Raw genomic sequence first — 42,414 nt, forward strand, 5'->3', positions numbered from 1 at the left:
GCAACCCTGCCGTGAGCACCGTCACGCTCCTCCCGCAGACAATCGACGGAACAGTGACAGCGGTTTCCAGCCAGGGCGGCTTTGACACATATACAGTCTCGCTGGCCGCGTATGATCTGTTTTCGCAGTTCGCGGTCCAGACCTACCAGACCACACTGCTGACAAACCCGGGCACGGTCGTCGTTTATGCGGATAGCAATACGAAGCAACTCAACACTCAATCGATCGCGATAGGAAGCGTATTGCGGTTCAATGGCGTGATCCTCAATGACGGCGGTACGCTGAGAATGGATTGCCTGCAAATCGACGATGGAGTTCCGCAATAGCCGGGTGGCCAGGTCTTGGCGATCTTACCTGACCCAGAGGATGAGGGTGCCACCGGTCCCTCGCTTTTGGGGACCGGCGACGACAGACCGCAATTGCCGGCTCATCTTTCCTCGTCCCTCTCTACTCGTCCCTGGTTACGAAAGTCCAACTCCCTTTCGTAACGTCCCCACCCAAAGAAAGTTTGCATGCAATTAAGGGGTTTTGTGAAACACTCATAATCGGCAGAAGAAAAGCCACGGCCCGAACCCTTTAACCGGTTCGGGCCGTTCCCTTTTCCGCACTATGGATGACACAAATGCACAGGAGGTAGGCCGGGGATTTATCCCCGGCAATAAGTCTATGGATTGCACAAATGCGCAGGAGGTAGGCCGGGGATTTATCCCCGGCAATAAGTCTATGGATTGCACAAATGCGCAGGAGGTAGGCCGGGGATTTATCCCCGGCAATAAGTCCATGGATTGCACAAATGCGCGGGAGGTAGGCCGGGGATTTATCCCCGGCAATAAGTCCAGCAGGACGGCTGGGGCTTTAGCCCCTGAGGTATGCTTTTCCAGCCTGAAGACCGAAACATATTTTTCTGGATTTCGGTAACCAAATCCTTATAAATAAATGAAAATAATACGGTTAAAACCATGAAACAAGTTACATCCACTTTTCCACAACTCACCGGCACAGTCCCGAAATAAAGATCGCATGAAGATTTCAGCCACAAACCGGGCCACTTTCCGCAACCCACAGAACCCAAACCACTTCCAAACCATGCATCCAGCACAGTTTCAGAATGAGGATGGCATAAAGATTTCTATAAGCACTGTGGAAACCGCCATAACCCACACAAAATGCACCGCTTCGGAATCAACCCTGCACAGGATAGCCGAAAACAAGCCAAGTCAAATCACCCCAGCCAGATACGTCTCCGTCAGCTCCACAATCTTCACCCTCGCACCACCGGTTTCAAGCACCGCCGGCGAAAGCGTCATCACCGGGCATTGCGCCTCAGCCATCACGCGATACACCACCCCATGCCGTGAAATCGCCGAAAAAACCGAAGCCCCATACGCCCCCATCACAATCAGGTCCGCATTCAGCGCCCGGCTCTGGTCAATCAGCTTCTGCGCCGGCTCCCCCGGCGTCACCACCGGCTGCGGATGCACCTTCTGCCTCAGTCGCAGCGGCACCATATCGAGCATCAGGCTCTCAATCTCCTCAGCGCACCGCCGCGCCAGCACATCCTTGCACTCCTGGTCGCGAATCACATGCTGCACAATCAACCGCGCATGCAGCTTGTCAGCAACCTCAGCAGCAAACGCCACCACCGGCGCGCCCGTAGCCACATGGCTAACCGCGCAAAGCACAATCCGCGGCCCAAAACTCTGCACCGGATTCCCCGGAACCTCCGGCCCCACAATCAAAACCGGCACATGCGCCCGCCGCAGCACTGACTCCGCCACCGAACCAATCAGCAGCTTCCCAATATGCCCCCGCGCATGCGTCCCAACCACAATGCGCCCCGCCCCACACTCCCGCGCCGCCTCAAGAATCTCGTCCGCAGCCTTACCCTGCCGCACCACCACCCGGCAATGCACTCCAGCAGCCCGCGCCCGCCGCGCCAGCGGAGCCAAAGCCCGAGCCTCTGCCCGCTGCACCGAACCCGGCTCAATATATTCGAGGCTAGCCACCAGATCCGCACCCACCCCGCCGCTCAAAGCCCCGGGATTCGAAAGCGCCTCACAAGCATGAAAAAGTACCAAAGAAGCACGATTCTCAATAGCCTGCGCCAAAGCATAAGAAAACGCTTCTTCGTTAGCAGGAACTTCAGATGCAAAGAGAATGACGCCGGGCTTACTCCACTCCGGCCTGAGAGCAGCTGTCATGGGGAACCTCCTCGCAATGCGAGCGGTTGGCTGAATTGTGAGTGTGAGCACTGACGGCAGCTTAGGGGAAGCCGCTCCAGGCAAATCACGCTTATCTGCGCGTTATGAAGCAGAGTATGGAAAAAGGTTGCCTGGGATCGGAAATAAAGTACGGCGGCAAAGCAAAAACGAATCCCAGTCCACGCTCCGTATAATCGGAGAACGGATTTTCCCCTGTTTTTCATTGGAGGTTTGCTGCGTGTTTTCTTTCCGTTCTATATGTGTGCCTGCGGCGCTGTTGTGCGCTGCTTTGTCCCTGCCCGCCCCAGCCGCGGCGCAGACGCCTGACCTGCACAGCCAACTGGACGCGCTGTTTAACAAAGGTGGGTACGGCCCCCGTGGCGTGCAGATGGAGTGGCAGGCGGATGGAGAAAGCTACGCCATTCTGGAGCCGGCAGCCAATGGCAAAGGAATAGACATTGCGGCCTATGACCCGGCCACAGGCAAGCGGAGCGTACTGGTTTCCGCCGCGCAGCTTATTCCTCAAGGCGCCAGCGCACCGCTGCAGATTCACGGCTACTCATGGTCAGCAGACCGTAAGAAGATGCTGATCTTTACCAACTCCAAGCGCGTGTGGCGGCAAAACACTCGCGGCGACTACTGGGTTTACGATCCCGGCGCGAGCAAGCTCTTCAAGCTCGGTGGCAATGCGCCGGAGTCCACACTGATGTTTGCCACCTTCTCGCCGGATGGCTCAAAAGTAGCCTGGGTGCAGCAGAGCAATCTGTACGTCGAAGACCTGGCCACAGAAAAAATCACGCAGCTCACCTCCGACGGTTCAGAGAACATCATCAACGGCACCTCCGATTGGGTGAGCGAAGAAGAGTTAGACCTGCGGAACTGCTTCCGCTGGAGCCCGGACGGGCAGTCGATTGCCTACTGGCAGTTCGACCAGAGCGGCGTCGGTGAATACACCTTAATCAACGACACCGCCAACGAGTACCCGACGACCTTTAAGTACAAGTACCCGCAGCCTGGAACTACAAACTCCGCGGTGCGCGCTGGGGTGGTGAGCGTAAGCGGCGGCCCGACAACATGGATCAAGCTCGATGGCGATCCACGCCAGAATTACATCGTTCGCATGGAGTGGGCCGGCAACTCGCAGCAGGTCATGCTGGAATACCTCGACCGCCTGCAGCAGGACGGAAAAGTCATGCTGGCTGAAGCCAAAACCGGTGCCACCAGGCTCTTCTTTGAAGATACCGACAAGGCGTGGGTAGATATTGTTCCGCTGGATTGGATTCATAACGGCGCGGGCAAGGAAGCGGATCTGTTATGGATCAGTGAGCGCGATGGCTGGCGGCACGCCTGGCGCGTGGACCGCAAAACAGGCGAGGCGAAGAAGATCACCAACTTTGAGGGTGACGTGATCTCCGTTCAAGCAATCGACAATGCCGGCGGGTGGCTTTATTTCATGGCCTCCCCAGATGATCCCATTCGCGAGTACCTCTACCGCGCGAAACTGGACGGCACAGGCAAACCGGAGCGCATAACCCCGGCGGACCAGCCGGGCGCGCACAGGTACGAGATTTCGCCGGACGCCAAGTGGGCGGTGCATACCTACAACACCTTCACGCAACCCAATCGGATCGAGATTGTGAGCCTGCCCGACCACAAATCCGCCCGCGTGCTGGAGTCGAACGAAGCGCTGGCGAATAAGGTTAGGCCGCTGCTACCCAACCCGCCCGAGTTCTTCAAAGTTCCGGTCGCTAACGGCGTAGTGCTGGACGGCTACATGCTCAAGCCGCCGAATTTTGACCTCTCAAAGAAGTACCCCGTTCTGACGTATATATATGGTGAGCCGGCAGGTGCCACAGTGCGCGATAGCTGGCAGGGAACGCGCGGACTCTTCCACGCGGCGCTCGCGCAGCAAGGCTACATCATCGTGAGCTTTGACAACGAGGGCACACCTTCTCCCAAAGGTAGGGAGTGGCGCAAATCGATCTACGGTGCGGTTGGCGTCTTGGCTTCCTCGCAGCAGGCAGAGGCAATTCAGTGGCTGGCAAAGCAGCACAGTTATATTGACTCGTCCCGTATGGCAATCTGGGGCTGGAGCGGCGGCGGATCGCAGACACTGGGGCTGATGCTGCGCTATCCCGGCGTCTATGCGGCAGGCATTGCCGTTGCGCCGGTGGCCGATGAAGCTCACTACGACACCATCTACCAGGAGCGTTACATGGGCTTGCCTGAGCAGAATGTGAAAGGCTACCATGATGGCTCACCCATAAACTTTGCCGACGGGCTCCAGGGACATTTGCTGGTAATACACGGCTCGGGCGATGACAACGTGCATTACCAGGGTACAGAGCTGCTCATCAATAAACTCATTGAGCTGGGCAAACCTTTTGACTTCATGGACTATCCCAACCGCTCGCATGGGATCTTTGAGGGACGCGGCACCAGCTACCACCTCATGAGCCTGATTGCGCGATACCTCGAAGACCACGTACCTCCGGGAGCAAGATAAAATGACCGCTTCGCGACGAGAGTTTCTGACACTTAGCTCTATGGGGGCGCTCGCAGCAGCGCTCCCTGAGAGCCTTGCCGCGCAAGCGGCTGGACAGGTTCCGGGCCAGCAACCCCAGAATCAGACCACACCCGGTGCGCCCACAGCATTCGGCACATCGCCCGCAGTGGGGCCGCCGGTCTCGGCGGAGACATTTGCAGAGGCTGAAAAGCTGATTCAGGTGGAGATGACAGAGGCGGACCGCGCGCAGGCCGCAGGCAACTGGCGCGAGGCAATGGCGGGGCTCTACGAGTTGCGGACAGGGCCGCGCAAATTGGCGCTGGAAGACAGCCTCTCGCCCGCAACGGTATGGAACCCGGCGATTCCGGGCATTACTTTGAAACAGCAGCCGACACTCTTTGTTCGCAGCACCGGCTCAAACACGCCCCTGCCGGCAAGCGAAGAAGCCATTGCCTACGCGCCTGTCGCGCAGCTCTCCCGCTGGATCGAAGCTCGCAAGCTCACTTCGACGCAACTGACGGAGATTTATCTGCGTCGCATCGAACGCTTCGATCCAAAGCTGCACTGCATGATTACCGTAACGCGCGATCATGCGCTGGAGCAGGCCCGCAAGGCTGACGCTGAGATTGCAGCGGGAAACTATCGCGGGCCGCTGCATGGAATTCCGTGGGGAGCGAAGGATTTGCTCGACACGGCAGGAATTCCCACGACGTATGGCGCAGAGCCCTTCCGCAATCGCGTGCCGCAAAAAAATGCTGCCGTCACGCAGCGGCTCAATGACGCCGGCGCGGTGCTGATCGCCAAGCTCAGCATGGGCGCATTGGCTCTGAACGATATATGGTTCGGTGGCCAGACCATGAACCCGTGGCTGCTGGAGGAAGGTTCATCGGGATCGAGCGCGGGACCGGGCGCAGCAACGGCGGCCGGACTTGTAGCCTTTGCGATTGGCTCGGAGACAGGCGGATCGATCGTCAGCCCTTCGATGCGTTGCGGCGTGACGGGCCTTCGTCCGACCTATGGCCGCGTGCCGCGCACCGGAGCCATGACCCTCTGCTGGTCCCTGGACAAGCTGGGACCGATGGCGCGCAGCGTGGAAGACACGATTCTGGTGCTGAACGCAATCAGCGGACCCGATCCTGGCGATACGGCGAGCGTACCAAGCAGGCTGAGCTTTAACGCAGAGGCTGGAGCTAGAGGCTTGCGTCTCGGATATTTTCCTGCCTGGATGAAAGAAACACCAGCGACAGACGTGGATCGCATGGCACTGGAAACGGCCAGGAAGCTAGGCATGGAGTTGGTGGAGGTCTCGATTCCCGACTGGCCTTACGACTCGCTGAACCTGATTCTCTTTGCCGAGAGTTCAGCGGCCTTTGAAGAACTGACGCTCTCGCACAAAGTCGACGAGCTGAAGGCGCAGGTTCCCGATGCATGGCCCAATACCTTCCGCCAGTCGCGCTTTTTGTCGGCGGTCGATTTCGTCCAGGCGGACCGCTTCCGTCGCAAGGTAGCAGAAGAGATGGCCAGGGTCTTCGAGAAGGTAGACCTGCTGCTGGTGCCTTCGCTGCGCGACGAGATGCTGGTGATTACCAACAATACCGGGCACCCTTCGCTGACAATGCGCGCTGGATGGGTCAAAGTCTCCGAGGCCCGCAGCGACTGGGCGCCGGACCCGAAGCATCCACTCCCGAGATTCTCTTCTCCGCGCCGCGTGCCGCATGGGATCACGCTCATAGGCCGGCTCTTCGATGAGGGAACCCTGGTGCAAGCGGGCATGGCCTTTGAGGCGGCATTCGGCGTAGTGCAAGAGCATCCGCCGGAGTTCTAAGTCCTGCACTCAGCCGCGCTGGAACGTGCTATGCTGCGGTCACTACAAGCTGAACTTTTACTTGGAGAGAAATTAGCTTGACCGGACGTCCGCATGGACGGGGCATTCGACATATCGATCTGACGGCCGTACAGCCTGCGTCGAGCGAGACTGCCCGCCGGATCAATCGCGATATTGTTCTTGAAATCATCCGCGAAAATCAACCGATCTCCCGCGCCGATCTGGCGCGCCGATCTGGCCTGCAGCGCAGCACGGTTTCGCAGATCGTAGAACAGCTCATCCGTGAAAAATGGGTTCGAGAGGGTGCGCAGGCAACCGCGGCGCGCGGGCGGCGGCCTACGTTGTTGGGACTCAATGAGGATGTTCTTGTCATCGCCGTCGATATTCACCCACGGCGCGCGACCATTGCGACCGTGGACCTCAACGGGCACCTGTTGGCGCAGGCCAGGGCGACACTTACGCGCGAGCCACAGGCCTCCACTCAGCTCATCGTGCAGGCCATGCAGCGGCTGCGCGGCATGATTCCCGATAAGACGATTGAAGGTATTGGCGTGAGCCTTCCAGGACGCGTTGATCCGGCCACGGAACAGCTCATCTTTGCGCCAAACCTGCACTGGCCGCAGTTTGACCTGAAAAGCGCCATCGAAGCAGCCATGCAGCTGCCCGTGTGGATGGAAAATGCCGCGAAGGCCTGCCTGCTGGCGGAGCTGATCTTCGGAGATCTGGACGGCAACCGCGATGTCGTCCTGGTAACGGTATCTGAAGGAGTAGGCTCAGGGGTCTTTGCCAACGGGCGCATGGTTTCAGGCCACCACGGTATGGCGGGTGAGTTCGGCCACATCATTCTGGATGCGTCCGGACCCAGATGCGCCTGCGGGCGCACGGGCTGCTGGGAGGTTTTCGCCTCTACGCGAGCAGCTCTGCGCTACTACCACGAATTGGAGCCGGATGCCCGCGTGGCTACATTTGCAGAGCTGCTGCACCTGGCCGAAAGCGGAAACGACCACGCAGCGCAGGCAGTTGAAAAGCAGGCGCGATACATTGGCGACGGCCTGCGAATCATTATGGCCGCACTGGCGCCGGGGACCATCCTGATTGCCGGAGACATTACCTCCGCCTGGCACCGCTACGGGCCGGTTATCGAGCGTGCTGCCAGTAAGCAGACCCTGGCAGGCTCAGCGCCGCGCATCCTTCCAGCGCACGATGGAGATTTGGCTCGGCTGAAAGGAGCAGCCGCGCTGGTCTTTCAGCGGCGGCAGATAATGAGCGAAGGCCTCTAACACCCTTGTGGCAGCAACCAAAGCAGCCGTATACTGAATGAGGACCTTAGCAGTCGGATATAAACGGCTGGAAACCCATGCTTAAGCTCACCAAAAAAGCGGATTACGGGCTGATGGCTCTCAAGTACCTGGCCGAGCATCCGGAAACGCCTGCGTTGAGCGCAAAAGAGATAGCGGACGCTTATGGCATTCCGGCGCAGCTTCTGGCCAAGGTTCTGCAGCGGCTCACTAAGACGGGAATCCTGAGGTCTCACGCCGGAATGAACGGCGGGTACGAACTGGCGCGCGGGGCCAGCCATATCTCGGCGTTTGAGGTCATTCACTCAATCGACGGGCCGTTTTTTATCACATCGTGCACTAAAGGCGCTCACGGCTGCGACCTGACGCCAAGCTGCACCATCAAAGAGCCATTGGCCAGAGTAAATGAGACGATAGCCGGAGTGCTGAAGAGCATCAGCATCGGTGATCTGGCCGACGACACGACGAAGGCTCCGGCACAGGCAGCGAACCACGGGCTGATCACGCTGACTGTGTCGTAAGTTTCACAAGGATTTTCGCTGCCCGGCCAGATGAGTTCCAGTGGCGGCGAAACAGGACAGAAGGCCGAACGCGGCCAGGCGATTGTTGAGGATATAAGCGATGAGCACCACAGTTACAAGCCAGATCGAAGTTCCAGCGGGCGTGAGTTTGCCCATCTACATGGACAATCATGCCACCAGCCCGCTGGACCCGCGGGTTCTGGAGGCAATGATGCCGTTCTTCACATCGAAATTCGGCAACGCGGCCAGCCGTAATCACTCCTTTGGCTGGGAGGCCGAGCAGGCGGTTGAAACAGCGCGCCAGCAAATCGCAAAGCTGATCGGTGCCACATCGAAGGAGATCATCTTCACCAGCGGCGCCACCGAGAGCGACAACCTGGCCCTCAAGGGCATTGCGGAGATGTATCGCGAGCGCGGCAATCACATCATCACGCAGGTAACAGAGCACAAGGCCATTCTCGATACCTGCAAGCGGCTGGAGAAGAACGGCTATCGCGTAACTTATCTGCCGGTGAAGGCCGACGGCCTCATCGATCTCGAAGACCTGAAGCGCGCAATCGACGAGAAGACGATTCTGGTCTCGATCATGGCAGCGAATAACGAGATCGGCGTACTGCAGCCCATCCGCGAGATCGGTAAAATCTGCCGCGAAAAGAGCGTGCTTTTTCATACAGATGCGGTCCAGTCCGTAGGCAAGGTTCCGGTGGACGTGAACGCGGACTTTATCGACGTGCTCTCGCTCAGCGGACACAAGATTTACGGCCCCAAGGGTGTCGGCGCGCTGTACGTTCGCCGCCGCAATCCACGCGTACAGATTGCCGCACAGATTGACGGCGGCGGCCATGAACGCGGCATGCGGTCCGGCACGCTGAATGTTCCCGGCATTGTGGGTCTTGGCAAAGCATGTGAGATCGCTCTGATGGAGATGGATTCTGAGGCCGCGTATCTGCGCAACCTGCGCGACCGGCTGAAAGCCAGGCTGGAGTCGGCGCTCGACTACGTCCATGTGAACGGATCGTGGGAGCACCGCCTGCCCGGCAACCTCAACATGAGCTTCGTCTACGTGGAAGGCGAATCGCTGTTGATGGGCATCAACGACATCGCGGTTTCCTCGGGATCGGCCTGCACCTCGGCAACGCTTGAACCAAGCTATGTGCTGAAAGCTCTGGGACTTGGCGATGACGTCGCACACAGCTCCATCCGCTTTGGCCTGGGACGCTTTAATACCGAGGCGGAAGTAGATTACGTGGCCGACAAGGTGATTGACATCGTGCTGAAGCTCCGTGAGCTTTCGCCGCTGTACGAGATGGTAAAAGAAGGCATCGACCTGACTAAAATCGAGTGGCAGGCGCACTAAGACAGGCAAGGAGTCGGCAATGAAAAGACAGTCCATGCTCCGGTTTGCTATGCGATTCCTCGCAGGGTTCGCATTTCTCACTGCGCTGCGCTGGGCCGACGGCGGGAAGTTCTACGCCTATGTGCAAGACCATAATTGGCTTTGCTTGCTCCCATTGGCATTGGTTTTTCTTGTCCTTCTGGCACGCGCTCACTATGTTTATTACCGCGGCACGCCGGAAAAGGCTACGATAAGTGGGGGCACCCACAACACAAGCTTCTGAAGAGAAGCATCGGCGGGCTGCTCCGCCGAATCTAATAGGATAGGTAGACGCGGCTTTCCCCCGCGGGAGGAGATACGAACATGGCATATAGCGACAAGGTAGTGGATCACTACAACAATCCCCGCAACGTGGGTACGCTGGACAAGGGTTCGACCGAAGTTGGCACGGGCCTCGTCGGCGCGCCGGAGTGCGGCGACGTGATGCGCCTGCAGATTCGCGTGAATCCGGAGACCCAGGTGATTGAAGAAGCCAAGTTCAAGACCTTCGGCTGCGGTTCCGCGATTGCCAGCTCTTCGCTGGCCACCGAGTGGATCAAGGGCCGCAAGGTCGAAGAGGCTCTGGAGATCAAGAACACGGACATCGTGAAGGAGCTTTCACTTCCTCCAGTTAAGATTCACTGTTCCGTGTTGGCGGAGGACGCAATCCGCGCGGCGATTGGTGACTGGAAGAAAAAGAACGGTGTCGCGGAGACAGCTCCCGTGGCAGTTGCGACCGCGGCAAACTAACGCGGAGTAATGCAGACTCGGCCCGGACGCCACGCGTTCGGGCCAAATAGTCTATGTTGAAGGGAAAGCATGTCGAATTTTGTAAGTATCGAGAGCAAACCCGCCGAGGGCGTTTCTGCCGCGCTGCCGAAGCCTGCAGTGCCGCAGGGTCCCAGCCAGGGATTGCAGGTGACGCCCAAAGCCGTGGCACGTATTAAGAGTGCGATGGCCAAGGAAGACATCTCGCCGGAAGAAGGTGGTTTGCGGCTCGGTGTTCTGGGCGGCGGCTGCTCCGGGCTTTCGTACTCCATTAAATTCGACACGCGGCCCCGTGAACGCGACAGAATCTATGAATTCGACGGCGTACGCGTCTTTGTTGATCCCAAAAGCTTCCTCTATCTACACGGAATGACGCTGGACTACGAGGAGACGCTGATGCGCCAGGGATTCAACTTCGTCAATCCGAACTCGTCACGCTCCTGCGGCTGCGGGTCTTCTTTCTCGGCATAACGCCGCATCCGGACAAGTAAGGTTGACGATGACGATGTTGAATGCTGCAAATACGCCTGAAAGTGCGACCACAGCAACATCTCTCTGCTGGTCTTGTTCGGCGCCACTGAAGGAAGGCGCGCTTTTCTGCGAGCAATGTGGAAAGATCCAGCCGCCTTCGGGCGGTTATTTTTCTGTCTTTGGCCTGGAGCCGCGACTGAACCTTGACCTCGGCATGCTGGAGCATCAGTTTCACAAGCTGAGCCGCAAGCTGCATCCGGATCGCTTCGGCCGCGCATCGGAGCAGGAGAAGGAATGGAGTCTGGCAAGCTCCTCGCTATTGAACGACGCATACCGCACGTTGAAGGAGCCAATTGCGCGCACGCGGCACCTGCTGCGGATGCATGGCGCGGAGATCGGCGAGGAGTTTGCAGGCAAGGATAAAAAAGACCCTTCGCGCGCGCCAGCCGATCTGCTGGAAGAAGTTTTTGAGTTGAATATGCAGCTTGAAGAACTTCGCATGGGCGACGAGGATGCGGGACTCAAACAGAGCTTGTCCGAGGCAAGAAAAAAAATTGTCGCATTGCAGGGCGAGGTAGATGACCAGCTCCGCACCGAATGGACAAAATGGGATGAGGGCGCAGAGTCCGGAAATGACGCGGCACGCGAGGCAGCGCAAAAGACCATGATTGCGTTGCTCGACCGCAGGCGCTATCTGAGCAACCTGGTTCGCGAAGTTACCGAGACATTGGGAGATTCCTGAGCAGCAATGGCAGCTAACAACGAAAACGGCCGAGTAGTCGGCATCGATCTGGGGACGACGAACTCCCTCGTGGCATACATGGAAGGCCCCAAGCCGGTTGTGATTCCCGGCGCGGACGGCTCAAATCTCGTGCCCAGCGTGGTTGCACTCGATCCGACGCCTGCCGAAGGCGGGCGGCCAACAGTGACTGTTGGGAACAGTGCACGTCAAGCTCTGATTGAAACACCGGAGCGTGTGATCTACTCCGTGAAGCGGTTAATGGGCCGCAGCGTTAGCGAAGTGCAGAACGAGCTGAAGTTTTTCCCTTTCCGTATTGCGGCGGACTCGGAAGAAGGTGAGGTTCCGCGCGTACAGCTCGGAGAACTTCGCTTCACGCCGCCGGAGATTTCAGCGTATGTGCTGCGCCAGTTAAAGCGCAATGCGGAGCGATTCTTTGGCGCACCGGTTACGCAAGCTGTGATCACCGTACCCGCGTATTTTAATGACGCACAGCGGCAGGCCACGAAAGATGCGGGGCGCATGGCGGGCCTCGATGTGCTGCGGCTGGTGAATGAACCGACCGCGGCAGCGTTGGCCTATGGTCTCGACCGCGCGAAGGAAGGTACGATTGCGGTTTACGACCTGGGCGGCGGAACGTTTGATGTCTCCATTCTGAAGCTGCGCGACGGCATCTTTGAGGTGCAGTCAACGAACGGCGATACGCACCTGGGTGGTGATGACATCGACAATCTCCTGCTGACGATTGCGCTGGATGAGATTCACGCCGAGCACGGCGTGGATCTTCGCCAGCATCCCGGCGCGGTACAGGCATTGCGCAAGGCTGCGATTGACGCAAAGATTCAGCTTTCCTATCAGCCCGCGGCTCATTTCGACATTGAACTGCCAAATGGCGATCACTACCAGCGCGAGATTCCGCGCGAGGTCTTTGAGGATCTGATCCAGCCGGTCCTGGAACGCACCACTGGCCCGTGCAAACAAGCGATGCTGGACGCGGGCGTGCTTCCTGAACAGATTGATGAAGTCGTTCTCGTTGGCGGTTCCACGCGCATTCCCGCAGTGCAGCAGCTCGTGAACGGTCTCTTCCATCTGAGCGCGCGCGGAAAGAAGCCTCATACAGACCTGAATCCGGATGAAGTAGTCGCACTGGGAGCGGCAGTACAGGCAGACATTCTCGCAGGCGCTTCCAAGGCCACTGAAGAACTGTTGCTGCTGGATGTAACTCCTCTTTCACTGGGCATTGAAGCGCTGGGCGGAACAGTCGCAAAGATCATTCAGCGCAACTCGACCATTCCGGCATCTGCGACCGAGCACTTCACGACCGGCGTAGACGGACAGGCGAACGTTGCGATCCACGTGGTACAAGGCGAACGCGAACTGGCCGCGGATTGCCGCTCACTGGCGCGATTCGATCTCAAAGGCATTCCGCCGATGAGCGCCGGACTGCCGCGCATCGAGGTAAAGTTCCTCATCGATGCGGACGGCATCCTGCAGGTCTCCGCGCGTGAGCAGCGCAGCGGCAAGCAGGCGCAGATTGAGGTCAAGCCGACGTACGGGCTTACAGACGAGCAAGTCGAGAACATGATTCTCGACTCCTTCGATCATGCAGAGGACGACTTCGCCAAGCGGCTGCTGATTGAGGCTCGCAACGAGGCGGATACGATTCTCTCTGCTGTGGAGCGCGCTCCGCAGAATCCTGCGTGGGCACAGCTTACCGCCGACGAAAAAGAAAACATTGAGACGGCGCAGAAGCATCTGGTCGCGGTCAAAGCGGGCGAAGATCAACAGGTCATTCGCGAAGCAACAGTCGCGCTGGATCAGGCTACGCGACGTTTTGCGGAGCTGATGATGGAAGCCGCGGTGACCACGGCGATCCGCGGCAAAACAATGGAAGCCGCGGGCAAACAGATGGGCGACGCGATCGAAGCGCCGCATCCGATGGCGCCGGCAGAATTCAAATAAGACTGAACATTCATGCCAAAGCGGCTTCGCATGATTCCGCTCGCTTACGATAGATGAAGGAAGAATTATGAGTGGAGCAAATACAACGAACATCCCCGCGGACAAACTGGTGCGCGTCACCTTTGAGCCAGAGGGCAAGACCGTGGAGTTTGAGTATGGCACCATGCCTTACGACCACCACGGCAAGCCGATGTCGTTTCTGGACGTGGCGGAAAACTTCGAGATCTTTCTGGACCATGCATGCGGCGGATCGTGCGCCTGCACTACTTGTCATGTGTGGGTGAAGGAAGGCGCGCAGGGCATCAGCGAGGCTGACGACGATGAACTGGATCGGATGGATATGGCCGCCGATCAGCAGCTCAACTCGCGGCTGGGTTGCCAGGCGGTGATTACCAAGCCTGGAACCTATGTTGTGGAGATTCCCAAGTGGAATCGCAATTATGTTTCTGAAGGCAAGCCGCTGACGCTGGCGGAAGGCAAGTAATAGCTTACAGTTTTCATTCAAGAGGAAGAAAACATGCCGCGCGAAATTATGTGGACCAATTCTGAAGAGATTGGCATTCAATTGCAGGAAAAGTATCCGGAAATCGATCCGCTGACGGTGAGGTTCACCGACCTGCACAAGTATGTCACCGAGCTCAAGGGCTTCGCCGATGACCCGACGAAGTCGAATGAGCCAAAGCTTGAAGCTATCCAGATGGCATGGCACGAAGAGCACGAGGACGCTAAGGGCTGAGCAGTCACTTTCGACCGCTCTCTCCATGCGCCCGGAGCGGCAGTTACCAAAGTCCATTGACCTTTCGTAACCAAAGCTTCCATCAGATAGTTTGCATAGAATTAGACCCAAATATGCTTTACTCATAATCAGCGGACAAAACAACATGGAAATGGCTCGTAGGGAAGCCCATGAAATTTATTTTCTTGGGGGTGTCCCTGGCCTGGTAACCACTTTTGTTGTACAAGTAGTAAACACCTGAAAGTCTCAAATCAGCGCTTCCGGCTTGAGGCTGATAGAAGCATCAACTCGTTTATAATAAGCTATTTACACGTGAATTTGACGTTGACTAATCAGTTCTCATACCTGCTGCGCCGCTCATCCCACCCGAAGGAATTTTCAAAGTGCTCGATCTCTGCTTTCTGACCGGCGATGAGGTATACAGCGATTACATCGAAACGTACATTCGGGCGCAGGTTCAGGGAGGCACCCTGCGGCAGTTGTCGTAGATAGGCGCGTGCCAGACGGCGCAGCACACGGCGCTTGTGCTGATCGACCGCTACATGCGCCGGCGTCAGGTCGCGCTTTGTTCGGGCTTTTACCTCAAAAAAGCAGAGAAGCTGGCCCTGCCACGCAATGATATCCACATCCCCAGGCAGCTTCCGTGCAGACCAGCGCCGCGCAACCACGTTATAGCCCTTGCTAAGCAGATGGAAGAATGCGGCGTCTTCGCCCTGCACACCCACAACCAAATGAGCAGGCGCCTTTTCGCGGCCGCGGAGGCGGACCAGTGAAGTGAGCATGGAGAATGCACGCTGAACGAGCGCGGCACGCATACTTTGAGGGAGCATTGCTCCCCATTGTAGGCGTGCCGCGGCTGGATGCAAGGGTTAAGCGCTGGATGTGGCCAGTTCACCCTGGTGCGCGTGCTGCTTCTCCACCTCGGTGAGTACTTCTTCGAGAATGTCCAACGCGACGGTGGCTTCTTCCTCCCTGACCACCAGCGGCGGACAGAGCCGAATCGAAGTTTCGCCGCAGCCCAGGATAATAAGGCCGCGCTCAAAGGCCAGCTCCTCGATCCTATTGCGGAGCGCGGTGACCGGTTCGCGTGTTGCTTTGTCCTTGACCAGCTCAACGCCGATCATGAGGCCGCGGCCGCGCACATCGCCCACGAGCGGATGCGTTTGCTTCCAGCCCTCAAGCCGCTTTAGGATCAAGCCGCCAATGTGCGCAGCATTGGCAATGCCTTCGCGTTCGAGCACGTCCATGGTGGCCAGCGCCGCGGCAAGCGAGACGGGATTTCCGCCAAAGGTGGAGGCGTGCGAGCCGGGCAGCCAGTCCATGATCTCGGCTTTGGCCATGCAGACGCCGAGCGGCATGCCGCTGGCAATACCCTTGGAGCTGGTGACGATATCGGGTTCCACGCCGGAGTGCTCGATGGCCCACCACTTGCCCGTGCGCCCGGCTCCGGATTGAATTTCATCCGCGACAAGCAGAATGCCGTGACGGTCGCAGATGTTACGCAGTTCGCGGAGGAAGTTAGTGGGGGCAGGCACGTAACCGCCTTCGCCCTGGATAGGCTCGACAAAGATGGCCGCTACTTCTTCAGGCGCGATATTGGTCTTGAAGAGCTTCTCTTCGATATAGCGCGCGCAGTTGAGCGCCCACTGTTCCTTCTCTGCCTCTGTGCCCTGGCAGCCGCGATACACGTATGGATAGGGAATATGCGTAACACCTGGAACGAGTGGACCGAAGCGGCGGCGCTGCTGCGGCTTGGACGCGGTCAGCGAAAGCGCGCCCATGGTGCGACCGTGGAACGCTCCGTAAAAGGCAATCACCTGCTGACGCTTTGTGTGGTAACGGGCCAGCTTCAGCGCGCATTCAACGGCTTCTGCGCCGGAGTTGCCGTAGAAGACCTTATGCGGCCCTTTCATGGGCGCAATGGCGCTCAAACGAGCGGCGAAATCGGTCAGATGCTCGTCGTAAAAGTCGGTGCCGGAGATGTGAATCAGCTCTGCGGCCTGCTTCTGAATGGCGGCCACCACTTCAGGATGGCAGTGCCCGGTGGAAGTCACTGCGATGCCGGCGGCAAAGTCGAGAAACTCATTGCCATCTACATCCGTGATGCGCAGACCACGGCCTCTTTTGACCACCAGAGGATACGAGCGGGTGTAACTGGGGGAAATAAGCCGCTCATCGGCTGCCACTGCGGCGCGAGCCCTCGGGCCTGGAAGATCGGTGACAAGCTTTGGACCGAATTGTGCGTGTAGCTCCTGTTGAGTCATCTAAATATCCTCTCGTTGGCGGGCTCTTTGTTTGCCCATCGGTTTGTGCGAATTCTGGACCACGACCGGCAGCGCCAAGTGGCGCGTTGCAGCCTGTTTCAGTCCAAAGGGAGACGCAGGCGAGGGTCTTCGGCGGTCCTGGAGCTTAGTCGCCGCCGAAGAGGCTAGGTCGGGTGCTGGTGGGCAGCACGCGCAGATGACGAAGCGGGCAGAGGCCACACAACCGGACACGCGACCAGCGCCGGATGGAGGACAGGAGCGGCATAGCGGAATGTGCTTGGATACGCATGGATCGTACCAGCCCTTGGGACTAAGGATACCATACGGCTTCCTTACGGAAACGCCACGGATTATTTACGACTGATTGCCGCGCCGTTGCTTGTTCGTCTGGGTCAGATGAAAGGGCCTTCCGGAAATAAATTAAACAAGGAATCCACACAATTTATGGAATAAGAAGCCCCTAATCTATGAAATTCCGTAGTGCTCTTAAAAATAAAGAAATATTCATAATTCAGAAACCGTTTGTTTTCTATAGAAAAGATGTATTGTGCATGCAGGTAAAGATTTGGCAAGTCTCATGCAATAGAAACGATGCTATGTGTAACTTTGTTGTCCTCGGGGGCGTGAACGTTAACGAACGCACGGACCAAAAGAAACATAGCAAACAACAGATAAGAGTTAAGAACGTGGCTCCCTCTGTCAGGGAGCTAATTTGCTGTGATTGTTTGTTTTGGCGGCCTTTGCCGGCAAAACGTTGAGGATGACCCACGGAGCGAACAGCCTTTAAAGGCTTCGTTCCCATAGATTTGGAGGAGTTTCCATGCGATTTATCAAATTGCAGGGCGCGGCACTGGCTCTGAGCCTGCTTACTTTCGCCGGTATGGCGATGGTGGTGCCCGCTCCGGTCGCCCATGCTCAAACGGCAGTCACGGGCGCCATCAGCGGCGTGGTTGCCGACTCAAGCGGCGCAGTAGTGCCCAACGCCATGGTGACGGTTATCAATGCTGGCACCAATGCCAAGCTGGTTGTTACGACCAACGCCGAGGGACGCTATACCGCGCCTCAGCTTGTGCCTGGCACCTACAAAGTTTCGGCAACTTCGGCAGGCCTCCAGTCGGAGACTACGGAGATAACGGTGCTACTCGGCGCTACGCTGCCTGCGGATATCAAGGTGACTCCGACGGCAGATAAGACGATCATCGAGGTAAGCGCCACTACACTGCCCCTGGTAGACACGCAGAACGTGGCGCTGGCGACCACCTTTAACTCAGAGCAGATTGAATCCCTGCCTACGCCTGGCGGCGACGTGACAACGATTGCCTTTACGGCTCCTGGCGTTGTGGTGAACTCGGGTGGTACGTATGGCAACTTCAGTTCAGAGGGCCTGCCGGGCATCTCAAACCTTTTTGTGATGAATGGTTTCGACAACCAGGATCCGTTCCTCAACCTGAACAACTCGGGCAGCTCGAACCTGACGCTCGGTCAAGGTGAGCTCGCCGAAGCAACGGTAGTCCAGAACGGTTACAACTCGCAGTATGGCCGCGCGGCCGGCGCCACCGTCAACTACACCACCAAGTCCGGTACCAACAAATTCCACGGCATGGCGGACTACAACTGGAACGGCACCCTGCTGAATGCCAACGGCTGGTTCAACAACTACAACGACGCCCCCCGGCCTCACGCGGTCTCCAATGAATGGGCGGCCAACGTAGGCGGCCCCATCATCAAGGACAGGCTCTTCTTCTTTGCCGACTATGAAGGCCTGCGTTATGTTCTGCCCGGCGCATCTGGCTTGGTCAACTACCCCTCAACGCAGTTCCAGGCAGCCACGCTGGCTAACATCCCGGCGAGTGATGTGCCTTTGTACAATCAGGCGTTTGCGGCATATCAGGGCGCCCCTTCCTACAGCGCCGCGCAGCCTGTTGACCTGACCACCAATGCGGGCGGTTGCGGTAATGTGACCGGCACACCGGCACCCGGCGGCGGCACTTTCGGCGTAAATACACCTTGCATGACGCAGGCTTTCGCCGAGACCAACAACATCAATGAGGAATGGCTTTTTACCGGTCGCGCTGACTGGAATATCAGCGACAAACACAGGATTTACGGCAGGTACAAGATGGATCGCGGTTCTCAACCGACCTCGACCAGCTTTATCAATCCGGAATTCAGCACCATTTCCATCCAGCCGGAGTACGAAGGCCAGTTCAACGACAGCTATGTCTTCAGCCCCACCAAGACAAACGTGTTTGTGGCAGCGGCCAACTGGTATACGGCCTACTTCGGACCTCAGAACGTTGCAGCGGCGCAGGCAGTCTTCCCCTGGAGCTTTACTCCCGATGCCGGTCTTGATGGCAGCGGCACTTCTGCTTCGCTCGGTCTCGCCGGTCTGGGTGTTCCTGACGCCTTTCCTCAGGGCCGCAACGTTACCCAGTACCAGCTCGAAGACGATTTCAGTTGGATTCATGGCAAGAACACCATCAAGTTCGGCGCCAACTTCCGCCGCGATTTGATAACCGATTTCGATGCGCAGGAACTCACCGACTTTCCGTTCGTAGAAGCAGTTACCCTGGGTACCTTCTACAGCGGCGCCATTTCCCCTGGAGCGGGTGAATATGTCCAGAACTATGCGGCCGATACCACCGCCCACCTGGCCCTCTACAACCTGGGTGTGTATGTCCAGGATGAGTGGCAGGCTTCTCCCAAACTGAAGCTGACCATTGGCGCGCGTGTCGATCGCACGGGCAACCCGCTCTGCCATCAGAGCTGCTTCTCTTCGTACGTCGGAAACTTCCCGGCCAGCGCAGCCTCACTTACACAGCCTTATAACTTTGCCGATGGCGGCTCGATCAGAGCCCAGAACGCAAATGCCTTCCCCGGAGTTCAGGCCATCAACTTTCAGCCGCGCTTCGGCTTCAATTATTCCATTGACGGCAGGACGGAAATTCGTGGCGGTGTAGGCTGGTTCAGCGATCTGTATCCCGCTGCCTTTATCGACGGCATCATCCAGAATTTCCCCAACGTAAATCAGGTTGCGGTGCTCAGCGGCAACCTCAACAACACCGCCCCGAGTGGCGTTACGGCCAATAGTGCGGCGGCGAACACCGCAACGCAGGCAGGCTTCACGAGCGGCCAGAATGTCACACAGATCAACAACGCGCTGGTCAACCAGGGCATCCTAACCTTTACTCCACCGACCATCAATGCCTATATCCCGGGCACTTTCAAGAGCCCGGAATACCTGGAATACAACCTGCAGTTGCAGCGCCAGATCGGTAGGCAAGACGCGGTCATCGTGACCTATGCCGGCAACTATGGCTTTGATGAAGTGCTCCAGAATGGCGACCTGAACGCTGCCACCGGCTACTACAACGCTCTTGGCGACGACCAGTGGGATGCCGGCGTTTTCCCGACCCTGAATGGTGTGCCCAACACGCCGGCCGACCCGAGCTTCAGCAGGGTTACGGCTTACACCAACAACGCACACTCCAACTACAACGCCGCAATGGTCACCTGGAAGCATATCGGTCACGGAATCACCAGCCAGATGAACTACACCTACAGCCACGCGCTCGACATGATCTCGAACGGCGGCACCGGCGAGGTTTTCAATGGCGGTTCTATCGTGGGCCAGCTCACTCCTACACTGGGCTCTGGCAACCTCAACTACTCGAACTCGGACTACGATGTTCGCAATAACCTGAGCGCCGACCTGGTCTATACGGAATCGCACATCAAGGGTCACAAGTACCTCGATTCGGTTGCCGGCGGCTGGGTGATAGGCGGCAAGACGTACTATCACAGCGGTCTGCCCTTCTCGATCACCAATGCGGTCCTTGGCAACGCCGGTTACACCAACGTGAGCACCACGTTCATGGTGGACGCGAATGTACCCCGTAGGCAGCTCACGAACACATCTATTTCAAATCCGAAGGGTTGCCTTCCTGCCCTCGGGGCTGCTGTTCAAACGTCCTGCCTGGACATGACGCAGTTTGGTGATCCAAGTACACAGGCGGACTTTGGTAACCTGCGCCGCAATGCGCTCTTTGGACCGCACTTTGCCGACACAGACATTAACCTCTCGAAAAAATTTGTGAACCTGGAGCGTTTCTCCTTCTCGCTTGGTGCGGACGCTTACAACCTCTTCAACCATGCAAACTTCGGAGCACCGGGCGGCTCGTCCGGCGTGTCATCCTTAGGCGTAGTCTCCAGCACGCTCTCTCCGCCGACCAGCCCGTACGGTTCGTTTCAGGGCGCGGCGGTCACGCAGCGTCTGCTGGTGGTCCACGGCAAGTTCGTCTTCTAACCGCCGGCGCCGGGGAACTCCGGCGCTTGACCAAACACAAAAGGCGTCCGCATAGCGGACGCCTTTTTATTGCTCGAAGCTTTTTGTCGAGAGCCTATTTCTTCTTTGCGGACTTCTTCGCGGACTTCTTTGCGACGGCTTTCTTTGCTGCCGGCCTGGCCGAGGTTTTCTTTGCGGGCTTCGCAGAGGTCTTTTTAGCCACCGCTTTTTTTGCAGCCTTTGCCGGAGCTGACTTCCTTGCCGCGGGCTTTGCCTTGGCGCGGGAAGCGCGGGTCTTTTCGGCGAGCGCAGCCTTTAACTCTTCATCGAACTCCGCGGGCGTCAGCGGACGCGCGGACTTCCGCAACCGCTCGATGTCGTAGAAGGCGCGCTTCTCGGCAAGAAAAACATGCACGACGAAATCGATGTAATCGAGCAGTATCCACTCGCCCTGGCGGCGACCTTCAACTGAGTTCGGGTAGATGCCGTATTCGCGCTTGATCCGCAGTTCGATCTCGTCGGCAATGGCAAGCGTCTGGCGATTGTTGGTGGCGGAGGTGATGAGGAAGAAGTCCGCGAGACCGGAGTCCGCGGCGTCAAGCGCCAGGATGCGGGTGTCTGCGCCCTTTTTGTCTTCAGCCGCCTGAGCGGCGGTTTGAACCAGGATGCGTGAGTCGATATTGGCCTTAGCGGCGGGGATATTGGACATGCGTGTTGCGTTTCCTTTGCTCGGATTATCGTAAAGCATTTTGGGAATATGTATAGCTATTTCCAGCGCGAATGCAGGATAAGACCGTTCGCGGCATCCGGCCATTTACAATAGCCAAGACGCTATGTCCTGGTTTAAGCGCGAAAACGCAGATTTGACGTCCGCTCCGGCACTTGAAGGCGACGATGCCGAGCGGCGGGTTAGAACAGACGGTCTGTGGGTCAAGTGCCCCGGCTGTCGGCCGCCCATCTGGAAAGCTGATCTGGAGGCCAATCTCAACGTTTGCCCCAACTGCCAACACCATTTTGCGATGGATGCGCAGGAGCGCGTTGCGTCGCTGCTGGAACCCGGTTACGAACTGGTAGATCAGGGACTTCGTTCTACCGATCCGCTCAACTTTACGGACATCAAGCCCTATAAGCTGCGCCTGGAGCAGGGACGCAAGCAGACGGGCCTCGATGACGCCATATTGAATGCTGTGGGTGACCTTGGGCCGATCCCAGTTGTGCTGAGCGTGATGGAATACGCCTTTGCGGGCGGCTCGATGGGCGCGGTTGTGGGCGAGACCATTGCGCGGGCCATCGATCGATCGCTGGCGGGGCGCAGGCCTCTCATTATTGTTGCTTCTTCCGGCGGCGCACGCATGCAGGAGGGTATTGTGAGCCTGCTGCAGATGGCCAAGATCTCCTCTGGACTGGCTGAGCTGGATGACGCGCGCATTCCTTATACCTGTGTTCTTACGCATCCGACGTACGGCGGCGTGACGGCCAGCTTTGCCATGCTGGGCGATCTGAATGTCGCCGAGCCGGGCGCGCTGATCGGCTTTGCCGGGCCGCGAGTCATTGAACAGACCATTCGCCAGAAGCTGCCGGAGGGTTTTCAGCGCTCGGAGTTTCTGCTGGAAAAGGGATTTCTGGATGCCGTGGTGTCGCGCAAGAAACTGAAGCAGTATCTGATCCGCGCGCTCGAGTTTATGCAGGTTCCGGCTTAGGTTTTTTGTTTCCGGCATACGTTATCCTGTGCAGGTCTGAGCCCGAAATGATTTGATTTGTGCGTGTTGCGAGCGTCTTCACACTTCTTATATAAATCTTCATACGATCTTTATTCTGAAACTGTGCAGTCCATAGAACCGCAAAACGCAAAGGCCCGAATCCGGTGGGATTCGGGCCTTTTTTCTACTGATTATGAGTGTGTCACAAAAGGGCCTAATTCCATGCAAAGTTTCTTAGGAGATTTTGCACTAAAGTAACGGCAACACATCGGGCGCTCTCGAAAGAGAGCGCCCGATGTGTTCAGCTTCGAGGTTTTTTTAGAACTGGAACTGAACCTTGAGCTGGGTATTGCGGTTGCTGCCGTAGTTGTAGCGGAAGTCCATGAAGGAGGAACCCGCGTCGTCGATGAAGGAGGTTGGCGAACCCAGGTACTGCCGGTTCAGCGCGTTGTAGTCGATGAGCGACAGCGTCATCGTCAAACGCTCAGACAAGCGGGTCACCTTCTGCAGTGTTGCATCGAAGTTGTTCCACGCCTGCCCGCGAATGTTATTGCGCCCCACGGTGGTGTACGGGGTCTGCCCGAGCGCCGCGTTGGCATAGGCCGTATTGCGAATCCAGTGGAAGCTCGACGGACTGCCTGTCACGCAGTTTCCGGCGTTGTACTGAGCATAGTTGACATAGGCTCCGGCAGTTCCGCAGATAGAGCCGTTATCGATAACGGCCACCGAGTTCATCGGCGCTTTGGGGTTGCCCATGATCGGACGTATGGTGTCCGCACCGACCATAGCGTTTGAAAAGGCCTGATCGGAGTAGCTCTCCCAGGCCGGTCCGGGGCCTGTCGGATCATAAGGGCCGTCCTGAGGATTGTTTCCGAAGAACCCGGTCTGATAGAGGCTCAGCGGCTGGCCGGTGTTGAGGGTCCAGATGGTGTCCAGGCGGTAGCCGCTCAGCGCACGACCGAGGAGACCAAGGCCGCTGCGATAGCCGGGCAGCACATAGTCGAAGCCGGAGGATGCGATGTATTTATAGGAATCGCCGCTGACACCGCGCTCCGGCTCGTTCGGGTTCAGCGGATTCTCCGCGTAGGCGATGGTATTGCCGCCCCCCCCGGTGCTATACACCTCGGAACTGTTGTCGATGGTCTTGCTGTACGTGAAGCTGGTGGTCGAAGTCAGCCCATGCCAGCTCTTGGTGGTGATCTTGGACTCAAGCGAGTTAAAGACGGCGAAGGCGCCGTTCGTGAAACTTGACACGACGCTGCGGTTGCAGTCCAGATTTCCCTGGCCTACCGCGCCTGCGGTGCTGCAAAGGGTTACCGGAGCCTGAGTGGGGTAGTACTGCTGCAGCACGGCAAGGTACGGGTTGGAGTTTTGCGACTGGAAGTTGCCCACCTGGTGGTTACCGACATAGTCGATTTCGAGGACCGCCTTAGAGCCGATCTGGTGGGAGAAGCCGAAGAGCCAGGACTCTGTGTACGGGTCGTGGAAGTTCGGGCTGGTCGTCGTCACGCTGCGCGCGCCGGGATCCTGAGTAGGACCGACGGGGAGATACTGCAAGGCCTGCGCACGCACCAGGGAACCGGTGGCGCCGCCGCTCGGCAGGCACTGGACGCTGATGCCGCAGCCTGAGATGTTCCCCAGATTGATCACGGGAGCCGAGGTGGCCACGTTGAGGAACATGTTATAGAAGGCGGGATCGAAGTTCATGGAAAAACCGGCGCGGACCACGAGCTTCCTGTCGAAGGCCGGGTTGAAAGCTAGGCCGAGGCGCGGCTGGTACTGCTTCCAGTGATTCGGAGCCGAGGCGGCGGTACGAACATAGAGCGGAAGCGACATGTCCCAGAAGGCCGTGCTGGGGTTGGTTTCGCGCGCTACGGTCTCATTGTGCAGCAGGTTGATAGCCTGACCGAAGAACTCCCAGCGGACGCCGAGGTTGAGGGTCAGCGTCGGCGTGACCTTCCAGTCGTCCTGGAAGTAAGCCGAGGCATCCTGCTCGGTAAATTTGGTGGTGAAGCCGTTGGCGTTGGCAATCGACAACTGGCCCTGGCCGCTCAGGAATGTGCCGAAGCCGGTCACCGGCGTGCCAGCGCCGATAGTTGCGGGGTTGAAGCTAAATCCACCGTTCCAGTCGGGCACGAAGGGATTCGGTGAGTTCTGATAATCCCACTCGCCGCCGATCAGGATGGTCTGCTTGCCTTTGGTCCAGGTGAGGTTGTCCTGCGCCTGTGTCACCTTGACCGTGCGGCCCTGGGGGATATTGGTAGGATATCCGAAGCCAAGAATAGTAAAGGCTGTCTGGTTTGCCGAGACGTTCCCGTTGATGCCGATCGAGGCGGTGCAATTCTCAGGCGTGGTCCATACGCAGCCTGGCTGGCCGCCGGCCTCGAACAGAACCGCCGTCTGCTGGAAAGAGTAGCGAAGCTGGTTTACCAGGCTGGGGGTAAACGTGCGGCTCCAGTCCGCGCCAACCGAATACGCTGTATCCGGCACGTTGTACCAGGCGCCTGCCACTACGCTGCCACCGGCATTCAAGACCGGATCGTTCTGGTAGAAGAAGCGAAGGAATGCGTGATCCTTGCTCGTCGGCTGCCAGTCCGCGCGCTCCAGCAGCTCCTCGTCGTTCGTCAGCGAGGGAACGCTGCGGCCGATTTCGGCCATTTCGATTGTCGCCGAGTTGCCGGATGCATCGGTAACAGGAACCTGGACCGGGGTTCCAACGGGTCTGGGGTTGCCGGTCTTGATGGAATAGGGGCCACTGTTCACTTCCGCCGCCACGCCCGGATCGTTCGGGAAGGCAGCCTGCAGCTCAGTCAGGCCAGTGGGGTCCGGTGTGAGGGTGGACGGACCACTCAGCGATGTGCCACCGCCATTACGGAACCGATTCCAAAGGCCGCTCGAGAAGAACCACAGCTTGTCCCTCCAGACCGGGCCGCCGATGGTGTATCCGAAGACGTTGTCCACATAGCGGGGCAGAGTGGGAACAACGCAGCCCGTTGTGGTGGGGTTCTGGCCGGAGGCGCAATAGCCGAGGAAGGGCGACTTCTGGCCCTGGGCGAAGGACTCGCCCCAGTTGCCTTCATAAAACTCAAAGGCTGAACCGTGGAACTTGTTGGTGCCGGATTTGGTGAGGTAGTTGACCACCGAACCGGCGTTGCGTCCATACTCCGCGCTGAAGTTATTGGTGATGACTTCGACGCCGGCGAGCGCGTCCTGGTTCGCGAAAAAGACCTGCGGACCGGCAACAGAGTTGTCGTTATTCGACTGGCCGTCAATTTCGAAGTTATTGGCGCGGCCGCGCTGACCCTGCGAGGAGAAGCCGCCGTAAGCGCCGTTGTTATTGGAGAAGCTGTTGGCGTGTGTAATGGCGACACCCGGCGTGAGCAGCGCGGCCGTATCGAATCCGCCGCCGAAGGGCAGATTTTCAAGCTGCTCCGATTCCAGCGTTACCCCGAGCTGCGACTCTTCCGTGTTCAACAGCGGCGCAATGGCGCTGGCCTCCACGGTTTCAACGCCCTGGCCGATCTTAAGAGCCTCAGTGCCCAGCGAGAGCGTGCCGACGTCTATGGTCAGGTCATTGACTGTCAAAACCTCAAATCCGGGCGCCGTAATCGACAGCTTATACTTGCCGATCGGCAGCGTCAGCACATTGAATTCACCATCGGAGCGCGAGGTTTGTGTGTAAATCCCGCCGGTAGCAATATCGATCACTTTGATCTGCGCGCCGGGGATCACAGCGCCTTTGGGATCAACGACGGTGCCGCTGATTCCGCCTGTGGTGATTCCTTGACTGTAGAGCTTCGAGGCTCCGCCAGCTAAGAACAACGTTAACAATAGAATAGACAGCAGCGCAGAAACGCGGGCTGGCTTGTGTGAGAAGGTGTGGGAGCAGTAAAGCGACATCGAGTCCGTCTCCTTGGCAGGCTTTGAAATTGCAGCATGAAAGCGGTATGCGGTAATGAATCAATATGAGGAGGCTGACCATCACTATGCAATTTGCATGCCAAATTGGGATCAACGGCACGGAGAAGGTTAAAATCAGGGAAAACACATAAGAAAACCATAAAAATCGCTATTTATCAGGAAACTTTTTTAACCGCCTATACGTAACTGGCCGTATAGGTTTCTTCTGTTCCCTGCATATTTCTATGAAAATATGAATATACTCTTCTATTTGTGCGCTTCCGGACAGAGCTGACACAGGGCTTTCCTGTGTTGAAATTGGTCCGGGCAGTGGGGCACAGGGTTGTGCCCCACTGAGTGACTATGGTTCCGCGCGGAGGATGGCGATCTGCTGCGCAGGGAGATGAATCTGGAGCTGTCCGGCGGTGGAGTGGGCTTCGGCAGGGGTTTCGAGTGCGGGCGTAAAGCGGGTGCAGCCGGCGAGCGGTGCGGCGGCGAGAGGGATGGCGATGTCGTGCGGGGCGGTGTCGGAGTTGGCGGCGATGATGTAGCGGGGTTGCTGTGAGCATGCGCTGGAGAGGTCTGCGCCGCGGACGAAGGCGAGAATGTTGTCGTCGGCGGAAAGGACGGCGAGCTGGCCGGTCTGGAGTGCGGGCGTGTGAGCGCGGAGCTGCAACAGGGAGCTGACCCAGGTCTCCATGGCTTGTTCGGCGTCTGTTCGGCCGGATTGGGTGAAGGCGTCGGATTTGGTTTGATTGGAGCTGCCTGATTGGTCCTGCGGAAATCCGCCGGGAAAGTCGCGGCGGTTGTCGGGATCGTTGCCGCCGCTCATGGCTATCTCGTCGCCGTAATAGAGCTGGGGCATTCCTCGAAGCGTGGCAAGAAGGCCGAAGCCGAGGCGCAAGGCCGCCGGGTCGGCGCCGGGCTCGGATAGGAAGCGCTTGTTGTCGTGATTGCCGAAGAAGGTGACCAGGCGCTCGGGGTGTGGGTAGAGCGCGTCCTGCTTGAGGACATCTGCGATGGCGGTCATGGGCTTCTTGCGGGTGAGAGCGCCGCGGAGCGCGAAGAACATGGGGTAATCGAAGGGCGTGTCGAGGAGGGTGTCGACTGTGCCGTCAGAGCCCTGGTTGGCGCGGCCACCGGCAAAGAAGCTGGTGACTTTGGGATCACCGTCGAAAACTTCGCCTACGTCAGTGAACTGCGGGTAGAGCTGATGGAGGGTGCCGTTATAGGTGTGCCAGAAGCTGCGCGGGACGTAAGGGAAGGTATCGAGGCGGAAGCCGTCGATGCCGGCGGTTTCGATCCACCAGATGGCGTTCTGGGTGAGGTATTGGGCGACGAGCGGGGAGTCCTGGTTGAGATCGGGGAGCGAGTTGGCGAACCATCCGTTGAGGACGGCGGTGCGCGTGGCAACGTTGCCGTTGGGATCGACGATGGTCATGAAATCGTATTGCGCCTGGATGTGCGAGGCGGGCGTGCCGTGGAACCAGTCGGGGGTGGGCATGTCCTGAGCCCAGGGATGCGCGCGGCCGACGTGGTTGGGGACGGTGTCGAGTACGATCTTCATGCCGCGGGAGTGGGCGGCGCGGACGAGGGCCTGTAGATCAGACATGGTGCCGAGGTGCGGATCGACGGCGTACATGTCGGTGGCGCTGTAGCCGTGGTAGCTGTTGCCGGATTGCTCGGCGGAGTTGTCGTAGAGCGGGGTGGTCCAGATGGTGGTGACGCCGAGCTGCTGGAGGTAATCGAGATGGGATTCGATGCCGCGGATGTCGCCGCCGTGATAGGCGCGGGCTCGGGTGCGGTCGTCGGGATCGCGGAAGTCGGGGAGGGCGTCGTTGGCGGGGTCGGCGTCGGCGAAGCGGTCGGGCATGATGAGGTACATCACGTCGGATGAGTTGAAGCCTTTGGGCTGCTCCGATTGTGGGCGTCGCGCGGAGAGGATGTAGGGGGTGGTGGTGATGCCGTGGGGGTTGGCGGCGATGAGCTGGATGGAGGCTGGCTTTTTGCCGGGATCGAGATGAACGAAGGCCCAGTGGCCGTTGGGGGAGATGGTGGTTTCGGTGATGTGAGCTTTCGCGCCGTGGATGGAGAAGGTTGTGTTTTCGAGGTGCTCGCCGTGGATGAGGAGGAGCGATGTGGGCAGGCCGGCGAACCAGTTGGGGGGATCGATTTTGGTAATGACGGGTTTGGCGGATTGGGCGAAGGAGATCGATGCGAGAAAAAGCGTCGCGAGAAAGAGACGGAATGAGAGCCTGGAGCTGAATTTCATGGAAGACTTCCTCGCGAAGTGGAAAAAGCGCCGCATGGGATTTAAAACCATGCGGCGCAGGGGGAGGCTAACCCCGATTAGAAGGTGAAGCGAAGTGCGAGCTGCATTTCACGCTGAGAGTTTGCGCGCACGCCTTCAATCTGTCCGAAGTGTCCGTTGTCCAGACCGGAGGCATTTGCGGGGCATGTGGATGTTGTGCCGCTGGTGTACTGGCAGGCATCGAGGTTGCCGTTGGGATTGGTGAACTCGGGTGTGTTGGAGAGGTTGAAGACCTCAGCGCGGAACTGTCCCGCTACGCGCTCGACGATGTGGAAGTCCTTGAAGAGCGAGGCATCCACGTCGCGGTAGGCGGGGCCGGTCATTACATTGCGAGCCGTGTTGCCGGGCGCAATGAAGGTGCTGACCTGCCCATTGGGGTCGATGACAGCGGGGTGCGTGTAGAGCGAGGTGTCGAACCACGCGTGCAGGCTCTTGGTGTAATGCGCCCTTCCGCTGGCGTTGGCGAAGTTCGTCAAGCCGCCGCCCTGGAGCGAAACGCCGCCTCCGTTGCTGCCGTCGTAGAAGTACTCGCCGGTAGTAATGGAGAACGGCTGGCCGGTCTGGAGAGTGACGATCGTGTTCAGATGCCATCCTCCGATGATCTCGTCCACTGCCGTGGGGATATTGGAAGCGAAGCGCTTGCCCTTGCCGAATGGAAGCTCTCCGAGCGCGGTGAAGCTGAAGGTCTGCCGCTGATCCTGGTCGGAGTTGCCGTAGTTGTTCTTGAGGCTCACATTTGCCGGCAGCGCTTGATTTGGCGACGGCATCGCGCCGGGGGTAAAGGCCGCAGTTGGGAAGACAAAGAACAAGCTGCTGCCGGTGCCGAAGGCGCCTTCGGAGTTGCTCATCGTGTGCGACCAGGTGTAAGCCGCCGTCGTCTGAATGCCTTTGAAACCGCGGCTGTTCAAAAAGACCTGCAGGCCGTTGTAGTTCGACATTCCCTCGGCAACGCCTTGATTGATTCCCTCAAAACTCGGGAACAAAAAGGTGTTGGGGGCTTCGCCGAGAACCTGCGCGTTCGGTCCGACCCAGGTCATCAGGTGCTGCCCGGTCGTGCCGACATAAGCGACGGTCAGCGAGGTGGATGGCGTGAGTTGTTGCTGCACCTGCAGATCAAACTGCTGGATCATGGAGGTTGGCAGATTTCTGGGGATTGAGATCAGGCTTACTCCCGTTGGATCCGCACGATTGACCGTAGACCCGAAGGCCGGCAGAGGCAGCGCGCCTGTTGCACTGGCATTGGTTTTGTCGCACCCTGCAACGTTGGTGATGCACTGCGGAGCCTGGCCGCTGAACATGATGCGGTTGCCGCCCAACTGCGGCAGGCTGGAATAGCTGACCGAGCCGTTGAAGTCAGCGTTGTTGCTTAGCTGGTTGCCTACGCCACCGCGGTCCTGGAAGTAATAAATACCGTAGCCGCCGCGAACCGACGTCTTGCCGGTGCCGAAGAGGTCATACGCAAAACCGAAGCGCGGAGCAAAGTTGCCATGGTTGGTGTTGACCTGGCTGTTCGACCATCCATTTGTTCCCGCCTGCACCAGTTGCGCAAAGGTGGGCGAAGAGGGATTCAGGTCGAAATCAGACTGGTAGTTGTGCGATGTATACGGGAAGGTGTACAGGTCGTAGCGCACGCCAAGGTTCAGCGTCAGCCGCGGAGTTACCTTCCAGTCATCCTGCACAAAATAGCCAGTCTCCCAGTTGTGCGTGTCGAAGTAGCTGCTGGCCACGCCGATGCTGTAATCGTCCACGTAGCCCACCAGCATGTCAGCAACCGAGAATCCGGTCCACTGATTGCCGCTCCAGTCAAAGTAGCCCTTGGCGTTGTTGCCCTGGAAGAAGTTGACATAGCGCTTTTCAATGCTGCCGCCGAAGCGGAAGCTGTGTTTCCCGTGGGTCCAGATGAGCTGATCGACGTACTGGTTATCGCCCTGCGGCACGGTGTATGCACCGCCGTCCCCTGTATAGGCCAGCCAGCCGCCGTTGATTGCCGCGCCGCCACCGAGCAGGGGCGAACGGTTTGCATTCAGGATGCCCAGGTTGGCTGAGACAGGGATATTGTCGAACGGCGGAATGTAGCCAAAGAAGTCGTAGATATGGCCGTAGCGGAACTCATTGACAAGGTTTGGCGTGAAGATGCGCGTGTATCCCACCGCTTCTCCGCGCGGATGCACCGGGTTGTAACCCGAGCCAAAGCCCGCCGGCAGGTTCGGGAAGAGGCTTTCCTTGTTCTGAACATCCAGCCCATAGCTGTAACGCCCGAAGAAGCTGTCCTTATCCGTCGGCTTCCAGTCAATGCGCACATCAAAGTCGTTCATGTGCTGCGTTTCCTGCGGATTGATAAAGTAGTTGCTGCCAATGCTGCCATTGGCGTTGTTCTGCGCCGGGAAGGCGTTCAGGTAATTCTGCGCCACCTGGCTCATGCGGCCGTTGGGAATGATGTTGCCGGCGAACGGTGCGCAGGTGACGGGATCATAGATGGTGCCCATCACGGCGGAGGGCGTTGTGGCGCAACCCGTCACCGGAGCATAAGGAACGCTGGGGGCCACGGTGCTAAACCCGCCATTCTGCGTGCTGTCTGTAATCAGCTCAGAGAAATTACCCATGCGCATCAGAGGTGTCGGTACAGACTGAAAGGATTCACCCTCGGGCGTGATCAAGCGTAGGCCCTGGTAGCCGCCAAACAAGAACAGCTTGTGATGCAGGAATGGCAATGGGCCACCGAGCGTGCCGCCGAACTGCTGACGGCGATATGGCGGCGCAGCCTGCGGAGTATTACCGAAGGCGTAATTTGGATTGGCGTCGAAGATCTGGTCGCGGTCAAAGAAGAAGAGCGATCCGTGATACTGGTTGGTGCCCGACTTGATGGACGACTGGATAATCGCGCCGCCCGCCTTGCCGAACTCCGCTGGGGCCACGGCTGTGGTTACGCGAAACTCGTCCGTTTCCTCAACCGGTGGGAAGAAGATGATGGTATTGACCAGTGCGTCGTTGTTGTCCAGGCCGTCCAGCTCGAAGTTGTTCGCCTGCGCGCGCAGGCCGTTTACCGAAAGAGCCGCGCCGCCGTTGTCGCCGTAGCGCCATGTTTCAGCGTTACCGCCCTGGCCTGAGGCCGCGCTGCCATAGCCGCCGCGGGTCACGCCGGGGGTGAGCAGAGCAAGCTGCGTGAAGTTGCGGCTGTTGAGAGGAAGGTCGATGACTTGTTTGGGCTCAATTACATCTCCGACCGATGAAGTCGAAAGGTCCACAATCGGCGCTGCGTCTGTGACTTGAACCGTGGTCGAGGTGGAACCCGGCTTCAGCTTGAAACTCACCGTCTGCACCTGGGAGACGTTGAGCATGAAGCTCTGCGATGCGCCCTCGAAGCCGGCGTCACTGGCTGTCACTTTATAGTTGCCGCGAAGCACCGCTTCAAAGTGGAAGCTGCCTGTCGCATCCGCGACCGCGTTTTGTGTAAATCCATTGTCGGAATTCACGAGCACGACCGCTGCGCCTGGAATTGCGGCGCCGGTCTGGTCGGTAATGGTTCCGCGAACGCTGCCGGTGTCGCTCTGTGCGATGAGTGTCTGCCGCCCGGTGAGGAGCATAATCAGCATAGACACCAGGCCAGCTAACCGCAGCACTCTTTTCGTATGTTTTGTACTTTGCATTGCGTACTACCTCCAAAGACACTCGCAGAGCGAGTCCGCTGCTCATTCGTTGCCGGCCGGGCTCTTCAAGTTTCGCTGGTGACAATGCGGTGACAGGCATGTTCCGCACAATCCTTTCCAATTCGTTTTCCGTTCATTTCTTGTTCTACGATTAAACACCGCTTTATCAGATGGATGCGGTAAGTCATCCACGGTCATCCCAAGCGGTGGAAGTGTTACATTTGTGGATGGGTGAACAAAACCAGGAAATTAGGTTCTGTTAAGTATTGCCCGAGATTGCCGCTCTTGACGGTCACACCCCTGGCGACGAACACACCGGCCGCCGGGAACCTTGTGGCCGCGTCAGCTTAAGGGTTGCGGCTTCGCGGTACAGTATCTGTGGTTTTGCTGTGGGAGTTTTTGCCATGCGAAGCGGTAAAGCGGCTTCGAGACTCACCTTCGGTTTGTATGAGGTAGACCTCAGCACAGGTGAGCTGTGGAGAGCCGGTCACCGGATCAAGCTCCAGAGCCAGCCATTTAAAGTGCTGACTGTGCTGCTGGAGCATGCCGGTGAGGTTGTGACGCGGGAGGAGCTGCAGTTCCGGCTCTGGGGCGACGACACGATTGTCGATTTCGATCACTCGCTGGCGACGGCCATCAATAAGATACGCGAGGCGCTACGGGACTCGGCGGACAACCCGCGCTTTGTGGAGACGCTGGCCAGACGGGGATACCGATTTATTGCGCCGGTGGATTCGGTGGCTTTGACAGCAGCGGCGGAGGAAGATCTGGCGGCTTCCGACGGCGCCCTGGCTGAAGCGCATGAAGTTGCGGCAGTGCCGGTTGCGCATGGGGAGCTGACGGCGATCACTGCGCCTCCTGTTGTTCCGGCTGTTTTTGCTTCGTCGGTCCCCGTACCGGTTTCGGCATTCAAGCCGCGCGAAACTCCGATAGCGGTGAGGGTTGCGGCGCTGGCGCTGCTTGTAGGAGCGGTGGGCGTGCTGGCCGGATATTTCTTCGGAGCCAGGGTGCCCCGGAATGCGCCAGTGCGCATTAGCCCGCTTACGCAGAATGGGCACCTGGCCGTTGGCTCGGCGATCACGGAGAACTTTACCGCGAGCGTCACGGATGGCTACCGGATTTTTGTGCAGACGCTGGAGGGCGGCAAGTCAGCGATTGCGACGGTGCCGATCTCGGGCGGCACGCCGGTGAATCTGAACACTCCAAATGAGGTGGCGGCGCCGACGCTGGGGGATATTTCGCCGGATGGGTCGCAACTGTTGTTGCGGAATCATCTGTCGCCGGAGTCGGAACAGCCGTTGTGGGTGGTTCCGGTGGATGGGGGCTCGGCACTGCGGGTGGGCGCGGTGCTGGCGCATGATGCGACGTGGATGCCAAGCAGTGCGGGAACGGATGCGCATGGGATTCTGTATGCCGCGGGGAACGACCTCTATCTGATGCAAGGAGCGTCAAGCCAGCCGGAGCACTATGCATCTGTGCCGGGACGGGCCTTTTGGCTGCGCTGGAACCCGGCGGGCAAGCTGCTGCGGTTTACCGTGCTGGACCCGATTGCGCATACGCAGACACTGTGGGAGATGTCGGCGAAGGATCGCACGCCGAGACCGGTTTTGACGGGATTCAGCGAGCCGGCGTCAGAGTGCTGCGGCGTATGGACTGCCGATGGGCGCGCGTATGTCTTTCAGTCCGGGCGCGACGGCAATACCGACCTGTGGCGTCTGGGCGGCAACAGCACAAAAAACCCGACGCGGCTGACGTATGGTCCGCTGCAGTTTCAGTCGGCGGTGGCTGCGCGTACGGGCGAGACGATCTATTTTCTGGGCGTGGATACGCGATTCGAGGTGTACCGGGTGACCGCGGACGGCGCACTGGCTGCCGAGCGCGGGTTTCTGGGAGCCGCGGATCGGGTGGCGTGGTCGCGCGATAAGCAATGGGTGGCCTGGACGGACAGCACGGGCCGGTTGTGGCGCGCCGCGGCGGATGGCACGCAGAAGATTCAACTGACGCCGGATGCCTTTAACGTATTTTTGGCGCGGTGGTCACCGGATGGCAAGCGGCTGGCGATTATGGCGAGACAGCCGGGCAAGGCGTGGCAGGTTTCCCTGGTGGCGGCGGATGGCGGGGATGTGGAGCCTGTGCTGAAGGATAAACGCAATGCGGCGGATCCATCGTGGTCCGCGGATGGGCAGTCGCTGGTATACGGGCGCGTGAACGATGCGCTGGGCAAGGAGAGCAGCGAGCGGACGCTGCATATTGTGAGCCTGAAGACGGGGAAGATTGAAGAGATTGCCGGCTCGGACGGGCTATTCAGTCCGCGCTGGTCTCCGGATGGGCGGTACATTGCGGCGCTGACGCTGGATCAGCGGCAGGTGCGGCTCTACGATGTGGCTGCGAAGACGTGGAAGACGCTGGCTGGAGATTCGGGCGCGGACCCGGCATGGTCTTCTGACAGCCGCTACTTATATGTGCATCGGTCGCTGGACCCCTCGCAGCCGATTGACCGGATTGCGATTCCTGGCGGGCAGATGCAGGAGCTGATCAAGCTGGCGGGATCGTCTGAGGGCGATGCGGTGGATTATGTCTTTGTGGGGCTGACGCAGGACGATATGCCGCTGATTCGCGCGCGCACGTATACGGGAAATATGTACTCAATGCAGTTGAAGTAGGCCGGGCGGGCGGGACATCGGGGGAGTTATTCCGCTATAATTCGCATCGCAAACTAAATCCTGTGTTCTGACTCCGTGGGCCCGATGAGGAGCAGCTCTCTATTGAGGTGCCACCGATGATGCTGTCCCGTCTTGTCCGTTCATTTTGCCTGCGGTGCATGGCTTTTGCCGTGCCGGTTCTTCTATTGGCGGCGGTTCTGCCGGCTTATGCCGCGCCGTCTGCGGCCGTTACGATCGATAGCTCCGTGACGATTGTGGAGAGCGCGCAGGAGACTGCACCGGTTCGCCGCGCGACGCGGGATCTGCTTGCGGATTTCGGCAAAGTCTTTGGCCAGGCGCCGAAGCTGGTGGAGCGGCTGGAGGATGCGGGGCCGGTGGCGATTCTTGTTGCCGAGCGGTCGCGGATTCCCGCAGGCGTGCATTGCGTGAGTGCGATGGATACTGAGTCGTTTGCGTTCTCGATTGCCAATGCGCCGGGCAGCGGTAAACAGCAGAAGCGTGTGGTGTGCCTGACTGGCGCGGATATGCGCGGGACGATCTATGCGATCTACCAGTTCTCCGAGAGCTGGCTGGGCGTGGACCCGATGTATCTGTGGACGGATAAACAGCCGGAGAAGCGGAGTTCGATTGCGCTGCCCGCGGAGTTCAGCAAGACTTACCCGAAGCCGGTGTTTCGCTATCGCGGATTTTTTCCGAATGACGAAGACCAGCTTACGGGCTGGATTCCGGCGGCAAAGAACGAGCATACAGGCATTTCGCTGAAGGTATGGGACAACGTGTACGAGACGATTCTGCGCCTGAAGGGCAACATGGTGGTGCCGGGCACGTGGGTTTTTCCCGACGATGCGCAGGTATATGCGGCCACGGAGCGCGGACTGATTGTGAATCAGCACCATGCGATTCCGCTGGGCGTGAATGTGGCGCGCTGGCCGCACGATGTGCCGTACAACTTCTCCACACACCCGGAGATTCTGGAGCGGGCGTGGACGAATGCAGTGGCAACGTACAAACCGGGGCAGGAGATTCTGTGGAGCGTGGGACTGCGCGGCCTTTCGGACTCAAGCTATGCCTCACTGGACCCGAGCGTCCGCGATAACGATCCGCTGCTGGGTCAGCGGATCAGCGACGCCATTGCCGAGCAGATTAAGATTGTGCGCGCAAAGTACCCGGATGCGAAGTTTGTGACCGACCTGTGGCAGGAGGGCGCGCGGCTGACGCAGAAGGGCTACATCAAGATTCCGCCGGAGGTGACGCTGGTGTGGGCAGACACCGGCTACGGCGACATGCAGGACGGCGGCAAAGTGGCGGCTGGGCAGGGTGCGTACTTTCACGTGGCGATGATGAACGGCAATGCGAATCAGCTCTCAGAGATGGTGCCGGTTTCAGTGATCCACTCAGAGCTGGGCCGTTACATCAAGGCAGGCGCAACGTCCTACATTCTCGTCAACACCAGTGACATTCGGCCTGTGGCGATGACAACCCGCGCGCTGATGGAAACGGCGTGGGGTGGGGTTCCGTCTGGAGTTCCGCAGGAAGCAAACGACGCGGATGGAGCGTTCTACAGGCGCTGGGCAACGGAGGAGTTCGGCGCAAAGTCTGCCGATGTGCTGAGTGCCCTCTATAAGGAGTACTTTGCGGCTCCGTCCGAGCGCACATCGTTCGGCGCTCCGGGTTTAACTTCGGCCGGCAATGCGCCTCCAGCAGCGCCGCCGCTGAGCCCCTCGCCTCTCAGCACCGTCAAGCGCGAAGAAGGCGACCAGCATTATCACTCGGAGATTCGGCGGCTGATTCTGGATGAGCTGAGCGAGCACCAGGTGATTGCGATTCCGAGCCAGTCGCCGAAGTGGACGCTGCCGCGCGTCATGCCCGTGATTGATGAGCAGCAACATAAGGCTCTGCTGGCGCATGATATTGCCGAGTGCGAAGAAGCGCAGCCGCGCTGGGATGCGGTGTGGAATCACGCGGTAGCAGCGAAGGATCTGATTGAGCCGGATCGGCGCGACTACTATCAAGCTGCGGTGCTGACGATGATTTCCATCAACCGGGAGAGCAACCGCGCGCTGCTGCTGGTGGCTCGCGCGCTAACCGATGCCGAGGCGGGACAGGCGGACAAGGCGAAGAACGAGGCCGATGAGGCGTTGCAGGCGCTGGACACGGCCCGGCATGAGATGGACTCAGCCGAATATGGCAAGTGGAAAAACTGGTATCGCGGAGACTGGCTGACCGGCGTGGCGCGTACGCGCGAGCTGGTGCAAGCCTACGCCGATCATCTGCGCGATCCGATGGCTCCCTTACCCGCGCCCGCCGCGTGGACGGGATGGGAGGCTTACTTCCACATCATGGAGTATGAAGGCGACCGTTCTGTAGACGTACACTGAGGCGCATATTGAGCCACGATGGTGATCGACCCGGTGTTATTTTCCTGTTGTAAAGATGTTCTTCGGCAGCATGGCATGCACGCCGACGTTGCCGTCGACGAGTTGCGTGATGTCGAGATCGACAGCTACGGATGAGAGCATGTAGGCGTCGTCGCGGCTCAGGTGCTTTTCGGTGACGAGGAAGTCGATCATCTCGCGCAGGGCGTGCTCGGTGGCTTCCTTCAGATCGGGGCTGAAACCCATCGTAATGTAATGCGTGGGCGTTTCAGCGCGCGGCCAGAGAAGCGGCTGCTGCTTATGCACGATGAATTTGAAGGTGCCGGTGAGGAAGGTCTCCATTGCAGTGATGTCGACCTCGCCGTTTCCTTGCCCTGCGTGGCCGTCGCCGGCGATGAAGAGCGCGCCTTTGGCGGCTACGGGAATGAATAGCGTTGTACCGGCGACGAGCTCCTTGTTATCCATGTTGCCGGCGTGCGCGAAGGGCGGCGCGGAGTCTACACGCCCCTGGCCGGGCGCGACGCCCATGCTGCCGAAGAAGGGATGCAGCGGGATTTCGATGCCGGGTGCGAAGTGGGCGAGCATCTTTTCGCGATCGAGCGGGATGATGCGCGTTTTGCTGTAGGGATATTCCATGGGCAGGAAGCCACGATGCAGGCCGAAGCTGTTGCAGGCGAAGGGCACGTCGATGTCGATTTTGAGGATTTGCACTTCGAGGACGTCGCCCGGTTCGGCTTCTTCGAGCGCGACGGGGCCCGTGAGGATGTGGCCGCCGGGGCCTTTGTCCTTTTCCGGATAATTTTTATAGACCTCGTCGTTGTAGGCGGGAATGTCTTCGCGTTTGATGCCGCGTGCGACAAGACGATCCGTGGGGCCGCAGGTGGAGAGCGTCTGCAGCTTTACCGTGTCGCCGGAGTGCACAGTGATGGCGGGTTTGGCGTCGGCAGCGTAGTGGCCCCACTCGACTGTGGTGGATGTGGCGAGTACGGTGTGGTCCTGTGCGGGCAAGAAAAGCGCGCTGCAGGCAAGGACGCTGAGAGACACGAAGAGCTGGCGCATGAGGCCTCACGAGAAAAGCGGGATGCATTGATTTAAACCGGTCTGAGGCGATTCCGTCCAGATGGGAGTTTGGGCGGATCATTTGGCAGGTCCACGACAGTTACACATCACAATGTGTGATAATTTACACATTGAGAGGTGTAACGTGCCTACAAACCTGGCTTTGGATGATCGTCTTATCGATGAAGCGCGACGCGTTGGCGGCCATGCGACCAAGAAAGACGCTGTCACAGCGGCTCTTGAGGAGTATGTGGCACGTCGCAAGCAGCTTGCGATTCTCGATCTCTTCGGTACAGTGGATTTCAGCAAGAAGTACGACGCCAGTGAGAGCCGCAGGCGAGATAAGGTGACGGTCGACAAGCGATGAAGGTGCTTGTCGATAGCTGTGTATGGTCATTGGCATTGCGCCGCCGGCAGGGCGTGGAAGGCCTGACCAAGGATGAGCGTAAGCTGGTTGGCGCTTTGACGGACGGAATCCGGGATGGGTTGGTAGTGATGGTTGGACCTGTTCGCCAGGAGGTTCTCTCCGGCATCCGACACGTAGAGCAGTTTGAGCGGCTGCGCGAGCATTTGCAAGCTTTCCGCGATGAACCGATTGAATCGGAGGATTATGTTCATGCGGCGAGGTTGGATCATCTGTGCCGCAAGGAAGGGTTGCAATGTGGGCCGGTGGATATGCTGCTGTGTGCACTTGCCCAGCGGCGCGGATGGAGCGTTCTGACCAATGATGACGGGCTTTTGCGCTGCATGAAGGAGATTGCGCGACAGTCGGAGCAGCCGGGCTAGCGCCAGCGATCGCCGCGCTTCATGAGGAATTCGCGGAATACGTAACCCCAGGGAATAAGCGGAAGGAAGATCACTACAACCGACACGGAAAAAATGTCGGCTGCGACTGCGTCTGTGATCTGATGGGCTCTCCAGAGAGGCAATGCGAAGGCGGTGAGGTAAATGGCCTTCCAGATCAGCTCGAAGAGCAGAAGCGGGATCATCTTGACGGGGTAGCGAAGGCCGAGCACTGCGGTGAGGCCGAGGCCCGCGAGCAGGCTTAATTGAATGCCTCTGGTGGCGGCGAACTCCGGCGTGTGCTGAAGAACCCTGGGCCAGTATGCCGTGCCTATGCCTACGGCGAGAATCAAATAAGTGATGCGCAGCGTGTATAAGCGCCAAAGCGCTACAGTACCGGTTTCACCCTGAGACATGCGCGCCTCCGCGTTGAGATGACTATAAGCTAAGTGGAATTACGCGCGCGGTTTGAAATTCGTTCCTGAAAGTGAAGCGGCTGCTGACGCTGACGACTCAGAGGTCAGCAGCCGTTGTTTGTTATGCATTGAAATTAGCGCTCCCAGAAATGGGGTGGCTCGATGCCGAGCGCGCGGAGGTAGACGTAGCCCTGGCCGCGGTGGTGGATCTCGTTGTCGATGGCGTACTGAATGGTTCTCAGTCCGGAACCTTCCCACATGCCGAAGGCCTTATCCACTTCACTGAAGCGGTGCGGGGGTATTTCAGGGAATTTCTTGTCGAGCTCGGCTGTTTGCTCGTCCCAGAGAGCAAGCAGTTCTTCCTTGGTGGTGGGCTTTCTTGCCTTGTTGAACTCTACCCATTTGCCGGTGGAGACGCCATCGACGATGGGTACGGCCATGCCGATGAACTCCCAGGCTAGCTCTGAGAAGGGCCGCATGCCGCCGACGGAGAACCCGAAGAGCTTGTTTTCTGGAAACGCTTCGATGACCTTGCGGGTGAGTCCCCGGTGTCCCTGCCAGTGTTTGAGGAGTTCCTCTGCCGTGATTACGCTGACTTCCGTTGTCGCTGTTGTCATTTCCGTCTCTCCTTGTGTATTGCCTTCCATAGGCACAACTAGGAGAGTACGCGGTATTCCCGACAGGTTCTGTCGTAAATTGAAGAAAGAATCGAATTGCGGCGAAGGTCTGCGGAAGCTGTCATTTGAGGCGAAGAGCATACCTCAGGGCCTGAAGGCCCAATCTTTTCGCTGGGGCTTGTTGCCGGGGATAAATCCCCGGCCTACCGGGTGCCACGTCGGACCAAATTTTTGGAGTGCCTATGTATGACCCTGTTATGCGCGTGCTTACCGTCCTGGAGATTCTGCAGGCGCGCGACTCTGTGAGTGGCGCGGAGCTGGCCGAGCGCGGGTTACCGGCTGCCGCCGCTGCTGCTGACCAATGAAGAGGCTTTTGCGCTTTCGCTGGGATTGCGCGCGCTGCGGCAGATTGGGCTTTCGGCCTTTGCGCCGGCAACGGAGAGCGCGCTTGAGAAGCTGCGGCGCGTGCTGCCGGATGCGCTGCTCGAAAGCGTGCGCACGGTGGAAGACGTGGTGGCGATTGAGCCGGGACCGTGGGTGGTTTCAACTTCCGTGGAGATCCTGATTCGCGCTGCCACAGCCATTCGTACGAGTAAGAGAATCCGCTTCGGGTATGAGGCTATTGACGGCGCGGCGACACGCAGGCAGATTGAGCCGTATGCGCTGATGCATACGGATGGGCGCTGGTACCTGATTGGCCATTGCCTCACACGGAAGGCGATGCGGACTTTTCGGTTGGATCGCGTGGCGGATCTTGCGGTGGGGACGGTGGGATTTCGCAGGCCGGCTGGTTTTGATGCACGCAAATACCTTGAAGAGCGAATGCCATTCCTTTCTTCGGATTATCAGATTGATGTGTGGATCGATATGCCGATTGAGGTGGCAGCGCGCAGCTTTGGGCCGGTTCGCGTAGCCATGGAAGCGCAGGAGGGTGGCACGCGGCTGCGCTGTGGGCGTGACCGGCTGGAGATGTTTGCGGCGATGCTGCTGAGCATGGGACGACGCGTTGTGGTGCATAGCCCGCCGGAGCTGCGGGATACATTTCGTGAGTTGGCGCGGCGGGCTGTGGCGGCTGCGGATGCTGAAATGGAATAGCCCTTCGGTAGCTATTCGAGCGCTTCCGGCTGGGTGTGTTGCTCAACGGAGACGCGTTGATCAGGAGTGATCTAAGTCAGGGAAGGGTTCATGCGATCCCAGGTCTCAAAATCGAGACCTAGGGCACCCAATTTGTTGGCGGGTCAGAAATGGGCCACCCGCCAGTCCTGCCGCAGCCAGGAAGCGGGAAACGAAACAATAATCTTTTCGCGAGCAACGAATGATCGTTCGTCTTCGGCCCGGGCGCTAAGGCGGGTGGGGTCGTTTATATAATCTGAATCGATGCATCCCACGCTTGAAGACTTTGTCAGTGAGTACCACGCTAAAGGAGTGCCGCCTCCCTACACCTTGCTAGTCGGTAAGGATGATGAGCAAAATGCTTCGATTGCGCGAGAATTCGCTCGAAAGCTTGGCACAGTTGGGCATTCCGTCGACTGTACGACGATCAAGATCCTCGGCGAATTGACGGCGTCGCTCACTAACGACAAGGCGGTCTTTGTCGCCAATGTTCAGACTCTCAAACGTGAATTCGTGGATCGCCTGGTCGAAGCCTTATCGACAGGCGATGTGAAGTTCGTCATTGGCCATGGACCTGCCGCGAGAACCGTCGTGTTGCCGGTTACTCCTGTCGCGTTCATGGCCAGCTGCACGGCGAAACATGACTGTCAGGCGTCTCTACTGAAGCAATTCCGGTGTGTGATTCCGGTCGATCCTTACACGACAGCCGAACTACAGGCTGTGCTGGAGGCCGAAGCAGGGAAGGCTCGAATTTCATTCGAGCCCGGTGCCGCCGAACTGCTTGTTCGCTGCAGCAATGGTCTTTCGAGTCTCCTGCTGAATCGCTTCAAGAAGGTTGTCGCCCTAATCGATCAGAAATCCAACAAGCCTTACCTGACG

31 protein-coding genes are annotated in these 42,414 nt (G+C 58.6%); 21 read left to right on the forward strand and 10 right to left on the reverse strand.

Annotated elements, in window-relative coordinates:
* Positions 1–326: hypothetical protein (locus ABSG47_RS06740; protein ID WP_424168054.1), on the forward strand; the 326-nt coding region annotated here is incomplete at its 5' end.
* Between the two features lie 891 nt (positions 327–1,217).
* Here ABSG47_RS06740 and ABSG47_RS06745 read toward each other — a convergent pair.
* Positions 1,218–2,201 carry a universal stress protein gene (locus tag ABSG47_RS06745; RefSeq protein WP_424168057.1) on the reverse strand — a complete coding sequence of 328 codons (984 nt, stop codon included), beginning with the start codon at positions 2,199–2,201 and terminating at the stop codon, positions 1,218–1,220.
* A 238-nt stretch (positions 2,202–2,439) separates the two neighbouring features.
* Between ABSG47_RS06745 and ABSG47_RS06750 the strand changes: the two genes are divergently transcribed.
* The 11 genes from ABSG47_RS06750 to iscX all read left to right on the forward strand — a co-directional run bounded on the left by ABSG47_RS06750 (position 2,440) and on the right by iscX (position 14,402).
* Positions 2,440–4,707, forward strand: coding sequence for a S9 family peptidase (locus tag ABSG47_RS06750; RefSeq protein ID WP_424168060.1), 2,268 nt, complete (start codon positions 2,440–2,442; stop codon positions 4,705–4,707).
* Position 4,708: 1 nt separating this feature from the next.
* Positions 4,709–6,532 carry an amidase gene (locus ABSG47_RS06755; protein WP_424168063.1) on the forward strand — a complete coding sequence of 608 codons (1,824 nt, stop codon included), beginning with the start codon at positions 4,709–4,711 and terminating at the stop codon, positions 6,530–6,532.
* Positions 6,533–6,609: 77 nt separating this feature from the next.
* The gene (locus ABSG47_RS06760; protein WP_424168065.1) at positions 6,610–7,812 is read left to right on the forward strand and encodes an ROK family transcriptional regulator; all 1,203 of its coding nucleotides are present in this window, start codon (positions 6,610–6,612) and stop codon (positions 7,810–7,812) included.
* A 77-nt stretch (positions 7,813–7,889) separates the two neighbouring features.
* Positions 7,890–8,351, forward strand: coding sequence for an RrF2 family transcriptional regulator (locus tag ABSG47_RS06765; RefSeq protein WP_424168067.1), 462 nt, complete (start codon positions 7,890–7,892; stop codon positions 8,349–8,351).
* A 100-nt stretch (positions 8,352–8,451) separates the two neighbouring features.
* Positions 8,452–9,708: an IscS subfamily cysteine desulfurase gene (locus ABSG47_RS06770; protein WP_481133020.1), complete on the forward strand. Its 1,257-nt coding sequence runs from the start codon at positions 8,452–8,454 to the stop codon at positions 9,706–9,708.
* A 342-nt stretch (positions 9,709–10,050) separates the two neighbouring features.
* Complete coding sequence (gene iscU, locus ABSG47_RS06775) at positions 10,051–10,476, forward strand: Fe-S cluster assembly scaffold IscU (RefSeq protein ID WP_424168070.1); 426 nt, start codon at positions 10,051–10,053, stop codon at positions 10,474–10,476.
* 69 nt (positions 10,477–10,545) lie between these two features.
* The gene (locus ABSG47_RS06780; RefSeq protein ID WP_424168072.1) at positions 10,546–10,965 is read left to right on the forward strand and encodes a HesB/IscA family protein; all 420 of its coding nucleotides are present in this window, start codon (positions 10,546–10,548) and stop codon (positions 10,963–10,965) included.
* A gap of 28 nt (positions 10,966–10,993) precedes the next feature.
* The gene (hscB, locus tag ABSG47_RS06785) at positions 10,994–11,707 is read left to right on the forward strand and encodes a Fe-S protein assembly co-chaperone HscB (RefSeq protein WP_424168075.1); all 714 of its coding nucleotides are present in this window, start codon (positions 10,994–10,996) and stop codon (positions 11,705–11,707) included.
* 6 nt (positions 11,708–11,713) lie between these two features.
* Positions 11,714–13,666 carry a Fe-S protein assembly chaperone HscA gene (gene hscA / locus ABSG47_RS06790; RefSeq protein WP_424168078.1) on the forward strand — a complete coding sequence of 651 codons (1,953 nt, stop codon included), beginning with the start codon at positions 11,714–11,716 and terminating at the stop codon, positions 13,664–13,666.
* A 67-nt stretch (positions 13,667–13,733) separates the two neighbouring features.
* Positions 13,734–14,150, forward strand: coding sequence for a 2Fe-2S iron-sulfur cluster-binding protein (locus ABSG47_RS06795; RefSeq protein WP_424168080.1), 417 nt, complete (start codon positions 13,734–13,736; stop codon positions 14,148–14,150).
* A gap of 33 nt (positions 14,151–14,183) precedes the next feature.
* On the forward strand, positions 14,184–14,402 hold the full coding sequence (gene iscX, locus ABSG47_RS06800; RefSeq protein WP_424168083.1) for a Fe-S cluster assembly protein IscX: 219 nt from the start codon (positions 14,184–14,186) through the stop codon (positions 14,400–14,402).
* A gap of 332 nt (positions 14,403–14,734) precedes the next feature.
* Here the strand turns inward: iscX and ABSG47_RS06805 are convergent, their stop codons facing one another.
* Together ABSG47_RS06805 and ABSG47_RS06810 are read right to left on the reverse strand one after the other, a co-directional pair.
* Complete coding sequence (locus ABSG47_RS06805) at positions 14,735–15,217, reverse strand: YraN family protein (RefSeq protein WP_424168086.1); 483 nt, start codon at positions 15,215–15,217, stop codon at positions 14,735–14,737.
* A 54-nt stretch (positions 15,218–15,271) separates the two neighbouring features.
* A complete protein-coding gene (locus ABSG47_RS06810) occupies positions 15,272–16,666 on the reverse strand; it encodes an acetyl ornithine aminotransferase family protein (RefSeq protein ID WP_424168089.1) in 1,395 nt (464 codons plus the stop codon).
* An 820-nt stretch (positions 16,667–17,486) separates the two neighbouring features.
* Here ABSG47_RS06810 and ABSG47_RS06815 point away from each other — a divergent pair.
* On the forward strand, positions 17,487–20,972 hold the full coding sequence (locus ABSG47_RS06815) for a TonB-dependent receptor (RefSeq protein ID WP_424168092.1): 3,486 nt from the start codon (positions 17,487–17,489) through the stop codon (positions 20,970–20,972).
* A 94-nt stretch (positions 20,973–21,066) separates the two neighbouring features.
* Here ABSG47_RS06815 and rsfS read toward each other — a convergent pair whose 3' ends face one another.
* Positions 21,067–21,660 (reverse strand): ribosome silencing factor, encoded by a 594-nt coding sequence (rsfS, locus tag ABSG47_RS06820; protein ID WP_424168095.1) that lies wholly within the window; start codon positions 21,658–21,660, stop codon positions 21,067–21,069.
* A gap of 124 nt (positions 21,661–21,784) precedes the next feature.
* On the opposite strand from rsfS, the gene accD reads away from it, so the two are divergent.
* Positions 21,785–22,651 carry an acetyl-CoA carboxylase, carboxyltransferase subunit beta gene (gene accD, locus ABSG47_RS06825; protein ID WP_424168097.1) on the forward strand — a complete coding sequence of 289 codons (867 nt, stop codon included), beginning with the start codon at positions 21,785–21,787 and terminating at the stop codon, positions 22,649–22,651.
* A gap of 318 nt (positions 22,652–22,969) precedes the next feature.
* Here the strand turns inward: accD and ABSG47_RS06830 are convergent, their stop codons facing one another.
* The 3 genes from ABSG47_RS06830 to ABSG47_RS06840 form a co-directional block, all read right to left on the reverse strand.
* Positions 22,970–26,551 (reverse strand): TonB-dependent receptor, encoded by a 3,582-nt coding sequence (locus tag ABSG47_RS06830; RefSeq protein WP_424168100.1) that lies wholly within the window; start codon positions 26,549–26,551, stop codon positions 22,970–22,972.
* 361 nt (positions 26,552–26,912) lie between these two features.
* Positions 26,913–28,823: an alpha-amylase family glycosyl hydrolase gene (locus ABSG47_RS06835; RefSeq protein ID WP_424168103.1), complete on the reverse strand. Its 1,911-nt coding sequence runs from the start codon at positions 28,821–28,823 to the stop codon at positions 26,913–26,915.
* A 77-nt stretch (positions 28,824–28,900) separates the two neighbouring features.
* A complete protein-coding gene (locus ABSG47_RS06840; RefSeq protein WP_424168106.1) occupies positions 28,901–32,509 on the reverse strand; it encodes a TonB-dependent receptor in 3,609 nt (1,202 codons plus the stop codon).
* A 404-nt stretch (positions 32,510–32,913) separates the two neighbouring features.
* On the opposite strand from ABSG47_RS06840, the gene ABSG47_RS06845 reads away from it, so the two are divergent.
* Positions 32,914–35,172, forward strand: coding sequence for a winged helix-turn-helix domain-containing protein (locus ABSG47_RS06845; RefSeq protein ID WP_424168108.1), 2,259 nt, complete (start codon positions 32,914–32,916; stop codon positions 35,170–35,172).
* A gap of 116 nt (positions 35,173–35,288) precedes the next feature.
* On the forward strand, positions 35,289–37,550 hold the full coding sequence (locus ABSG47_RS06850) for a glycosyl hydrolase 115 family protein (protein WP_424168111.1): 2,262 nt from the start codon (positions 35,289–35,291) through the stop codon (positions 37,548–37,550).
* Between the two features lie 36 nt (positions 37,551–37,586).
* Here the strand turns inward: ABSG47_RS06850 and ABSG47_RS06855 are convergent, their stop codons facing one another.
* Complete coding sequence (locus ABSG47_RS06855; protein ID WP_424168114.1) at positions 37,587–38,606, reverse strand: acetamidase/formamidase family protein; 1,020 nt, start codon at positions 38,604–38,606, stop codon at positions 37,587–37,589.
* A gap of 145 nt (positions 38,607–38,751) precedes the next feature.
* Between ABSG47_RS06855 and ABSG47_RS06860 the strand changes: the two genes are divergently transcribed.
* Both ABSG47_RS06860 and ABSG47_RS06865 read left to right on the forward strand, forming a co-directional pair.
* The gene (locus tag ABSG47_RS06860; protein ID WP_424168117.1) at positions 38,752–38,973 is read left to right on the forward strand and encodes a type II toxin-antitoxin system VapB family antitoxin; all 222 of its coding nucleotides are present in this window, start codon (positions 38,752–38,754) and stop codon (positions 38,971–38,973) included.
* On the forward strand, positions 38,970–39,392 hold the full coding sequence (locus ABSG47_RS06865) for a PIN domain-containing protein (RefSeq protein WP_424168120.1): 423 nt from the start codon (positions 38,970–38,972) through the stop codon (positions 39,390–39,392). The genes ABSG47_RS06860 and ABSG47_RS06865 overlap by 4 nt, the downstream gene beginning before the upstream one ends.
* Here the strand turns inward: ABSG47_RS06865 and ABSG47_RS06870 are convergent.
* Both ABSG47_RS06870 and ABSG47_RS06875 read right to left on the reverse strand, forming a co-directional pair.
* Positions 39,389–39,805 (reverse strand): hypothetical protein, encoded by a 417-nt coding sequence (locus ABSG47_RS06870; RefSeq protein WP_424168123.1) that lies wholly within the window; start codon positions 39,803–39,805, stop codon positions 39,389–39,391. The two genes, ABSG47_RS06865 and ABSG47_RS06870, sit on opposite strands and share 4 nt — an antisense overlap.
* A 134-nt stretch (positions 39,806–39,939) precedes the next feature.
* Entirely contained in the window at positions 39,940–40,422 is a 483-nt protein-coding gene (locus ABSG47_RS06875) for a DinB family protein (RefSeq protein WP_424168126.1), read from the reverse strand.
* 242 nt (positions 40,423–40,664) lie between these two features.
* On the opposite strand from ABSG47_RS06875, the gene ABSG47_RS06880 reads away from it, so the two are divergent.
* From ABSG47_RS06880 to ABSG47_RS06890, 3 genes are all read left to right on the forward strand, one after another.
* Complete coding sequence (locus ABSG47_RS06880; protein ID WP_424168129.1) at positions 40,665–40,787, forward strand: hypothetical protein; 123 nt, start codon at positions 40,665–40,667, stop codon at positions 40,785–40,787.
* Positions 40,729–41,517 carry a helix-turn-helix transcriptional regulator gene (locus tag ABSG47_RS06885; RefSeq protein WP_424168131.1) on the forward strand — a complete coding sequence of 263 codons (789 nt, stop codon included), beginning with the start codon at positions 40,729–40,731 and terminating at the stop codon, positions 41,515–41,517. Before ABSG47_RS06880 ends, ABSG47_RS06885 begins: the two co-directional genes overlap by 59 nt.
* A 282-nt stretch (positions 41,518–41,799) precedes the next feature.
* Positions 41,800–42,414 (forward strand): DNA polymerase III subunit delta (locus ABSG47_RS06890; RefSeq protein WP_424168134.1); only part of this gene is annotated, 615 nt, incomplete at its 3' end.

It is taken from the genome of Occallatibacter sp. (assembly GCF_049510455.1).
Taxonomy (GTDB): Bacteria; Acidobacteriota; Terriglobia; order Terriglobales; family Acidobacteriaceae; genus Telmatobacter.

What these genes read in the sequence shown, in the direction of transcription:
- ABSG47_RS06755 (WP_424168063.1), top strand. Translation starts at nt 4,709, where the DNA reads ATGACCGCTTCGCGACGAGAGTTTCTGACACTTAGCTCTATGGGGGCG.
- ABSG47_RS06835 (WP_424168103.1), bottom strand. Translation starts at nt 28,823, where the DNA reads ATGAAATTCAGCTCCAGGCTCTCATTCCGTCTCTTTCTCGCGACGCTT.
- iscX (WP_424168083.1), top strand. Translation starts at nt 14,184, where the DNA reads ATGCCGCGCGAAATTATGTGGACCAATTCTGAAGAGATTGGCATTCAA.
- hscA (WP_424168078.1), top strand. Translation starts at nt 11,714, where the DNA reads ATGGCAGCTAACAACGAAAACGGCCGAGTAGTCGGCATCGATCTGGGG.
- ABSG47_RS06865 (WP_424168120.1), top strand. Translation starts at nt 38,970, where the DNA reads ATGAAGGTGCTTGTCGATAGCTGTGTATGGTCATTGGCATTGCGCCGC.
- ABSG47_RS06795 (WP_424168080.1), top strand. Translation starts at nt 13,734, where the DNA reads ATGAGTGGAGCAAATACAACGAACATCCCCGCGGACAAACTGGTGCGC.
- ABSG47_RS06845 (WP_424168108.1), top strand. Translation starts at nt 32,914, where the DNA reads ATGCGAAGCGGTAAAGCGGCTTCGAGACTCACCTTCGGTTTGTATGAG.
- ABSG47_RS06850 (WP_424168111.1), top strand. Translation starts at nt 35,289, where the DNA reads ATGATGCTGTCCCGTCTTGTCCGTTCATTTTGCCTGCGGTGCATGGCT.
- ABSG47_RS06805 (WP_424168086.1), bottom strand. Translation starts at nt 15,217, where the DNA reads ATGCGTGCCGCGCTCGTTCAGCGTGCATTCTCCATGCTCACTTCACTG.
- rsfS (WP_424168095.1), bottom strand. Translation starts at nt 21,660, where the DNA reads ATGTCCAATATCCCCGCCGCTAAGGCCAATATCGACTCACGCATCCTG.
- ABSG47_RS06830 (WP_424168100.1), bottom strand. Translation starts at nt 26,551, where the DNA reads ATGTCGCTTTACTGCTCCCACACCTTCTCACACAAGCCAGCCCGCGTT.
- ABSG47_RS06855 (WP_424168114.1), bottom strand. Translation starts at nt 38,606, where the DNA reads ATGCGCCAGCTCTTCGTGTCTCTCAGCGTCCTTGCCTGCAGCGCGCTT.
- ABSG47_RS06875 (WP_424168126.1), bottom strand. Translation starts at nt 40,422, where the DNA reads ATGACAACAGCGACAACGGAAGTCAGCGTAATCACGGCAGAGGAACTC.
- ABSG47_RS06810 (WP_424168089.1), bottom strand. Translation starts at nt 16,666, where the DNA reads ATGACTCAACAGGAGCTACACGCACAATTCGGTCCAAAGCTTGTCACC.
- ABSG47_RS06840 (WP_424168106.1), bottom strand. Translation starts at nt 32,509, where the DNA reads ATGCAAAGTACAAAACATACGAAAAGAGTGCTGCGGTTAGCTGGCCTG.
- accD (WP_424168097.1), top strand. Translation starts at nt 21,785, where the DNA reads ATGTCCTGGTTTAAGCGCGAAAACGCAGATTTGACGTCCGCTCCGGCA.
- ABSG47_RS06765 (WP_424168067.1), top strand. Translation starts at nt 7,890, where the DNA reads ATGCTTAAGCTCACCAAAAAAGCGGATTACGGGCTGATGGCTCTCAAG.
- ABSG47_RS06770 (WP_481133020.1), top strand. Translation starts at nt 8,452, where the DNA reads ATGAGCACCACAGTTACAAGCCAGATCGAAGTTCCAGCGGGCGTGAGT.
- iscU (WP_424168070.1), top strand. Translation starts at nt 10,051, where the DNA reads ATGGCATATAGCGACAAGGTAGTGGATCACTACAACAATCCCCGCAAC.
- hscB (WP_424168075.1), top strand. Translation starts at nt 10,994, where the DNA reads ATGACGATGTTGAATGCTGCAAATACGCCTGAAAGTGCGACCACAGCA.
- ABSG47_RS06780 (WP_424168072.1), top strand. Translation starts at nt 10,546, where the DNA reads ATGTCGAATTTTGTAAGTATCGAGAGCAAACCCGCCGAGGGCGTTTCT.
- ABSG47_RS06880 (WP_424168129.1), top strand. Translation starts at nt 40,665, where the DNA reads ATGTATGACCCTGTTATGCGCGTGCTTACCGTCCTGGAGATTCTGCAG.
- ABSG47_RS06745 (WP_424168057.1), bottom strand. Translation starts at nt 2,201, where the DNA reads ATGACAGCTGCTCTCAGGCCGGAGTGGAGTAAGCCCGGCGTCATTCTC.
- ABSG47_RS06815 (WP_424168092.1), top strand. Translation starts at nt 17,487, where the DNA reads ATGCGATTTATCAAATTGCAGGGCGCGGCACTGGCTCTGAGCCTGCTT.
- ABSG47_RS06870 (WP_424168123.1), bottom strand. Translation starts at nt 39,805, where the DNA reads ATGTCTCAGGGTGAAACCGGTACTGTAGCGCTTTGGCGCTTATACACG.